Origin of the sequence: uncultured Finegoldia sp., assembly GCF_947252345.1 — a bacterium.
Taxonomy (GTDB): domain Bacteria; phylum Bacillota; class Clostridia; order Tissierellales; family Peptoniphilaceae; genus Finegoldia.
On record NZ_CAMXVC010000010.1, the window covers coordinates 1 to 46,693 of the forward strand.

38 protein-coding genes are annotated in these 46,693 nt (G+C 36.8%); 9 read left to right on the forward strand and 29 right to left on the reverse strand.

Annotated elements, in window-relative coordinates:
• Positions 1 to 93 precede the first annotated feature (93 nt).
• A complete protein-coding gene (locus Q0X02_RS03155; protein WP_297811423.1) occupies positions 94 to 993 on the forward strand; it encodes a selenium metabolism-associated LysR family transcriptional regulator in 900 nt (299 codons plus the stop codon).
• A gap of 54 nt (positions 994 to 1,047) precedes the next feature.
• Here the strand turns inward: Q0X02_RS03155 and Q0X02_RS03160 are convergent, their stop codons facing one another.
• The 20 genes from Q0X02_RS03160 to Q0X02_RS03255 form a co-directional block, all read right to left on the reverse strand.
• Positions 1,048 to 1,713, reverse strand: a complete 666-nt coding sequence (locus Q0X02_RS03160) for a TVP38/TMEM64 family protein (RefSeq protein ID WP_297811426.1) — start codon at positions 1,711 to 1,713, stop codon at positions 1,048 to 1,050.
• A gap of 101 nt (positions 1,714 to 1,814) precedes the next feature.
• Positions 1,815 to 3,242, reverse strand: coding sequence for an adenylosuccinate lyase (gene purB / locus Q0X02_RS03165; RefSeq protein ID WP_297811429.1), 1,428 nt, complete (start codon positions 3,240 to 3,242; stop codon positions 1,815 to 1,817).
• On the reverse strand, positions 3,242 to 8,134 hold the full coding sequence (locus Q0X02_RS03170; protein ID WP_297811433.1) for a phosphoribosylformylglycinamidine synthase: 4,893 nt from the start codon (positions 8,132 to 8,134) through the stop codon (positions 3,242 to 3,244). Before Q0X02_RS03170 ends, purB begins: the two co-directional genes overlap by 1 nt.
• Before the next feature lie 12 nt (positions 8,135 to 8,146).
• Positions 8,147 to 9,652: a bifunctional phosphoribosylaminoimidazolecarboxamide formyltransferase/IMP cyclohydrolase gene (gene purH, locus Q0X02_RS03175; protein WP_297811435.1), complete on the reverse strand. Its 1,506-nt coding sequence runs from the start codon at positions 9,650 to 9,652 to the stop codon at positions 8,147 to 8,149.
• The gene (purN, locus tag Q0X02_RS03180) at positions 9,640 to 10,194 is read right to left on the reverse strand and encodes a phosphoribosylglycinamide formyltransferase (RefSeq protein WP_297811439.1); all 555 of its coding nucleotides are present in this window, start codon (positions 10,192 to 10,194) and stop codon (positions 9,640 to 9,642) included. The genes purH and purN overlap by 13 nt, the downstream gene beginning before the upstream one ends.
• A 7-nt stretch (positions 10,195 to 10,201) precedes the next feature.
• Positions 10,202 to 11,548, reverse strand: coding sequence for an amidophosphoribosyltransferase (gene purF / locus Q0X02_RS03185; protein ID WP_297811441.1), 1,347 nt, complete (start codon positions 11,546 to 11,548; stop codon positions 10,202 to 10,204).
• A 1-nt stretch (position 11,549) separates the two neighbouring features.
• Positions 11,550 to 12,248 carry a phosphoribosylaminoimidazolesuccinocarboxamide synthase gene (gene purC / locus Q0X02_RS03190; protein WP_297811443.1) on the reverse strand — a complete coding sequence of 233 codons (699 nt, stop codon included), beginning with the start codon at positions 12,246 to 12,248 and terminating at the stop codon, positions 11,550 to 11,552.
• A gap of 356 nt (positions 12,249 to 12,604) precedes the next feature.
• The gene (locus Q0X02_RS03195) at positions 12,605 to 14,071 is read right to left on the reverse strand and encodes a C69 family dipeptidase (RefSeq protein WP_297811446.1); all 1,467 of its coding nucleotides are present in this window, start codon (positions 14,069 to 14,071) and stop codon (positions 12,605 to 12,607) included.
• Positions 14,072 to 14,206: 135 nt separating this feature from the next.
• Positions 14,207 to 14,413: an AbrB/MazE/SpoVT family DNA-binding domain-containing protein gene (locus Q0X02_RS03200; protein ID WP_297811449.1), complete on the reverse strand. Its 207-nt coding sequence runs from the start codon at positions 14,411 to 14,413 to the stop codon at positions 14,207 to 14,209.
• A gap of 71 nt (positions 14,414 to 14,484) precedes the next feature.
• Positions 14,485 to 15,294, reverse strand: coding sequence for a metal ABC transporter permease (locus tag Q0X02_RS03205; RefSeq protein WP_297811452.1), 810 nt, complete (start codon positions 15,292 to 15,294; stop codon positions 14,485 to 14,487).
• A complete protein-coding gene (locus Q0X02_RS03210; protein ID WP_297811455.1) occupies positions 15,288 to 15,959 on the reverse strand; it encodes a metal ABC transporter ATP-binding protein in 672 nt (223 codons plus the stop codon). The genes Q0X02_RS03205 and Q0X02_RS03210 overlap by 7 nt, the downstream gene beginning before the upstream one ends.
• Positions 15,960 to 17,273, reverse strand: coding sequence for a metal ABC transporter solute-binding protein, Zn/Mn family (locus Q0X02_RS03215; protein WP_297811458.1), 1,314 nt, complete (start codon positions 17,271 to 17,273; stop codon positions 15,960 to 15,962).
• 65 nt (positions 17,274 to 17,338) lie between these two features.
• Complete coding sequence (locus Q0X02_RS03220; RefSeq protein WP_297811460.1) at positions 17,339 to 18,001, reverse strand: ZinT/AdcA family metal-binding protein; 663 nt, start codon at positions 17,999 to 18,001, stop codon at positions 17,339 to 17,341.
• Positions 18,002 to 18,340: 339 nt separating this feature from the next.
• Positions 18,341 to 19,243: a nucleoside hydrolase gene (locus tag Q0X02_RS03225; RefSeq protein WP_297811463.1), complete on the reverse strand. Its 903-nt coding sequence runs from the start codon at positions 19,241 to 19,243 to the stop codon at positions 18,341 to 18,343.
• A complete protein-coding gene (locus Q0X02_RS03230) occupies positions 19,236 to 20,054 on the reverse strand; it encodes an energy-coupling factor ABC transporter ATP-binding protein (RefSeq protein ID WP_297811465.1) in 819 nt (272 codons plus the stop codon). Before Q0X02_RS03230 ends, Q0X02_RS03225 begins: the two co-directional genes overlap by 8 nt.
• Positions 20,054 to 20,890 carry an energy-coupling factor ABC transporter ATP-binding protein gene (locus Q0X02_RS03235; protein WP_297811467.1) on the reverse strand — a complete coding sequence of 279 codons (837 nt, stop codon included), beginning with the start codon at positions 20,888 to 20,890 and terminating at the stop codon, positions 20,054 to 20,056. The genes Q0X02_RS03230 and Q0X02_RS03235 overlap by 1 nt, the downstream gene beginning before the upstream one ends.
• Positions 20,890 to 21,621 (reverse strand): energy-coupling factor transporter transmembrane protein EcfT, encoded by a 732-nt coding sequence (locus Q0X02_RS03240; RefSeq protein ID WP_297811470.1) that lies wholly within the window; start codon positions 21,619 to 21,621, stop codon positions 20,890 to 20,892. The genes Q0X02_RS03235 and Q0X02_RS03240 overlap by 1 nt, the downstream gene beginning before the upstream one ends.
• Positions 21,618 to 22,241: an ECF transporter S component gene (locus tag Q0X02_RS03245; protein ID WP_297811473.1), complete on the reverse strand. Its 624-nt coding sequence runs from the start codon at positions 22,239 to 22,241 to the stop codon at positions 21,618 to 21,620. Before Q0X02_RS03245 ends, Q0X02_RS03240 begins: the two co-directional genes overlap by 4 nt.
• 162 nt (positions 22,242 to 22,403) lie before the next feature.
• On the reverse strand, positions 22,404 to 24,497 hold the full coding sequence (locus tag Q0X02_RS03250; RefSeq protein WP_297811477.1) for a Tex family protein: 2,094 nt from the start codon (positions 24,495 to 24,497) through the stop codon (positions 22,404 to 22,406).
• A 117-nt stretch (positions 24,498 to 24,614) separates the two neighbouring features.
• Positions 24,615 to 24,965, reverse strand: a complete 351-nt coding sequence (locus tag Q0X02_RS03255) for a hypothetical protein (protein ID WP_297811480.1) — start codon at positions 24,963 to 24,965, stop codon at positions 24,615 to 24,617.
• 218 nt (positions 24,966 to 25,183) lie between these two features.
• On the opposite strand from Q0X02_RS03255, the gene udk reads away from it, so the two are divergent.
• The 5 genes from udk (at position 25,184) to Q0X02_RS03280 (ending at position 30,458) form a co-directional block, all read left to right on the forward strand.
• Positions 25,184 to 25,792 (forward strand): uridine kinase, encoded by a 609-nt coding sequence (udk, locus tag Q0X02_RS03260; protein ID WP_297811483.1) that lies wholly within the window; start codon positions 25,184 to 25,186, stop codon positions 25,790 to 25,792.
• Between the two features lie 227 nt (positions 25,793 to 26,019).
• Complete coding sequence (gene tyrS / locus Q0X02_RS03265; RefSeq protein ID WP_297811486.1) at positions 26,020 to 27,267, forward strand: tyrosine--tRNA ligase; 1,248 nt, start codon at positions 26,020 to 26,022, stop codon at positions 27,265 to 27,267.
• A gap of 88 nt (positions 27,268 to 27,355) precedes the next feature.
• Complete coding sequence (gene cls / locus Q0X02_RS03270) at positions 27,356 to 28,879, forward strand: cardiolipin synthase (RefSeq protein ID WP_297811489.1); 1,524 nt, start codon at positions 27,356 to 27,358, stop codon at positions 28,877 to 28,879.
• On the forward strand, positions 28,879 to 29,559 hold the full coding sequence (locus Q0X02_RS03275) for a heparan-alpha-glucosaminide N-acetyltransferase (protein ID WP_297811492.1): 681 nt from the start codon (positions 28,879 to 28,881) through the stop codon (positions 29,557 to 29,559). Before cls ends, Q0X02_RS03275 begins: the two co-directional genes overlap by 1 nt.
• A complete protein-coding gene (locus Q0X02_RS03280; protein WP_297811495.1) occupies positions 29,559 to 30,458 on the forward strand; it encodes a diacylglycerol kinase family protein in 900 nt (299 codons plus the stop codon). The genes Q0X02_RS03275 and Q0X02_RS03280 overlap by 1 nt, the downstream gene beginning before the upstream one ends.
• A 291-nt stretch (positions 30,459 to 30,749) precedes the next feature.
• Here the strand turns inward: Q0X02_RS03280 and Q0X02_RS03285 are convergent, their stop codons facing one another.
• Together Q0X02_RS03285 and Q0X02_RS03290 are read right to left on the reverse strand one after the other, a co-directional pair.
• Complete coding sequence (locus Q0X02_RS03285) at positions 30,750 to 34,295, reverse strand: leucine-rich repeat protein (protein ID WP_297811498.1); 3,546 nt, start codon at positions 34,293 to 34,295, stop codon at positions 30,750 to 30,752.
• Positions 34,296 to 34,527: 232 nt separating this feature from the next.
• Positions 34,528 to 35,754 (reverse strand): glycosyltransferase family 4 protein, encoded by a 1,227-nt coding sequence (locus tag Q0X02_RS03290; RefSeq protein WP_297811501.1) that lies wholly within the window; start codon positions 35,752 to 35,754, stop codon positions 34,528 to 34,530.
• Between the two features lie 226 nt (positions 35,755 to 35,980).
• Here Q0X02_RS03290 and Q0X02_RS03295 point away from each other — a divergent pair, with 226 nt between their 5' ends.
• On the forward strand, positions 35,981 to 37,300 hold the full coding sequence (locus tag Q0X02_RS03295; RefSeq protein WP_297811503.1) for an MATE family efflux transporter: 1,320 nt from the start codon (positions 35,981 to 35,983) through the stop codon (positions 37,298 to 37,300).
• Between the two features lie 45 nt (positions 37,301 to 37,345).
• Here the strand turns inward: Q0X02_RS03295 and Q0X02_RS03300 are convergent, their stop codons facing one another.
• Genes Q0X02_RS03300 through Q0X02_RS03310 form a run of 3 tightly spaced genes read right to left on the reverse strand, consistent with a single transcriptional unit; the run spans position 37,346 to position 40,339 of the window.
• On the reverse strand, positions 37,346 to 37,615 hold the full coding sequence (locus tag Q0X02_RS03300; protein WP_297811506.1) for a hypothetical protein: 270 nt from the start codon (positions 37,613 to 37,615) through the stop codon (positions 37,346 to 37,348).
• Between the two features lie 10 nt (positions 37,616 to 37,625).
• The gene (locus Q0X02_RS03305) at positions 37,626 to 38,915 is read right to left on the reverse strand and encodes a metallopeptidase TldD-related protein (RefSeq protein ID WP_297811509.1); all 1,290 of its coding nucleotides are present in this window, start codon (positions 38,913 to 38,915) and stop codon (positions 37,626 to 37,628) included.
• Positions 38,915 to 40,339, reverse strand: coding sequence for a TldD/PmbA family protein (locus Q0X02_RS03310; protein WP_297811512.1), 1,425 nt, complete (start codon positions 40,337 to 40,339; stop codon positions 38,915 to 38,917). Before Q0X02_RS03310 ends, Q0X02_RS03305 begins: the two co-directional genes overlap by 1 nt.
• 182 nt (positions 40,340 to 40,521) lie before the next feature.
• Here Q0X02_RS03310 and Q0X02_RS03315 point away from each other — a divergent pair, with 182 nt between their 5' ends.
• Together Q0X02_RS03315 and Q0X02_RS03320 are read left to right on the forward strand one after the other, a co-directional pair.
• Positions 40,522 to 41,901, forward strand: a complete 1,380-nt coding sequence (locus Q0X02_RS03315) for a PLP-dependent aminotransferase family protein (protein ID WP_297811514.1) — start codon at positions 40,522 to 40,524, stop codon at positions 41,899 to 41,901.
• A gap of 58 nt (positions 41,902 to 41,959) precedes the next feature.
• Positions 41,960 to 43,399 carry an aminoacyl-histidine dipeptidase gene (locus tag Q0X02_RS03320; RefSeq protein WP_297811516.1) on the forward strand — a complete coding sequence of 480 codons (1,440 nt, stop codon included), beginning with the start codon at positions 41,960 to 41,962 and terminating at the stop codon, positions 43,397 to 43,399.
• 45 nt (positions 43,400 to 43,444) lie between these two features.
• Here the strand turns inward: Q0X02_RS03320 and Q0X02_RS03325 are convergent, their stop codons facing one another.
• The 4 genes from Q0X02_RS03325 to Q0X02_RS03340 form a co-directional block, all read right to left on the reverse strand.
• Complete coding sequence (locus Q0X02_RS03325; protein ID WP_297811519.1) at positions 43,445 to 44,134, reverse strand: hypothetical protein; 690 nt, start codon at positions 44,132 to 44,134, stop codon at positions 43,445 to 43,447.
• A 257-nt stretch (positions 44,135 to 44,391) separates the two neighbouring features.
• Positions 44,392 to 45,579 (reverse strand): MalY/PatB family protein, encoded by a 1,188-nt coding sequence (locus Q0X02_RS03330; protein ID WP_297811522.1) that lies wholly within the window; start codon positions 45,577 to 45,579, stop codon positions 44,392 to 44,394.
• Positions 45,580 to 45,652: 73 nt separating this feature from the next.
• Positions 45,653 to 46,048, reverse strand: coding sequence for a large conductance mechanosensitive channel protein MscL (gene mscL, locus Q0X02_RS03335; RefSeq protein ID WP_297811525.1), 396 nt, complete (start codon positions 46,046 to 46,048; stop codon positions 45,653 to 45,655).
• A gap of 12 nt (positions 46,049 to 46,060) precedes the next feature.
• Positions 46,061 to 46,507 (reverse strand): hypothetical protein, encoded by a 447-nt coding sequence (locus Q0X02_RS03340; RefSeq protein WP_297811528.1) that lies wholly within the window; start codon positions 46,505 to 46,507, stop codon positions 46,061 to 46,063.
• Between the last annotated feature and the right edge of the window lie 186 nt (positions 46,508 to 46,693).

Consider the following 46,693-nt stretch of genomic DNA (forward strand, 5'->3'; position numbering starts at 1 on the left):
GTATATTATAAAAAAGTACTTGTTTGTTTTGTAAAATAAATGGCTTATGATAAAATATATTTATGATTACATATTAAATAGAGAGAGAGTATTATGGATTTAAAACAATTAGAGACATTCATTACTGTTGTTGAATGGGATAGTTTTTCAGAAGCGGCGAAAAGGTTGTATTTGACGCAGCCCACTATCAGTACGCATATCAAACAAATCGAGAATGAACTAAATACTGAGTTACTAAAAAGAACAACAAAAAAATTAGAGCTAACTCCTGAAGGAAGAGAATTTTACAACTATGCGAAATCAATTTCGAGGATTATGCAGAGTATGGAGGATTCTTTTTCCAAGAAAAATCTCACAACTTTTAACATCGGAGCAAGTTCTGTGCCAGCGACATACATTCTTCCTTCTCTTCTATCGAAATACCACAAAACCCACATCAAAACACTCGTCAATATCATTCAATCTGATAGTTTGTCGACGATTGACGGAGTCATCAACGGCTCAATCAACCTTGGGATTGTCGGTATGACTACGATGGATAAGGAATTGACGTTCGAGAAAGTTTTAAGCGACAAGCTCGTTATTGTAACTCCATACAACGATTACTACAAAACTTTGAAACTCAACAACGTAAAAATAGGCTCCATCTTGAAGGAGCCGATAATTTTTCGTGAACAGGGCTCTGGAACATTGAAAGAATCCATGAAGATGATTGACGCTCTTGGAATTAGCAAAAATTCCCTCAACTTAATCGGAACTGCAAACAGCACCGAAACTCTGAAACAGTGTATCAGAAATGGAATGGGAATTTCTATTATGAGTAAGCTTTCTGTCGATGAAGAAGTCAGAAACAACGAACTCATTTCTTTTAAAATAGACGACTTTGAATCTGTGAGACACTTCTATCTCGTTTATCGTTCGAACACTTTGCTGTCTGAACCTGTGACGGATTTTGTTAAATTTGCAAAAAAATATTTGGAAAATAATTTCTAACAAAAAAACCGCAGTAAGCTATTGACTTGCTGCGGTTTTGTGATTTCAAAAATTCTACAAATTCTGTTTTATATTTTTTTGTTTTTCTTTTCTGTCGATAATTTTGGCGAATATTAAGCTTACAACTGTAAGTAAAACCACCAAGAAAATCGCCTGATAAAATTCCTTCGAGCCGACGTTCAACACTTTGTCTCCCAAATTCAAATACACCAAAGTGCCTGGAATTATTCCTAAAAACGACGCAATCATATATTTTGACATGCTTATATTTGTGAGCCCAAACCCGTAATTTATCAAATTGTACGGTATTAGTGGAATCAATCTGCAAATAAACAGAAGCGTGAACAATTTTGAGTCCGGTGCGTTCAGTATTCTGTCACGATTTTTCTCGGAGAATTTTTTGTTAATCATCTTCACAACGTAATCGTGTCCGATTTGGCGACTCATTATGAACATAACAAAGCAATTCATACTCGCTCCAATTATAGTGTAGATACTTCCTTTCACAAGTCCGAAGCTCACTCCGCCAATCAACGCCAACGCTGGTACGGGGAAAAATCCTATCGGCAAAATCGTGAACAACAAAATGTAAACAACCGCTCCCCAAGGGCCTGACTTTGCTACTACATTTCTGATTGAATCGTACGGAACGAACACCATCAATCCAATTGTCAACGCCACCAATAAAATTATCAAAAAAATCTTCTTAAACTTTTCCATTTGTCACCTACTTATTATATTTGAATTTATTTTATCCTACAAATTTATGATTTGCAAATAAATTAAAAAATGCACACAACTTTCGCCGTGTGCATTTCATTTTAAACTTTCAGCTCAACAGAGTATTTCGTGTCGTATTTTGAAATAACTGGTTTGACATCTTCTTCGATAAATTCAACAACTTGTTCTGGGCATCTTCCGATGTAGAGTTTGCCGTCTAAAAGTGAATTCAAATCGTCTTTGTTTAGATTAAACGCTTCATCTTTTTCCAACAACTCCAATAAATTGTTGTCTAGTCCTTCTTCTTTTACTCGTCTACCTGCGACCATAGAATATTCTCTGATTTTTTCGTGAAGTTCCTGTCTGTCGCCACCGCGTTTTACAGCTTCCATCAATATATTTTCCGTCGCCATAAATGGCAATTCTTCATTGACGTGAGCTTTGATTTGGTTTTCGTAGACTACAAGTCCATCAGTCACATTGATTGCAATGTCCAAAATGCTGTCAATCGCCATAAAACTCTCCGGAACGCTCAATCTTTTGTTCGCAGAATCGTCCAGCGTCCTTTCGAGCCATTGAGTGCTCGCCACAAATTGTGGGTTTTGCACCAAACTCATAACGTATTTTGCAAGCGATGAAATTCTTTCACATCTCATTGGATTTCTCTTGTAAGCCATAGCCGATGAACCGACTTGTGTTTTTTCGAATGGTTCTTCCAATTCTTTTCTGTTTTGCAAAAGTCGGATGTCGTTTGTCATTTTGTGGGCTGATTGTGCTATCGATGATAGAGCTTGAAGAACGTGGTAGTCGATTTTTCTCGTGTAAGTCTGTCCACTGACACTTACCGCCTTTTCAAATCCCATTTCTTTTACGATTTTCTTCTCCAATTCTTTTACTTTGGCGTGGTCGTTGTCGAAAAGTTTCAAAAACGACGCTTGTGTTCCAGTCGTTCCCTTTACGCCTCTCAATTTCAAATTTTCTTTTCTGTAGATGACCTCTTCCAAATCCATAAGAAAATCCTGAATCCACAACGTAGCACGCTTACCAACAGTTACCAATTGCGCCGGTTGGTAGTGAGTGTAGCCAAGTGTTGGCAAATCTTTGTATTTAATCGCAAAATCCGACAAGTGTTTTATCAAAATCGCCAACTTTTTCTCTACGATTTCGAGTGCATTTCTCATCACTATGATGTCAGTGTTGTCAGTTACATAGCAGCTTGTCGCTCCCAAGTGGATAATTCCAGCTGCGTTCGGACACACTTCGCCGTATGTTTTGACGTGAGCCATTACATCGTGGCGAAGAATTTTTTCGTATTCAGCAGCCTTGTCGAAGTCGATGTCTGAAATGTGTGATTGCAATTCTTCTATTTGTTCGTCTGTAATATTAAGTCCCAATTCTTTTTCCGATTTTGCAAGTGCCAGCCACAATTTTCTGAAAGTTTCAAATTTCACTTGCGAACTGAAGTTGTGGCTCATTTCAAAACTTGTGTATCTCGTGTTCAATGGGCTTTGGTAAATATCGTTGTTCATTATTTCTCCTTGAAGTATTCTACTGCGTTTCTAAAAATATTTTGCTTGTCGATGTCGTAAATATTTTTGTACAAATCGTCTGCGATTCTTTCAGTGTGACACATTCTTCCAAGAATTTTTCCGTCAGAGGACAAAATCCCCTCGATATTGAAGTCAGAGCCGTTCGGAGATATCTTGTACGCCGAGAAAACTTGCTCGTTGTCCAAAAGTTCTTGGAGTTTGTCTTCCTTGATTACAAATCTTCCCTCTCCGTGTGAAATCGGCATTCTGTACGTCTTGTTCAAATCAATTCCATTTGTCCATGGGCTGTTATCAGTCAAACAAATCGTGTCGACAAATGTCGCGATGTGTCTTCTGTTTGTGTTGAATGTCAAGTTCGGGTCGTCTTGTCGTGGCGATGTAACTTTTCCGTAAGGAAGAAGTCCCGTCTTCACCAACGCTTGGAATCCGTTACAAATTCCTAAAACCAATCCGTCGTTTTCGTTCAACAAATAATCTATCGCACTACTTATTTTCTCATTTCTCAGGATATTTGCCAAGAACTTTGCCGAGCCATCAGGTTCATCTCCAAGTGAAAAACCTCCAGGAATGGCAAATATTTGCGCTTTTCTGATTTTTTCTGCCAAAACATCGATAGAATTTAATATATCTTCTTGGCTTCTGTTTTTGAACAGAACAATCTCGCCTTCTGCTCCATTTTCTTTGAACGCGTTCAACGTATCCCATTCGCAGTTTGTTCCAGGAGCAGCCAAGATTACAACGCGAGGAGTATCAGTTGGTTTCTTGGATTTCATTCTGCGTCTTTCGATTTTTTTGTTTTCGATTGGTTTGTATTCTATTTTTTCTTTCGGTGTGAATACTTTATTTAAAACTTGAGTGTAGCCCTCTAGTAATTTTTCTGAATCCAATTTAACGTCGTTAACGATAATTTCGTCTGCAAAATCACCGATGTGTTCGATATTTTCGTCGTCGTCAATGTATTCAACAGCGAAACTTCCGTACATTGGGTTGTACAAATTGTCGAATTTGATATCAAATCCTGTGTTTCCCACAGATTGTTCGAAAATATTCGCCAACAATCCTTTTTTGTCCAAGGCAATCGCAGAAATTATATTTTTCTTTCTGATTTGTTCCGTGATAAAATCGAAATTTTCTTCCAATTTTTCGAGATTCAACGTTCCGTCTTCTTCGTAAGGAGTTCTCACAAGACCGATTTTGCCTTTACCTTTCAAATCATTTGTAATGATGTTGTCCACATCTTCATACGTCACCGCAAATGAAATCATCGTTGGAGGAACTGTGATGTCTTCGAAATTCCCACTCATACTGTCTTTTCCACCGATTGGCATCGCTTTGAAATATTTGGAAACAGTGAATGCTCCGAGTAATGCCTTCAATGGTTTGGACCAGATTTTTTTGTCGAGCATTTTTTCGTAGTACTCTTGGAATGTCAATCTTATCAAGTTTTTGTCAGAACCCAAAGCGATTAATTTGCTGATTGATTCTACAACTGCATAGTATCCTCCCAAGTATTGGGATTGCGCGGACAAATCAGCGTCAAATCCGTAGCTCATCATAGATACGGTTTTCATAATTCCGTCCATCGTAGGAATTTTTGCAACCATAGCCTGCGAAGGATTCAATTGCAATTTGCCACCCATTGGATTGATGACCGTGTTTCTTCCGATTGTGGAATCAAACATTTCTATCAAATCTCTCTTGGATGTTATGTTAAGTTCACCAACTTTGTCGTAGAATTTGTTCGCATCGGAGCATTTTCCCGTCAAAATTTCCGGAACATCTTCTGATACAACTTCAACTTCAGCGTTTCTGTCTGAACCATTCGTGTTGATGAAATCGTAGCTTATATCTGCAATCAAATCATTATCGTAGAACATTCTCATTCTGTTGGTGTCCGTGATGTCTGCTACGACAGTTGTTTCGATGTTTTCTGCGTCTGCGTATTTTACAAATTCTTCCAAATCCTTCTTGGCGATGACGCACGCCATTCTCTCTTGCGATTCGCTGATGGCGATTTCAAATGGTTTTAGTCCCTTGTATTTCAATGGAACTCTGTCCAAATAAATGTCCACTCCGTCGTGAAGCTCGCCAATCGCAACGCTCACTCCACCTGCTCCGAAGTCGTTACATTTTTTTATCAAACTTGCAAGCTCAGGAATCCTAAAAAGTCTTTGAATTTTTCTTTCTTCAGGTGCGTTTCCTTTTTGAACTTGTGCGGATTCCGTTTTAATGCTTGTAACTTTGTGGCTCTTTGATGAACCAGTCGCTCCACCAATTCCATCACGTCCAGTTCTTCCGCCGAGTAAGATTACGATGTCGCCTTTTTCGGGCTCAATTCTCTTGACATTTTCAATTGGCGCTGCCGCCATCACAGCACCGCACTCCAATCTCTTGGCAACATATCCGTCGTGGTAGATTTCATCTACAAATCCAGTCGCCAATCCGATTTGATTTCCATAAGAAGAATATCCCTTCGCAGCTTCTTGCGTGATTTTTATTTGAGGAAGTTTGCCCTCCATCGTGTCTTCTAATGAAGTAAGAGGATTGCCCGCTCCCGTTATTCTCATAGCTTGATAGACGAATGCTCTACCGCTTAATGGGTCTCTGATCGCTCCTCCCAAACAAGTGCTAGCTCCACCGAATGGCTCGATTTCTGTTGGGTGATTGTGTGTTTCGTTTTTGAACATCAACAAATAATCTCTCATCTCAAAGGCGCCGCCAACTTCTACTCTAACTTTTATTTTCACAGAACAAGCGTTGATTTCCGATGAAACTTCCAAATCCTCAAACTCGTCTTTGCTTCTCATGTATTTTGACAAAATCGTCCCGAAACTCATAAGGTTGATTGGTTTTTCGATTTTCAATTCTTCTCTTACTTTCAAATACTCGTCGAAACTTTTTCTAACAGCTTCATCGAGTTTGGTTTTACAATCAAAGTCAATGTCCAAGAACGTGTTGAACGTTGTGTGTCTACAGTGGTCAGACCAGTAAGTATCCAAAATCTTGATTTCCGTCTCGTTTGGATTTCTGTCTTCTGATTTGAAATAATCTCTAATGCACTTCAAATCCTCGTCATTCATCGCAAGTGAATTTTCTTCGACGAACTTTTGAAGCTCATCATCCTTCATATCTGTGAAACCATCGTACGTTAAGTTTTCCAAATTCTTCGGATTTTCTTGTTTCAACGTAGTAGGAATGCCCAACAAACTCACTCTGTGGCTGTCTACTGGATTTACCAAATATTTTTCGATTTTTTCCAAATCGTCTTTCTTTGCACCTTCGATTTCGTAAACAGTCGAAGTCTTGCAGTCAAATTCACAATCCAAAATCAAGCTAACCGTGTCAAGCACGCCTTGTTTTCTCTGGTCAAATTGTCCCGGCAAATACTCCACAGCGATTGCGTTTTTCATATCTGCTTGTAACTTCAACGCATCTTCACCGTAGAACACATCGTCCACGGATTTTTCGCAGAGAACCGTGTCGACGATTTTTTTCAAATTATCATCACTGATTTCAACATCGTATCTCTTGTATATTACAAATTTGTCCAACGAAATTCCAAGTAAGTTTTCAATTTGCTTTTTCTTTTCCTTAGATTCATAATCGTACTCGTCCTTTTTTCTGACATAAACTCTCTTAACTCTTGGCCCTATATCAGTTCTGTGATACATATTCTTAAAATCCACCTTTTCTATATCTTCATAACAAGCTTTAATCGCATCATCAAAATTCTTCTTAGAATTTACAATATTTAACACACGGCCGCCGTTTGTAACTATTTTCCCGTCGACTTTTTTCGTTCCCGCATGGAACACAACGCTGTCCATATCAGAAATTTTAATCTCATCATTCTTGTCGTATTTTCCGGGATATCCACCGGCACTCAAAATGACACACAACGCCTTGTTGTCATTTATTTTCAAATCGACATCGGATAATTTTCCTTCACTCGTTTTCATCATTATGTCCAACAAATCATTGTCGACAAGTTCGAGCACAACTTGTGTCTCTGGGTCTCCGAATCTAGCATTAAATTCCAAAACATAAATTCCATCGTCTGTTATCATAAAACCGATGAACAATAATCCTCTGAAATCAATGTTTTCCGCTTTTAATCCCGTTAGAATTTTATCCAAAACGCTGTCTTTGATTTTATCCACAAAAACTTCCGCTTCGACATTCGGAGCGTAAGTTCCCATACCGCCCGTGTTTGCTCCAGTCTCTCTTTCGAAAATCTTCTTGTGGTCCTTCGCAGTCGGAAGTGGAAGAATCGTATTGGAATCTGTGAAACAAAGCAAGCTCATTTCAAATCCATCCAAGAATTGCTCGATGACAAGCATCTTGTCCATCTCCAACACTTCTTTTATGATTTTTTTCAAATCATCTACATTGTCTACGATAAAAACGCCCTTTCCAGCTGCTAGTCCATCTCTTTTTACGACAACTTTTCCATTTTCTTCCAACAGTTTATCTGCAAAATCAAACGCTTCATCAAAATCTTTGCTTTCCAAATACTTCGCTGTTTTGATGTCGTATTTTTCCAAGAATTTTTTCGTGAATGACTTTGAATTTTCAAATTCCGCAGCTTCTTTTACAGGTCCAAATATTTTAAGACCATTTTCTTCGAACAAATCTGAAATCCCATCACACAATGGATTTTCTGGACCAACAACTGTGAAATCAATTTTATTTTTCTTCGCAAATTCAAAAAGACCATTTAAATCGTCAGCTTGAATATCCACGTTTACTCCGATACTTTCTGTTCCAGCGTTGCCCGGAGCGAAGAAAATTTTTCTGTTCTCATCAAAAGATTTTATCTTTCGTCCCAGTGCAAACTCTCTGCCCCCAGAACCTACAACTAAAATTTTCATAAAACCTCCCCATTAATGTTTGAAATGTCTGTTTTTCGTGAACACCATACTGATTTTATACTCATTGCATTTGTCGATGGAATCTTGGTCTTTGATGCTTCCACCCGGTTGAATGATGGCTTTGACTCCCAATTTGTGTGCAAATTCCACGCAGTCTGAAAATGGGAAGAACGCATCCGATGCCAATACGGCTCCTGTAAAATCGACGTCTGGATGATTGTTGGCGATGTTTTCCAACGCCCAAATCCTAGATGTTTGTCCTCCACCAATTCCCAATGTTTGAGAATTTTTTGCAAGTACAATTGCATTTGATTTTGTGAATTTAACCACCTTCATAGCAAATTCCAAATCCTTTTTGTCATTCTCGCTTGGCTTTTCATCTGTAACGATGTTGTACTCGTCGACTCCGAAATCCTTGTCTTGGATTAAAACTTTTCCGTTCAAATATTTTATGTCTTCTTTTACCGAGTCGTTGTCGAATTTTATCTTAACAAGTCTGATGTTTTTCTTTTTAGTCAAAATTTCAAGCGCTTTTTCGTCGAAATCTTTCGCAGCGATAATTTCCAAGAAAATTTGACTCATTTCTTCTGCGCATTTTTCATCTACAACTCCATTGATGGCGATAATTCCACCGAAAATCGAAGTTGAATCTGCGAGGTAGGCCTTGTGATAGGCTTCTGAAACGCTGTTGGCAATGGCAACTCCGCAAGGAGATTGGTGCTTCAATGCGACACAAGAATTTTCTCCCAATTCGTCTGCCAATTCCACCGCGACGTTCAAATCGTTGTAATTGTTAAAGCTCATCGCTTTTCCGTGAATAACTTCGCAGTCTGTCAATTTGCCTTTTACAAATGGGTCTGTGTACAAATTTGCACTTTGGTGAGAATTTTCGCCGTATCTAAGTTCGTCTTCTTTTTTGAAGCCAAAAGTTCTGTACTCGCTGTGCTCACCAACTTTTTGTTGAAAATATCTGGAAATTATAGAATCGTAAAAAGCCGTCAAGCTAAAAGCCTTCATCGCCAATTTTTCTCGGTAAGCTAAGTCCACGTTGTCGTTTTTCAATCTGTCGATAAGTTCGTCGTAATCTTCTGGGTCTGTCACAACCAAGACGTCCTTGTAGTTTTTCGCCGCACTTCTAATCAAAGTCGGCCCACCTATGTCGATGTTTTCTACGATGTTGTCGTGGTCTTTCGTCTTCAACGCATTTTGGAAATCGTACAAATTAACCACAACGATGTCGATTGGTTTTATATTTAATTCTTCAACTGTTTTCTTGTGTTGGTCATTGTCTCTCTTGTACAAAATTGCCCCGTGAACGTACGGCGACAAAGTCTTCACTCTACCTTGCAAAATCTCTGGGAAATTCGTGACTTTTGATATGTCCGTTACATTTACGCCCGATTTTTCGATTTCCTTGTAAGTGCCACCTGTCGATATTATTTCATATCCCAAGTCTTGTAGGCTTTTCGCCAATTTTCCGACATTTGTCTTATCAGTAAGTGAAATTAACGCTCGCATGAACTCTCCTCCAATTTTTTAACGGCATCTTTCAAAATGCCATGTTCTATTTTCAAAACCTTCTTCGCTATCTCGTCTGGATTTTTGCAATCGGAAATATCCACAGTCCTCTGAAGTAAAATATCTCCATCGTCCAATTTTTCATTCACGAAATGCACAGTAGCACCGCTGATTTTTTCCCCATTGGCAAAAACTTTTTCGTGAACGTGGATTCCATAACAGCCCTTGCCTCCGAATTTTGGAAGCAATGATGGATGGATATTTACAATTGTAAACTCATTTATAATTCTCTTTGAAATTTTAGGCAAGAAACCTGCCAACACTATCAAATTTACGTTTTTTCTTTTTAAATAATCAATAATTTCTTCGTCGTTTGTGGACACAAAAGTATCCACGTTAAAATTCTTCGCAAATTCTAATCCCGCTGCGTTTTTGTTGCTCACAACGCAGACAATATCGCTTTTGAAATAATTTTCTCTTTTCGCATCCAACAATGCCTTCAAATTTGTACCCGTACCTGAAATAAATACCGCTATTTTCATAATTCACCTATATCAAAATCGGATCGACCGGATAATCTCCATCGAAGCACGCTTTGCAGAACTTGTCATTTTGGTCTTTGCTCGAATTAATCATTCCCTGCATCGATATAAACGCCAAGCTGTCTGCCCCGATTTTTTCTCGGATGGCTTCGATATCCATATTCGCCGCAATCAAATGCTTTCTCGACGGCGTATCAATTCCATAATAACAAGGAAATTTCACAGGTGGCGATGTGATTCTCATATGAACTTCGCTCGCTCCTGCTTCTCTTATTCTCTGAATCAAATTGGCACTCGTCGTCCCTCTCACGATTGAATCGTCAATGAGGACAATCCTCTTGCCCTTCAAAACGTGACGTAAAGGATTTAATTTTAATTTTACAGCCATCTCTCTTTCTTCCTGCGTCGGTTTGATGAAAGTTCTTCCCATATATCTGTTCTTGACCAATCCTTGTGCATAAGGAATGCCGGCTTTTTGCGAGTAACCAATCGCCGATGGAATGCCGGAATCTGGAACTGGAACTACCAAATCGACATCGCATGGGGATTCTTGTGACAAATACTCTCCGCATCTTCTTCTGAAATTGTACGCATTCGTTCCGTCAAGCGTCGCGTCTTCTCGTGCGAAATAAACATACTCGAAGAAACAATGACAAGTGTTTTTTTCATCAGAATACATCTGTGAATTTATTCCATTCTTGTCGACTACGATAATTTCTCCCGGTTTTACATCTCTAATCGTGGAATCGCCGATGATTTCTATCGCTGCGTTTTCCGATGCAAACACAACATCTTCGTCATTAACTCCCATAACGAGTGGACGAATGCCCATCGGGTCACGAAATGCGACAAGCTTATCTTTCAAGCACAACACGATTGCATAAGCGCCTTTGATTAACTTCATAGTTTTTTTGATAGCCTCTACGATATCTCCTTTGTAATATCTCGCAATCAAAAACAAAATAACTTCGCTGTCAATCGCAGTTTGAAACATAACACCATCTTCTTCAAGTCTCGTCCTTAAAATTTGATGATTGATTAGATTTCCATTATGTGCCAAACTCATCTCAATCCCCTTCGCAAAGGCCATCAAAGGTTGCGTGTTGTAATCGTGAGAGCCCCCAGCTGTAGAATATCTGACATGGCCGATTCCAATTTTGCCGACAAGATTATTCAAATTTTCTTCCTTGATGACATCGATGACAAGACCCATACCTTTTTCTCTATGTAGATTCTCACCATTGCTGACGGTGATACCGCACGATTCCTGTCCACGGTGTTGCAAGGAGTTAAGTCCGAAGAATAATTTTTTATTAACTTCGGACTTAGAATATATTCCTATAACTCCGCACATCCTAGCCTCTCATTCTGTTGAGAACTTCTTTGTAACCTTCAGTCAAATCTCCCAAATCTCTTCTGAAAATATCCTTGTCTAATTTTTTGTTAGTGTCTTTATCCCACAATCTGCAAGTGTCAGGGCTTATTTCGTCAGCTAGTAAAATTTGTCCGTCATCAGTTTTTCCAAATTCTATTTTGAAATCAACTAATTTCAAATTTATTTTCAAGAAAAATTCCTTCAATAATTCGTTAATCTTCAAAGTTTCATTTCTCAAATAGTCGTATTCGTCTTTTGTGATAAGTCCCAATGCGATTGCGTGGTCTTCGCACATCAATGGGTCACCCAAATCATCGTTTTTGTATGACAATTCGAAAGTTGGTTGTTTTAAAACTCTTCCTTCTTCAACTGCGTATCTCTTCGCAAAAGAACCGGCAGTGATGTTTCTCACGATAACTTCAAGAGGCATAATAGTAACTTTTTTAACTCTCATATCTGTTTTGTTGATTGTTTCGATGTAATGAGTTTTGATGCCGTTTTTTTCAAGCATTTCAAAAATCATAGTAGTAATTGCCAAATTAAGTTCGCCCTTGCCTGCTATTGTAGCTTTTTTTTCTCCATTTCCTGCAGTTGCATCGTCCTTGTATCTGATGATATATTCATCAGCCTTTTCTGTTGAATAAACTTCCTTTGCCTTACCTTCGTATAATTTTTCCATAATACCCTCCTAAAATAAAAAAATAGAGAACTCCAGATAGAATTCTCCTAATTTTTTTGACAAATATACACTTGTTGTAGGACGCAAAAACGGCATTTCAATTTGCCCCTCAATTTGTTGATAAGGCTCAAATCGTGATTAGTAAATCTCAAATCAAAAATCTTTTTTTTGAAATTTATTAAATAATAATAAAAGCTCATCATTTTGCCCCCACTAAAATAATTTACAATATATTATATCACAGGCAATTGTAATTTGCACTATGATTTTTAAAAAACAAAAATATTTTTCAAATCGATTTTGTTCCAAATTTAAACATCAAAAAACGGATTTGATTGCTCAAATCCGTTTTCATATTAATTGTCACTTCTTGCGAATCCGTTTTTCATTTCCAAACTTGCTTGGAACAATACGTCGTGAAGCAATTTGTCTGTTTTTTCTTTCAAGAAATCTGCCATTTCTTGGTTTGCTTTTGCAAGTAATTCGTGAGCGTTAGCTGAATTTTTGGCAAATTCTGCGTCGTATTTGTTGATAATCTCGTTGGATTTAGATTGAACGCAGTCTTGATATCTTTCGATGAAGATTGCTGTTTTGTTGAAATGTGCATCGCAAAGTGCTGCTATGATTCTGTTAGCCCAGTAGAAGTTTTCTGATGTAGCCTTTACTACTTGGTCACCTACATAGCTTGGAGTTGTTTCTACGTTTGCATAAAAGGCAACTGCTGCGTTGAATGCGTTGCTTCCAAATGATAGCCATTGAATTGCTCTGATTTCTTCCGGAGCGTAAGGTCTGATTTGTGTGAAATGTGTTACATTGTCACGGCTAATTCCAAGTGGACGATACATTCCGCGATAATTTGGGTCGCCGTGTTTTGCGTAACAATCGTAAGGTGTTCCTTCGTAGTGGCTGGACAATATTGTCTTCATATCTTCGATTGTGATTTTTCTTTCTGGAACCATTGCCCATGGCAAATCGTCAGATTCCGGTGTGAACTCAGCGTCGATTCCATCCCAGATCAATGAGTTAGGATTGAAATATCTAAGCATAATCCACGCTCTTGGTGTGTTGTATGTGTGGTCAGAGTGGTCGTGTGAACCGTAAGCCAATCTTGGATTTACAAAATCTTCTTGGTCTAAGAATAGGTGGTGTTTTTCTGACCATTCTTTCAAATCTTTTGAGCACATAAATTCTTTTTGTTCGCCGTAAGCATCTTCAAAATCAAAATAATCTATTCCCAATTGGTTTGGCATTACAACGTATGCGTCATCTGGAATTTTTCTCGCCATCCAATGATGTCCGCCGATTGTTTCCAACCACCAAATTTCATTTACATCTTGAAATGCGATTCCGTTTGACTCGTAAGTTCCGTGTTCTTCCAATAATTTTCCCAATCTCTCAACGCCTTCGCGTGCAGAATTGATGTAAGGTAGAACGACTGTTACAAAGTCTTCTTCGCCAAGTCCACCGTGTTTTTCTTCTTTTGTTGGGTATTGAACAAGTGGGTCTGCCCCTTGAACTCTGGCGTTTGTTGTTATTGTTTCAGTCGCACTCATCGAAATATTTTTTTCGTTGACTCCTGAAGCTGCCCAATCTCCTTCTGACTTGTCAGAGTTAGGAAGTGCTGTATATCTCATAGGATTGTCAGGCAATTTTACTTTGCATCCCGACAAAACCGATTCATAATCTCTTGGTTGTTCTTCTGGCTTTACAACGATAAATCTCTTCGCTGTAAAAATTCCTGATGGAGAATCTTCGCTTCTCGAAATTATTGTAGAGCCATCGAAACTCGCATCTTTACCGACTAATAATGTAGTACATGCCATACTTTATTCCTCCTTTTTATTTGGGATACTTGTGTAATATCCAATATCATTATACCCCTTTTTTATGAGCTTAACACAATTTAATTTTATTTATTTTCGAAAAACTCCCCATATAAATGGAGAGTTCGCCGTTAATTATTCCTCACGAAGTGCATTTATCGTGTCATCTGTCAACACTTTCAGTTTTTCAACGTAATTTGCGTCGTGATTTTTTTTTGGTATTAAAATTATTCTGTCATTTTCAAAAACACATTCAAACTTATCATTTGGTTTCAAATCGTATTTTCTCATAATTATATCGGGGATTATTATTTTGTTTTCATTTTCTATTTTAAAATTCATAAATCTCGCCCTTCTCAATCAAATATTATGCAAAATCATTGTAACAAAAATTTATGAAATTTTAAAGTCTTCTAAGATTTTCTGACTGTTTGTTTTTTAATTTTTGAGTAAATAACGAATACTATCATTCCGATTACTGCGTTTACAACAATCGCTCCACCAGGTTTTATATCGAATTGATATGATTGAACTATTCCCAACATCATATACAAAATTCCCAAAATTATCGTGATGATGTATGTTTTTTTGTAGCTTTTTGCAATTATCAAAGATGTCGCAACGGGTAGAACGATAAGCGATGTCACCATCAACGCTCCGACTATTTTAACCGCAAGTGCGATTGTGATTGCCGACAAAAATGTAAACACCGCATTGATTCTCTCGACTTTTACTCCCGCAAGTCGTGCAATGTTTTTGTCGATTGATATCGCGAGAAGCCCCGAATATTGTGTGATCGATACTAAAAGTATTAGAACAAAAATCACCGAAATATTTAGCACATCCATATTTGTGACGGAGGAAATACTTCCGAAGAGATACGATTCAAACGAATTTCCGCCCGGTGCGAAATCCGACAATATCGCAGCGATGCCAAGTCCTGTACTCATTATTACAGCCGTCGCCATATCTCCGTATTGCGGGAATTTTTTTCTTATCAGCTCTATCAAAAACGCCGCTATCACGCACACAATTGCAGAGCCAATCAACGGGTCAAATCCCAGTATAAGTCCAAGGCCTACCCCACTCAAAGCCGTGTGTGAAAGTGCATCTCCAATCATCGAAGTTTTACGATTGACCATTATTATCCCAATCATCGGTATCATAATTGCCAACAAAAATCCTGCCACCAATGCCTTTCTCATAAATGCAAATTCTAGCATTTTGTAAGCCTCCCTTCTATCATTTCGTATTGTGTTCTGTCGATATTCATCGCTTCAATCTCTTTGATTTCATGAGTAACCATCACCACTGTGATGTTTTTTTCTTTGTTCAATTTGACAATTGTCTTGATAAATTTTTCTTTGTTTTCCTTGTCAACTCCGGCTGTTGGTTCGTCCAATATCAAAATTTTAGGCTCGTTAATCATCGCTCTCGCAATCATCGCTCTTTGTTGCAAACCTCCCGACAATTCATTGACAGGGCGATTGATGTATTCTTCCATTCCCAAATCTCGCATTATTTTTCTAGCTTTGTCGTAGTGAATTTTGCGAGGGATTTTTACAAATCCAAAATCCTCATACAAATTGAGAGTCACAAGTTCCAAGCAAGTTATTGGAAATGCAATTTTGTTGACAATATTTATTTGTGGCACATATCCAATATCTCTGTAACTTTTGTAGTCTTTTATGTTTTTGTCGAGAAGCTTAATTTCTCCATCGTTTGTTTTCAATTCTCCCAACATCAATTTTAGAAGAGTGGATTTCCCACTGCCATTTCCTCCCAAAATCAAAACCATTTCTCCGTATTTGATATCCAAGTTCAAATCCTTCAACACCAAATCCTCATTGTAGCCGAAGTTGAGGTTATTTATTGTAACTGCGTTCATTTACACACCTTTCTTCTTCATAGACTCATATAAATTTTTCAAATTCATTTCAATTAGTTCCATATATCCTTGGTGTTTGTCCGATTGCTCTTTTGTGACAAATTCCATCGAAGCCAACGGCTTTATCTGTCCTCCCAATTCTTCCGCCAAAGTCTTGGCTTCACGAGGTGGCTTTCCATATTCGTAAAAAACCGTGTCGATGTGTTTTGTCTTTGCAAAATCCACCGCTTTTCTAATCGTTTTAAGACTCGGACTTTCCATACTAGTCAGTCCCTCAAGTGGATATTGAGTAAGCCCAAAATCCCTGGCTATATATGCGTAAGCGTAATGTGTTACCAAAAAGCTTTTGTCTTCTAATTTGCTGAATTTTTCTTTGTATTGTGCGTCGAGGTCTGTCAATTTGTCGACGTATTTCAATTTGTTTTTGTGGTATAATTTTTTGTTTTCAGGATATTTTGCAATCAACTTGTCTTGGATTGCGTTCAAATATCTCTTAGCATTGACAACCGATAACCAAGAGTGTGGGTCGTATGTTATCTTGTCAAAACCTGATGATGAACCTTCCATCACCGATTTTAATTTGCCCTCATCTTCAAGCAATTTTCCGTTCGTATCTTGTAAATAATATGGAAGCAAATCTTCGCTTATTCTGTCGCTGACGAAAATCCACTTGCCATCGTCTTTGATGTTGTAGAAAACCTCTCCGGATTCATGTCCCATCTCGATTCCGTAAACTTTTCCTTCTTCCACATCAAAAGTGTTTTTTTGGTGAACTATCTCACCTTTTTGATTCATAATTTGCTTAGCCTTATTGACTAATGTTTTCGTGTCCTCGCCGTTATCTTTAAAAAACGCAACTCTCATTATATCTTCGTGCGTGTGTCCGAAATCAATTTTTCTCTTTCCTTTTGTCAAATCAAGCCTTGCCATATATTGGAAGTCTCCTCTAGCGGCTGCTCCCTTGTATGTTATAAGCTCGATTGAATCTGATAATTTTAAAATTTCCAAGTTGGGCAAATTCTCGTGAACTTTGTCCACCCAGTGCTCCATATTAGCTCCGTTTACAACCAACAAATCGGCGTCCGCTAATTTTTTCATATCCTTAGCTGAAGGCTCCCACAAATGTGGCTCCTTGTCGACGGGCATAAAAGTTTCAACGTCGCAAGTGTCTCCCGCTATCATCTTGACCATTTCATGCACCGGGAAAAACGAAGTGTAGATAACAGGTTTGCCGGAAGAATTTTTATTTTTCGAGCAACTTGCAAACAAAATCATACAAAAGACTAACAATAAACTCAGAAGTCTTTTTTTCATTTAACATCTCCTTTTCCACAACAAAAGGGCAGAAAACCCCTGCCCTTCGTCATTTTTATTTAACCTTATTCTTCAATCTCTCCGATAATTTGCTTATCAGTTGTATTTGGTTTTACGAATGTTGGGAACCATCCTTCTTTATTAAATAATTCTTCTTTGTCGTTGCCGTATCTCATGTGGAAGTGTGTCAATTCTTCTTCTCCGTGAATTGGCATCATCAACAACACTTTGTATTTTGCATTAGCATCAGTAGCTTCAAAAACATCCCATTCCAACATATGTGTACCGTGTTTTACAGCTTTCTTTTCTACATATTTGTATTCATTTTCAGCTAATTTTTCTCCGTTTTCAGATGGAATTTTGCTTGTAAACGTGATTTTGTTTCCTTCAATCTTCAAACCGTTAAATTCACATTCTCTTTTCTTGAGATAATCTTCTTTCGCTTTTTTCTCATCGACATTTTCCTTCTTCGCCAATGTTTTGAAAGCTCCTTGAACTTCTGGTTTTTCCAAATAACTTCCCATATTGTTCCATTCGCCGTTCCAATCGGACAAGCTTACTTCTTCTTTTTTCTCATCCGCTTTAGAATTATCATCCTTCTTCTCTTCTTGTTTTTGCTCTGTCTGTTTATTTTCTTCTTTTGGCGCATCTTTTTGTGCACCACAACCATTCAATAAAAGTGCCGCAGACATTACTCCAACCAAAGCCAACATTTTTATTTTATTCATACCATTACTCCTTAAATATATTTGCTAGAATGATATAAAAAGTTTTAAAAATCCCAATACAAAACTGAATGCATTCTTATTTTATTAATTTATTAACTTATCACAATATTTTTTTAATATTAAGCTAAAATTTTTATTCGATCGTAAATATGTAATAAGTTTTTGGAAATTAAAGAACTTATTTTATTGCAAATTACGTCTAATTTGCAAATTTAATTGTAAAAATATATCATACTAACTTTATGCAAATAAATTTTATCATTAATTTTTCTTTCTGTCAATAATGATTATCATTTTTATTTGCAAAAAACTCCGAGATTTTTCTCGGAGTCAAAATTTTTATTCTGTTAGAGCTTTCATCAATATTTCTCTAAATTTTTCAATGTTGATTTTCGTGATTACTTTGCAATTGTATTCGCCGTTTTCTTCTTTCAATAAATCTCTGTAGCTCATTCCTCTTGTTTCTTCGTTTTGCACATCTATTTTGATAAACATATCTTCTGTTTCAAAAACATCTGGATTGTCCAACACGATTACTGAACAAGGGTCGTGAATGCCGGCGTCATTTGATGCGTAGTATTTCAAAATCCTGTGGGCGAATTTTGTTTTTTTGTTTTCAAATGTGTCCAATAATTTGATTTGTTCGTCTGTGATGCTGGCCTTTTGTGTTACGTTTAATCCAGCCATAATTATTTTCACGCCACTTTCGAATACAATTTTCGCTGCTTCTGGATCTACGAAGAAATTGAACTCACTTAGGCTAGTTACATTTCCCACAGTTATTGAGCCGCCCATAATACTTATTTGCTCGATTTTTTCTTTGTCTTCTGGAAAAGTTCGAAGCAATAGCGCGATGTTTGTAAGCGGTCCAACTGCGATAATCGTGATTTTTCCAGAAGATTTTTGAATTATTTCGTGCATCATCAAAACAGAATTGTCGCTTGAAAGTTCTTCAACTTCATCCGATTCAATCATACTTCTAAATCCCGCAATTCCATCGTCACCATGAACTGTTGCGAAGAAAGGTTCTCTTACAAGTGGAACTTTTTGGCCTTTTCCCATCGGAACGTTTATGTCCAAAAGTTTTGCCAAGCACTGCATATTTCTCGTAGTGTGCTCGATTGATACGTTGCCGCTAACCGATGATAACGCCAACAATTTTAAATTTTTCGCGTGTTTCATCGCAAATAATGCTGCAGCGTCATCAACTCCTGGGTCAAAATCTATAATGCAATTAATCATTTTTTCCTCCAAATTCTTTGATGTAGTCGACAAAATCATCCACCGACAGCAATTTCTCGTTCAAATTGATAGAGTTGCAAAGTCTTTTTATCACAGGTGGTTGAATGTACGCTTTTTTCAATATTTCGTCTTCGTCAAACACATTTTTCTTGTCATTGTCTTCTATTATTTCTTTGTTTGACATAACAATAACTCTGTTGAAATTTTCAACTACAAACTCCATATCGTGTGTTATCGTGATAATGGTTTTGTTTTCTGAGTGCAGATAATCTATGACTCTTTTCAAGCAACCCATTGAATAAGCATCTTGTCCAGCTGTCGGCTCGTCAAATATAAACACGTCGCAGTCATTTGCAATTGTGATTGCGATTGTGATGAATTTTCTAGTGCTGTACGGCAAATCATAAGGATGCTCATCCAAAAACTCAGATAATTCACATATTTCACAAGCTTTTCTGACACGTCTGTCCATTTCTTCTTCATCGACTTTCAATGCTCGAAGCGAAAATGCAACCTCATCATAAACTGTCTGATTGAAGATTTGGTCGTTTGGATTTTGGAATACATATCCGACTTTTCTTGAAATCTGAGCTGTTGTCATATCTTTTGTTTTTTTGTCGTCCAACAAGATTTCTCCTGAAGTTGGTCGTAAAAGCCCGTTCATCAATTTTGCGCAAGTTGATTTGCCGGCTCCGTTTTGTCCTACAATCGCAACTTTTTCTGAAGAATTTATAATCAAATTCAAATCGTTGATTGCCTTGTGTCCGTTCGGATAAGTGAAGCTGACGTTGTTAAAATTTATTTTGCTCATTAGTCTTCCTCCAATTCAGATTTGCATTCGTCCAAAGTTATCGGAACTTTTTTGAAAAATCCCGGCTTTTCTTCGTTCATTCTGTAAGAAAGTTTCGACACGATTGGCATCGACACGTTGTGTTGTTCGATTTCTTTGTTGGATAGCACTTCGTGTGTGTCAGCGTTGAACACTATTTTTCCCTCATCCATTACTACAACACGGTCAGCGTATTCTGCTATCAAATCTATTTTATGTTCAACCAATATTATCGTCTTGTTTTCCGATTTCAAAAGTTTCAATATGTCGAAGATTTCCTCTGTTCCTAGTGGATCCAATTGGCTTGTTGGCTCGTCAAATATCAAAATTTTTGGATTCATAACGATAATTGACGCGATTGCAACTCTCTGTGATTGGCCACCTGATAGTTCGTTAGGATTTTTGTCTTGCAAATCTTCTATCTTCAATAATTTGATGACATCCGATACTCTTTGTTTGATTTCTTCTCTCGGAACTCCCAAGTTTTCAAGACCGTAGGCAATTTCTTCGAATACGGTTTTTTTGATTCCCGAAATTTGACTAAATGGATTTTGGAATACAAATCCCACAAGTTCTGCCATCTCACCGCGTTCAATGTCATCAATGTTTTTCGAATCAATCAAAATATCTCCGCTGATTTCTCCTTGAATAAAATCAGGGACAATTCCTCTGATAATGTTGCACAAAGTCGTCTTTCCAGAGCCGTTCTTGCCGATTATTCCGACAAATTCTCCTTTTTTGATGTACAAATCCATATTCTTGATGGATTCTTCGTCTTGAAGTTCGTATTTGAATGAAACATTTTTAAGTTCTATCATTATTTAAACCTCCACACAAGTGCTAGTACAACCAAAATTATGAATACATAAAAAATAATCTTGTCTGCTGTTGTCTTTTTGATTTCCTTTAGGCATGTTTTCTTATTTTCGGACGAAAATCCACGTGCTTCCAACGTTATTGTCTTTTCGTCGATTTCAGAAAGCGAAGATATAATCAAAGGTCCAAGTGAAGGGAAGAAAGCTTTCGCTCTGTTCTTGAGAGAACCCTTTGTTTCGATTCCACGAGCTTCTTGTGCTTTCAAAATCTTGGAACTCTTTTTAATCATTTCAGGAATCATCGTCATTGTCGCCATAATGACGTAGCTTGTAACGTGACTTACCTTTTTTTGTTGAAGCGATATCATCAATTCTTCGATGTCAGTTGTCTCGAAGAACAACAAGAACAAACTGATGAGAGTTAGTATGAATTTTGTTTGCTCCAACGCATTCAATATTCCGTTCAATGTCACTCTCATAAATCCAAGATTCAAATACACGAACTCATTTGATTTGTCCAAGAATAATTGGAACAAAAACATTATCGACAATACAAATATCAAAACAAGAGACAATTTCTTGGCGAATGGTTTGAATTTGTTATCAAGTGCTGCGAGTATAAGACAAACAGGTAGCACGAAAAGATAAGCGAATTTCCATGGCAATACCAACGAAATCGTCGATGCAACTATAACTATGAAAAGTTTTGTTGTTGGGAAAATTTTAGAAATCATTTTTCACCTCTCACATATTTATTTTTCTTGTGCCTAATGTATTCAATTCCATTAGGATATCTCAAAAGATTTCTGTTGGGAATAGATTTGATTAAAAAGTATACCGCAAAAGAAGTCAAGAATTTGTCCAAAGTTTCAGTGAGAACCGTAGAGCCAATTACAGATTCCCATAATCCTTTTCCCGTTGCAACTAAAAAAGTTGTAATAGCACTTCCGCCGCTCGCACCTGTTACTCCACCGAATACAATAACAGTGATTGGTGCAGAAGTAATCATCGCAACTAACCAAATAAATATACCAACTATAAATGTTTTAACAGGAGTTTTAAACATCCCCTTCTTTCCACAAACTCCAGCAATCCAACCAATCGCACCACTTACGACTAGATAAGGAAGTTGTGTTGGGTTTGTAACCGATGTGACAATATTTGTGACAACTCCTGTGATAATTCCAATCCAAGGCCCACACAAAACTGCTGTGAACACTGTGCCGATGCAGTCCAAATACACCGGAAGTTTTAATGCGGCGTTGAGATTTGCGCCTACAAAATTGATAGCTATCCCCAAAGGTATAAGTAAAATTACCGACAAGTTATAGCTCATCTTTGACTTAGATTTCATAAATTCCTCCTAATTTTATTGCCACAAAAACATTTGCGACAATATGATTTTATCATAATTGACGTCAATAATAAATAATTTGTTGTTACAAATAACAAGAATTTTTTTTGAGAAAACAAAATTTTTTACAGCACAAAAAAAAGCACTCAATGAGTGCTTTTTTTATAAATTCATCGAAAGAGATACGAGTCCTCTTTCTTTGTCTATTCCAATTATTTTTACTTTTACGGTGTCACTTACTTCGCACACTTCTCTTGGGTTTTTGATGTAGGAGTTGCTCATTTTCGATATGTGGCAAAGTCCGTCTTCTTTTATCCCGATGTCGATGAATGCTCCGAAGTCCACGACATTTCTGACAGTTCCTGTGACTATCATTCCTTCTTGTAAGTCGTCGATCGACAATACGTCTTGTCGTAGAACTGGCTTTGGCATTTCGTCACGAGGGTCTCTTCCCGGTTTTTTCAATTCTTCTATTATATCGAGTAATGTTGGCTCTCCGACTTGCAATTGTTCGGAAAGTTTTTTGACGTCGATTTTTTTCAAATCGTGTTTCATAATTTGTTTTGCGATTTCATAACTTTCTGGGTGAACTTCTGTGTTGTCTAAGATTTCATCGCTTTCTGGTATTCTCAAAAATCCCGCACATTGTACAAATGCTTTCGGGCCAATTCCCTTTACTTTCAAAATTTCTTGTCTGCTTTTGAATGGACCATTTTCTATTTTGTAGTCGACGATGTTTTTCGCAGTGGTTTTTGTGATTCCAGATACGTAATTCAAAAGTGCAGAGCTAGCTGTGTTGATGTTGACACCAACTGTGTTTACGCAGTCTTCTACGACTTCTTCGAGTGAGGATTTCAATTTCTTTTGGTTGACGTCGTGTTGATATTGTCCGACGCCGATAGATTGTGGCGAGATTTTAACCAACTCTGCAAGTGGGTCTTGAATACGGCGAGCGATTGAGATTGCTCCTCTTATTGTTACGTCCAAATCAGGAAATTCTTCGATTGCAAGTTTGGATGCAGAGTAAATACTTGCTCCTGCTTCGTTTACAATTGCATAATAAACTTCCTTGTCGATTTGAGCCAACAAATCCGATACGTATTTTTCTGTCTCACGAGATGCAGTTCCATTTCCAATGGCGATTAATTTTACGTTGTATTTGTCGATAAAATCCTTCATTGTTTCGTCTGCTCGTTGTATTTGTTTTCTCGCATCAGTGACATAAATCACTGAGCTGTCGAGAAAATCTCCAAATTCAGAAATGACCGCAACTTTGCAGCCTGTTCTAAATCCAGGGTCAAGTCCGATAATCGCTGTGTCTTTTATCGGAGGTTGCATCAAATACGGTTTCAAATTGCTCTTGAATACGCCGATTGATTCGTCGTCTGCCATTTCTTTCAAGTTCGCACGAATTTCCGTTTCAATTGACGGAACAATCAATCTCTTGTAGCTGTCTTTTACTGCTTTTTCGATTAGCTCATAGGATTCAAATTTGTTGTCCTTGGCGATTTTTCGCATTATTTTGAAAATATTGTAATCGTCATTTAGCAAGAATGAAACTTTTAAAAACCCTTCTTTTTCACCACGGAAAATCGCAAGAATCCTGTGAGCTTTCAATTCTTTTACTTTTTCTTGAAAATCGTAGTACATTTTGTATGTTCCGGATTCATCTTCGTTTTTCTCTTCAGTTTTCAAAACGGCGTCTGTGACGAATGAACTGCGAACGATATCTCTGAAGATTTTTTGCTCCGATACAACCTCTGCAATGATGTCCAAGCTTTTCGCTACGGCATCATCAACGGTTTTGATTTCTTCTCCATTGACAAATTCTGATGCTTTTTTCTCTATCTCAGCTAGCGAATGAGTCTTCTCCATTATCATATCCGCAACCGGTTGAAGTCCCAATTCTACAGCGATTGAGCCACGAGTTCTCTTTTTCGGCTTGAACGGAAGGTAAATATCTTCAAGTTCTGTCAAGATAGTCGCTTCATCGATTTGTTTTTTCAAATCATCTGTGAGTTTTCCCTGTTCGTCAATAAGGCGAGTTATGTCTTCTTTTCTCTCTTGTAAGTTTCTCAAGTATGTAAGTCTGTCGTTTAATTGTCTGAGAGTTTCGTCTGTCAAATTTCCCGTGATTTCTTTTCTGTAACGAGCGATAAACGGAATTGTGTTGCCCTCGTCTATCAATTCAACCGTCTTAACAACGTTATCATATTTTATGTCTAATTCTTCTGATAATTTTTGTAATATGTCCATTTCATTCCTTCTTTTTCTAAAACTATAATCTATATTTTAACATTATTTTATTTATTTTTCCACAACAAAGTGATTTGAACAAAAAAACCACCTAAAAATTTAGATGGCAGTTAAAATTTATTTTAATTTTTTGTTGTGCTCTTGTTGTTGTCTTTCCAAAAATATTTCTTTTTGAATGAGATGTGTTTTTCTCAATGAACCAAAAATATCAAACCCGAGCATAAAAATCGTCGAAGCTGATACGTAGTAAAAATCTGTGAATTGATACAATCTAAATCCCATTGCAGGTGGCGTCATTTGCCCGATGAACAGCATCATAAATATCGCTACAAATACAATCGAAAAATCGAATTTGAATACGAATCCGTGAAAATACCCGAGTGCAGATGATGTTACCAAGAAAAAAATTAGACAATGGTCAATCAAAAATCCATGTGCATGAGACAATGTGTATCTTATGATTATCATAAACAATATGTAAATTAATGCGTAAATTAAAAATTTCGTCCTCTTTGACATTTTAAATTTTCCTTTTGTTTTTTGCCGTTATGATTTGCGATTTGTAATTATTTATTATTATTTTATCATAATTTTAAAGTGTTCACAATTCAAGTTTTTTTCGCAGTCAATTTTTCTTGAAAATTTGCAAATAATATATTAAAATTAATCGTAAATAGGAGGAGTTTATGAAACCTTACATTGTTGGAGTTGCTGGAGGAAGTGCTTCCGGTAAAACTGAAATCGTCAAAAATTTAAAAAATCATTTCGCCGATAAAATCGAGATAATCGAACACGACAATTATTATTATGCGCACGATAATCTCACATTAGAAGAACGTGCGAGTTTGAACTACGATCATCCACAATCTTTCGAGACGGATTTGTTGATTGAACACGTTAAGAAAATCATTAATAATGAAGAGATAGACATTCCAACTTATGATTTTACAATTCACACGAGAAGTTCTGATACTTTGAAGAAAACACCAAAGCCAATTGTGATTGTCGAGGGAATTTTGGTGTTGGAGAATGAAGAGCTCAGAAATTTGATGGGTATGAAGGTGTTTGTCGATTGTGACTGCGATGTCAGATTGAAACGAAGAATAACAAGGGATACAGTCGAGAGAAATAGAACTGTGGAATCTATTTTGAATCAATATATGGATACTGTGAAGCCGATGCACGAGCTTTTTGTCGAGCCAAGCAAAAAATATGCTGATTTGATTATTCCAAAAGGCGGAAGAAACAAGGTTGCGATTGACGTTTTAATCAATCATTTAAATGCAAAATTGTAATTTAATTTGTTTTGCTATTGACTATAATCAAAATCTAGTATACAATCTTTAATAACTTAATAGAAAGCGTTGAGTGTGACCAGTACCGGTTGTTCGGGAATTACAACACATGAGTTTTCAAGGTAGTTTCATACTTTGCGTGAAACATGAGCTTTTGATTAGAAAGGTGGTACCGCGTAGATTCGCCCTTTCGTGTCAAGAGTTTTTTTATTTTAAGGAGGAATTTTATGATTAATTATGAATTTGAACACGAGAACGTCTTTGATGAGCTTGTGGAACGTGGATATTTTGAACAGGCAACTTACGAAGATGAGTTGAGAGATTTGCTCGGCAAAGAGAGAGTTCCATTTTATATCGGATTCGATGCTACTGCAGACAGTTTGACAATCGGTCATTTTATTCAGCTTATGGTTATGATGAGAATGCAAGCTCACGGTCACATTCCAATTTGCCTTTTGGGTGGTGGAACAACTATGATAGGTGACCCATCCGGCCGTAACGATATGAGAAGCATTATGACGAAGGAAGTGATAGACGAAAACGCTAGAAGATTTCATTTGCAAATGACTCGCTTCATCGATTTTAGCAACGAAAATGCTTATATAGAAAATAACAAGGATTGGCTTTTGAATTTGAATTTCTTGGAATTTATGAGAGAAATCGGAGTGCATTTTTCTGTCAACCAAATGTTGACGTTAGAAAGTTACAAAAACAGAATGAAACAAGGGCTAACATTTTTTGAGTTCAGTTATATGTTGATGCAATCATACGATTACTTGGTATTATACAGAAAATACGGATGTAAATTGCAAATGGGTGGCTCGGATCAATGGTCAAACATTTTGGGCGGCTACGATTTGGTGAGAAAATTGGAAAACGACAAAGTGTACGCAATGACTTTCAAGCTACTCACAACTGCTGACGGAGTGAAAATGGGTAAATCTCAAAAAGGTGCTGTGTGGTTGGATGAAAACAAGACAACGCCTTATGATTTGTTCCAATACATGAGAAATGTCGATGACAGAGATGTCGGAAAATTCTTGTTGATGTTGACATTCCTTCCAACTGAAGAATGTAAGCGCCTCGGCAAGTTAGAGGGAAGCGAAATCAACAAAGCAAAAGAAATTTTGGCTTTCGAGGTCACTAAACTCGTTCACGGAGTTGAAAAAGCAGAAGATGCGTTGAATACTTCTCGTTCACTTTTCAGTTCAAATGCTTCCGATGAAAATATGCCAACGACTGAAATGAAAGCATTGGATTTTGAAAATGGACTTGGCTTGTTGAATTTGTTGACAATGACAAATCTAACTCAATCGAACAGCGAAGCTCGTAGACTTGTAACTCAAAACGGAATTTCAATCAACGACAAAAAAGAAACCGACACGAAAAGAATCATCACTATGGAAGATTTCAACGACGATGAACTCATAATTAAAAAAGGAAAGAAAATTTACCACAGAGTAAAATTGGTATAATAAAAAACAAAAACCTCGGCTCACTTTCATAGCGTGTCGAGGTTTTGTGGTATAATTAAGTAAATTTCAATTACTCGTGGAGGTGTAAATGAAAAAATTATTCAAATTTTTGACCAGTAGAATAATGTTACTGGCAATTGTATTTGTAATTCAAATTTCTTTGTTGGCGTATTTGATTTTGAGTTTTCAAAGAAATTTCGTGTTCATTTACAGTTTAAATATAATCGTGTCATTCGCATTTACAATAATGGTGGTCAACACTGACGTCAATCCGAGTTTCAAACTCGGCTGGCTAATCCCTATATGGATTTTCCCGTTGTTCGGAGCGGTGTTCTATTTGTTTTTCAGAAAAAACAGATTCGTTCGTGCACAGCAAAAAAAGATGGACAAGATAAGTTCATCGTTTAACAACCACATTTTGTCAAATGGCGATGTGATTGACGAGTTGAAAGATGATTCCAAATCAATCGCAACCTACATAAACACAACTGCTCACGCTCCTGTGTTTTCAAAAACGTGTTCGACCTATTTGAAAAATGGAGAAGTTTTCTTTGAAAGTTTGATGCAAGATTTAAAAAACGCAAAGGATTATATTTTCTTGGAGTTTTTCATAATAGAAGAAGGATATATGTTCAATCACATATTGAAAGTTTTGGAGCAAAAAGTAGAAGAAGGAGTCGACGTGAGGATTTTGTACGACGATTTCGGCTGTATGGCAAAACTTTCTCGTAAGTACTACAAAAAGCTGGAGAAAAAAGGAATCAAAGTTCACGTTTTTAATCCGATAAGATTTCTTCCTATGCCCCGCCACAACAACAGAGACCACCGAAAAATCATCGTGATTGACGGTAAAATCGCCTACACCGGTGGGTTTAATTTGGCAGATGAGTATATGAATAAAGTTCAAAAATTCGGCTACTGGAAGGACACCGGCATCAGAGTTACGGGAGACGGAGTGTGGTCATTCACGGTGATGTTTTTGTCAATTTGGGAATTGTACGACGACGAGGTGCTAGATTACAAATATTATTTCGACACAACTGTAAATGACGTGTCCAAAAACGAAGGATATTGCCAGCCGTACACGGATTCTCCGTTGGATGATATTCCAGTTGGAAAGGGAACTTATATGCAGTTGGTGTCACGTTCGAGAAAATATTTTTACATCACAACTCCGTATTTGATTCCGTCGGATGATATGCTGGAATCTTTGCGTGATGCTGCGAAAAGCGGTGTCGATGTCAGAATACTCACTCCAGGTATTCCCGACAAAAAACTTGTATACATGGTGACACGCACTTACTACAAATCGCTATTAGAAGCTGGTGTCAGAATTTTCGAGTACACGCCGGGATTTTTACACGCAAAAAGCTGTGTAGCAGACGACAAACACGCAATCGTAGGTTCTATCAATCTCGATTTTAGGTCTTTGTATCTGCATTTTGAAAATGGTGCGATGTACTACAACTCACACATTGTGAATGATTTAAAGGAGGATTTTTTGGAGATGCAATCAAAATCAGAAGAAATTTTCGTAAGAAAAATCGAAAGCCAAAGCGTATTTCGCAAAATCCTTTCAGTAATACTAAAAGTATTCTCGCCAATGATATGATGAAGAGAAATAATACCATCGACTCATTGCGAGGATTTGCGATTGTCAATATGATAGTCTATCACCTGCTGTTTGATTTGGTTTATATGGAAAATTTTAAAATCGAGTGGTTTGTAAATACACCTGGAATGATTTGGGAGAGATTTATCTGCACGAGTTTCATTTTGATATCGGGATATTGTTTCAACCTATCGAAGCACAAAACAAAGCAAGTTATTAGGCTATTGATAGTCTCAAGTTTATTGAGTGCAACGACATTTGTATTTGCAAATGAATTTTTCATTGTGTTTGGGATAATTCATCTGATTTGTGCTTCTCAAATTCTGACAATAGCGTTGGACAAGCTCAATCCAAACAAAAAAACACTACTCATCTTGTCTGTTGCAATATTCGCACTGACCTACAGAATAAGCGCACATCCTATGAATATAGGCACAAATCTGTTTTGCTTTTTGGGATTTTACAACGACAAATTTTACAGTGGAGATTATTTTCCACTATTTCCGTGGTATTTTATGTATTTGATTGGATATTGCTTGTACGATTTTGTCGATTTCAAATTAAACGTGCAGGAAAATATACTTTCCAAAATGGGAAGACACAGCTTGGCAATATATATAATTCACCAGCCATTGATTATTATGGCAATTAAATTGATAAAATATTTGGGAGGATTTTAATGAATAAATTTAAAAAATCAATCGTTATGTACCACGACAATTCGGGACAACAAGATATTTACGATGTGTTAGAGAAGACGAGTCGCAATATTTTAAAATTGTCGAACGAAACAGTTTTTTTCAAGAGCGAAAAACAGGGAGACTTTTACAAAAAATGTGAAGAATTAAAAGATTTTGACCTTGTCGTTGTCGTAGGCGGAGACGGAACAATCAACGAAGTAATAAACGGATTGTACCACTACAATTTGAATCCGATAATCGGAATAATTCCCGCAGGCTCGTTCAACGATTTTTCAAAAACATTGAACATCGGGAAAAACCCACTCGAAGCCAGCGAAAATATGTTGGATGCGCAAGTCAAAGAGTACGACTGCATATTGAACGACGACAAAATCGCCCTCAACTTCTGGACGGTCGGAATCGCAACTAGTAACGCTATAAAAATGCAAGACACCGACAAATCGACATTCGGCGTCCTCACATACATCCCGAAAATTTTTGAAACACTTTCCGAAGACAACATCTTCAATTACGAAATGGAATTGGATGGCAAATTGATTACAGGCTCTGCCATTATGGTATTTGTCGCGAACGGATTGTACTCCGGTTCGGTCGAGCTTCCAATTTCGGACATCAGTCCAAGTGACGGTGTGTTGAATGTTTTTATAGTTGAAAACACCAACTTATCCACGTTCAAAGCATTGTTCGGAAAACAAAACAGCACTGATTTTAACGAAGAAAACGAATCAATCACAACCTACAAAGCAAAAGAAATAAAATTTATAAAACCCGAAGGCTTATCGGTCGACACAGACGGAGAATTGTACCAACAAACTCCATCCTCATTAAAAGTCTTGGAAAAAAGATTCAAATTCTTGTACAAACCACTTGAACAATAAAATCAAAAAGCTAGTCTGATTTTCAGACTAGCTTTTTAGGTTAAAATTCCATATAAAAAAGAGACCATTTTGATGGTCTCCCGTTTAATCTAAGGTTAAAAAACAATATTAAGGGAGGAGATTGTTTCTTGAGATTAAACTTACTTTGTTTACATTTATATATTAGCTTATGATTGTGTATTAATTATGTTGAAATTAGTCGTGATTAAATTTTTTAACAAATTCTTGAAAAATTTTTGTTTTTTCAAAATAAAAAGCCATGCAAGATAATTCTCACATGACTTTAAAATTTTATTTTGTAAATTGCTTTACAACTGATTCACTAACAGATTTTTCTCCTCCAAATACGTTGGCTTGTTCTATTTTCGATTCCTTCAATGCGTCTTTTGTCGCTTGTGGGATTTCGTTTGTTTGTGTCAATAGTATTGGGCAGTCTATTGTTCCTACTACTAAGCTGTCTGCAAAGTTTTCTCCACTTGTGATGTTAACTTCTACTCTGTCTTTGAAGCCGTATTCGTAGATTTTCTTTGCTGTTTCGTAACGGTTTGCTCCGGCAATTCTTGTAGGGCTTGGAAGTTTGTTTTCCAATTCTTTGGAGATTGTATTTTCTCCTCCTACAATTATTACGTTTTTGATTTGTTTCATTACTTCTTGTGTTGGTTTTGGTATGTTGTTTGGTTGTACTAGTAGGATTGGCATATTTTGTTTGTTTGCAAGAGGAGCTACTGTTAGTGCGTCGGCAAACTCTTCTCCGCTTGCGATTATTGCTTGTGTTGTTGCTGTGCGTTTGATTATTTCTTTTGCTATTTTTGCGCTTGTTTCGTAGCGGTCTGTTCCTGCTATTGTTTGGAGGTTGTATTGTGTTAGGCTGTCTTTTGTTTTATCTACTGAGTGTTTTCCTCCTATTACTACTACGTTTTTTGCTCCTAGTCGTTGTATTTCTTGTTTTACTATGGTGTCTAGTTGGTCTTTTTGTACGAGTAGGATTGGCGCTTTTAGTGCTTTTGATAGTGCTGATGCTGATAGGCTGTCTGCGTAGTTGTCGCCACTTGCTATTATTACTGTGTCTGCTTTTTTGTAGTATTTTTTGGATATTTCTACTGCTGTTTGTGTTCTGTTTGTTCCTGCTGTTCTTGTTGTTTTGATTGGTTGTTGTTTTTGTTCTTGTTGTTGTTTTTGTTCTTGTTGTTGTGTGTTGTTTTGTGCAGGTGTTGTTGGGTTTGGCAAGTTTGGTGTGCTTGGTGTTACTGTTCCAGGTACGCTTGGTGTTGGTGTTCCAGGTACGCTTGGTGTTACTGTTCCAGGTGTGCTTGGTGTTGGTGTTCCTGGTACGCTTGGAGTCACTTTTGAAGTTTTGTTTTCTTTTTCAAAATCTTTACAAGCATCTTTTATCGCGTTGTAAATTCCTTCTCTGTGATATTTTGCTCTGTCGTCGCCTTTTCTTATCTTTGCGATTGAATTTACATCATTTTTCAAAATTTCGGAATAATTCAATCCTTCATAGTCGTCCAATGTTTCCAACGCCAACACGTGATAGCCCTCATTGTCTTCGTCGACGTTTAATATTTCGTTGCCATAATCATCTTTTTGACCTTTTCCAATCGTGTACGACATATCCAAGACGTACAATATTTTTCCGTCTTTATCAAAATAAACATTCATTCCAATATGATAAGAAGGAATTGGAAGTGGCGTTTTCAATTCAAAATGGCCTTGCTTCATAATTGCATTTGCCATATTCCCTTTGTTTTCAACGATGTTGATTAGGTTTTGCAATTCTTTTGTTAATCTGTTTAATTTCTCGCCGTTTACAGCGGAATTGTTGTAAGATTTCTTCGCATAATCGAGCTTATCTTTTAAAATCTCAGAATTTTGTGGGTGATTTTTGATAGTGGCATCCGCCAATTTTATCAACGAATCCAACTTATATCTACCAACGAAAAATTCTGCATCGTGGATGAATTTTAATTTAGTGCCTTCGGCCAAATTTTCTTGTTTCAAAAGTTTGTCCGCTTCGATTTTCATATCGTTGAATTGTTTTTGAGTGTCCTGTCTCAATATCGTCAAATCGAGCTTGTTCAATTCATCCAACACTTTTTTCAAATCGTCTTTGCTCTTAGTGATTTGTTCCGGATTGACAACGAAATTTTCTCCATCTGCCAATGTTTTATTCTTGATTTTAACCAAGACTTTTTTGTAGATGTTGTCTGCTTTATTGTCATCAAATGCGTTAAATTTGATTTCCTTGATTTTGTCAGAAAATTCAACTTCGTTCAAGTTGTTGTATCTAAAAGCTTCTTCCTCTACGCCTTCCAAATTTTGTGGCAAAGTTAGATTTGTGATGCTATTTTTGTAGAAAGCTTGAACTGGTATTGTTTTTAATTTCGTCAACGAACTCAAATCCAACTCTGAAATTTTGTTGTTGCAAAAAGCCATCTCGCCGATTTTTTCCACATTGTCTCCCATAAAAAAAACAGTTTGCGCGACGTTGTTTCTAAAAGCGGACATTCCGATTTCTTTTACATTTTGACTTATGACTATGGCAAAAATCTTGTTGATGTGAAATGCGCTGCTTCCGATGACTTCGAGATTGTCGTTTAGGCTTAGAGTATCAATCTTGTTGTTCATAAAAGCTCCGTCTCCGATAGTTTTTAAATCCTCTGGAGCTTCAAATTCTGTCAAATAATTAGATTGGAATGCAAATTTGCCAATTTTTTTGATTGTTTTTGGCAAAGTTACGCTCACCAAGTCATACTTGTTCAAGCTATTTCCTTCAAAATCAATATTTCTAAATGCGTCATCGGCAATCTCGTCCACAACAGTCTCGCCGTTTTTGTCTGGAATTACGAGATTTTTGTTCTCACGAACTTTTAGCTTTCCTATTTCAGAAAATCCTAAAACTTTTCCTTTTTCAAATTTAAAATCTTTCTCATCCCATTTCGAACTGTCGATTTCAAGCGGAGTAGTCTTGTCTTTTTCCGTTGGGTTTACAATGGCGTGAGAGTCCTTATTTTCGATAGTTCCTTCGGTTTTTATGACAACCATATTGGCGTAATTTTTGTCGCCGAGATTTCCGTTGAAGGCAGCTTCTTCAATTTTTTTCACGCTTTTTGGAAGGTTCACTTCTTTTATTTGATTATCTTCAAAAGCTCGTTCTGTAATCACTTCCAACTTATCTCCTTGGAACTCCAATTCTTTTATCTTGTTGCTTTTGAATGACCCTTCTCCCAAGTGTTCGAGATTTTTCGGCAAGATTAATTTCCCTTCGATTTTATTATCGAAGAAACATTGTTCGCCAATGTATTTTAAATTTTCTGGCAATGTGATGCTCGACAAATTCAAATGTGCAAATGCGTAATTGCTGATTTTTGTCAAGCTGTTTGGCAATTTGACGCTTTTGATATTGCTGTTATCTCGAAAAGCATCTTGACCAATATAAGTATATCCTTCGGGAATCTCCACAGATTCTATGTCTAATTGTTTGAAATCTTCCCCGAGCTTTTTGATTTCATTTTTGTCTACATCTAAATTGTTGACCTCTCCATTTTCGCCTTCTCTTTGAGTGTACTCGGCTATCTCACTGCTCTTATCGTACAAAAAAGCGAAACTCGCGATTTTTTTCAAATCAACATTGTCCTTGCTTTTTGCTGGGAGTACAACATTTTTAATTGTCTTTAGTTTTTCAACTCCTTTTTTTGAAAAACCGTACACCGTATCATTTTCGATTACAAAATCGTCTACGGTGAATTTGTTGTCCTGTGCATTTGAATTAAAGCTCAATCCAAAAACCAAAAGACAAGCAAAAATAATAGAAAATATAAATTTTTTGTTCTTCATTTTACCCTCCTGTGATAATGATAGTCTTTATTGTTTTGAGAACGGATTTATTTTACCTCAATTTTTTCTCCGATTCAATGATAATTATTATCGAAAATGCTTTATTAATAAAATTGTTTCGTCATTATTTTTCCAAGAAAATTAATCAAAATAAATAATTGATATTTGATTTGTAATCTTTTTCTTTGTAAACAAAAAAACACAGCTTTTTTCAATTAAAGCTGTGTTTAAATTATAAATTGTTTTTCATGTCGGCCAACTCGTCCTCGATTTTTTTCATAATGTTGTGCCAAGAATGGTTTAGCACCAAATCGTGGATGCGTTTCGGAATTGGCTCTTTGTTTTGCACTCTGATTATTTGTTTTTCGATTGCTCGTGATAGTCTTTCGACAAATGGCTCTATCTCAGATTCGTATGGCTCGTCAATTGATTTTAATCGTGGCATTTTGACAAATTCAACCGCCGTACTGTTGTTTATTTCATCTCCCAATGTTTCGATAAGCCCTTCGATTTCTGTGACTACAATTCTCATTCCACAACCCAACGCTTCTATGGCGATGAGTCCAAGCCCTTCGTAATAGCTTGGAAGAACGTATATGTCTGACGCTCTCATTTTGTCGGACAGTTTTTTCTGGCACGAAGTGTTGTGCAAATCAAAATTAAGCGAGTTTTTGGTGTTGTCCCACAACTCGACTTTTGTTTCTATGTCTACATCTCCCACCAATGTCAATTCCAAGTTGTCGTATTTTTCTTCGAGTTTTTTAAACGCTTTGCAAAGTTCGTACACTCCTTTTGCACGCGATAATTTTCCCGCAAACAAAATTCTGATTCTGTCATTTTGAGGGTCCTTATCTCTTTTGTAAAAAATATCTGCGTTATATCCTCCACCCATAACACGGATTTTGTCTTTGTCAATTCCAAAAATCTGTGTGATTGGCTCGACATCTTTGTTGCTAAGCGCTAGAACTTTTTTTGCACGATTCAAATCGTTCACCATAAATTCATATAATTCCGGATTCAAATTCGTTTGTCTGATGTCCGTCCCATGATTAATTATCATCGTCGGCGTATCCTCGAAAATATCCAATACGATGCTGCTCAACATCCAGCAGTGATGCGTCACTATGACGTCGGGTTGAAATTCTCGTTTCGCTTGATTTAGTTTTCTCTTAAATTCATCTACCCAATCTTCAATCATAGCGTGTGTCATTTCGCTGTATTTTGTGGATTCATAGGGCATTTCGTCGCTCATACCAACGATTGGAAAATTCAATCGTTCGCTTTTAAATTCCACAGGATATTTCGTAACTGTTTGAGCGAAATTTGTTTTTATATCATCTTGTATTCCAAAAACCACCGCATTTTCGTGGTCGTGCTGCATATATTCTACGAGATTTGTAAAATACACGCCACTTCCAGTTTGTTTCGGCAGTTGTGCTATCACGTGAAGTATTTTCATTTAATCATCCTTTTTCGTTTCTTTCATTACTATATTATCATACTGCTGTTATATTTTCTTTGTTTATTTATTGAAATAATCTATAAATCATTGATTATGTTGGAATTTTAATGTATAATAGCTTGTATTATTTTACTAGGAGGCGATTATTATAGAAAATTTAAATGAACAACGCTCAAATCTTCTCGGCAATGAATCCATTCCGAAATTAATTTGGAAGTTTTCAGTGCCAGCTATTGTTGGAATGTTAGTCCAAGCTTTGTACAATGTTGTCGACAGAATTTTCCTTGGTGCCGGCGTAAATCAAATGTCAATCGGTGGAGTTTATTTGATTTTCCCGATTTTTTTATTTTTGCTGGCTTTCGGTATGTTGATTGGCGTCGGTGGTAATTCGCTTTCTTCTATCAAATTTGGCGAAGGAAAAAAACACGAATCGGAAATCATTTTGGGGACTTCTTTTGTTTTGTCAATTATATTCGGAGTTTTAATTTCCGTTATTTTTCTTTTTAAACTTGAATGGTTTTTAAAATTATTCGGAGCAAGCGATACTTTGATGCCTTACGCCTACGATTACGGCAAGATTATCTTGTACGGAGCTCCTTTTCAAATGGTCGGTTACACGTTGAACAATTTTATCCGTGGCGAGGGAAATCCAAGAGCTGCGATGTTCACTATGTTTATCGGCGCTTTCACCAATATAATATTGGATTATGTGTTTATTTTCCCGATGCAAATGGGTGTAAAAGGTGCTGCTTGGGCGACAATCATTGGACAAATCCTGTCTTGTATTTGGGTTGTGAGATATTTTCTGACAGAAAACGCACTGTTGCGTTTGACTAGGGAAACTTTAAAAGTCGATATGCACTACTGCAAGCAAATTTTCGCACTGGGAGTCTCGCCATTCGCGATGCAGCTCGTTGCGAGTGGAATCAACATTATTTTCAACAATTTCCTAAAAATCTACGGCGGGGACTTGGCTACATCATCGATGAGCGTTATCTACAGCGTGTCACAAATCGCATTTATGCCGATTTTTGGAATTAACCAAGGTATCCAACCTATTTTGGGATTTAATTTCGGCGCGCACAAATTCAGACGTGTGCAACACACTTTGAGAATCGCCGTGACAATTGGAACTGTGTATATGATTTTAAACTGGGTATTCACTATGGTTCGTCCAGATTTGTTGGTCAAGATTTTCATTTCACGACCTGAAGATTACAAAATAATCAAGGACATTGCAATTCCTGGACTTAGAATTTACAATTCGATGATTTTCATGCTTGGATATTCCATAATTGGATCGTCATTATTCCAAGCAATCGGCAAACCAAAAATTGGTTTCATATTGACAATGACAAGACAACTTATTTATTTGTTGCCGTTGATGTTGATTTTCCCAAAACTTTTCGGACTTACAGGCGTGTGGTCAGCGATGCCAGTGTCTGATGTTTTATCCACATTAACTACGACTTATTTCTTGGTTAAATCAGGATTTTTGGTTAAAACAATTCACAACGACGACGAATTTGTTCTCGGAATTTAAAAAAGGTTTGAATATTGGGTTCCCAATGTTCAAACCTTTATTTTTTTAGAATATAAATACTGAAACTAGAATAGACACTACAGCCGTTATCATTATCATAGGTAGTTTGTAATCAGAAGATGTTTTCTTGAATGATCCTTTATTGAAAATCGCAACCGTAGCCGATGCTACTACAAAAATTGTAGCTGCTATTTTCAAAAATCCTACAGCATCAAACTCATTTGTCCTGAAAAATCTGTAGATTGTTATCAACAAAATATATCCAATACAATACGCATATAATTCCAACACTCCAAATCTATTTTTTTGTTTCAATTTTACCTCCTTATTTTCCTGCAACTGTTACATTATCGAATGCAATAACTGCTGGAGCTAAGCTGTTTTTGCGAGATTTCAATTCTTTTGAGAAAATCATAGAATCTTGTACGTCTTTTACATTTAATGAAATTGATCCACCTGTTATGAATGATTCCACACCATCTTTTACAAGTCTTGTAAGTCTGAATTCTCCACCGAAATCTCCTGTAGCGCTGTCCATCAAAAATGATGAGAACGCCAACACTTCAATGTAGTCTTGTGACTTCAATTCCTCAACCGATTCATCTCCACCACACACTTCAAAAACTGGAGATTGCCCCATATTTTTGACGTTCAAATAGTAACTGTATTTTGCGTTAGTAACTAAATTTTCAACAACTCCATTTTTGTACAAATCATACTCTACAAGTTTTTTACCTTCTGAATCGACAGGTCTTTTGTTGATTGATGTCTCCAACGTTGGATTGATTTTCATGTTGAAGTTTACTTTTGGATTTTCTCCGAAGAATCTCTCGCCTAATTTTGCCGAGCTGATTTGTTGATAAATCATGGCATCTCTCGCTTGGTCGTAATAGTAATACAAGAATTCTTCGACAGCTTCGTTTGATAAAAGTACTCTCATATTTTCCATTTTTTCATTTCTAACGGCGCTTGATCTTTTTTCAGTTTCCAAAAGTTGTTTGTCGACGATTTCTTCGATTTTGGAATAATCAATACTTGTCAAATCATATCCGTTGAATATTTCGACAGGCTCATCTGCGATGTTGCAGTCAGTTACGATTTCAAATGTAAACTTATTGGATGGATATTCTACATCCACGCCCTTTGATGTAACGACGTGCTTGTGGTTTTCCACTGCGAAAATTTCGCACGAATTTACTTTTGATTTGTAGCCGTAATCTTTGTATATGACTTCGTGTACTTTTTTGAAATTATCCGTCAAATCTTCGCACACTTTGATGTCTTTTAGCGTAGCGTAGCCGTCTTCTTTTTCTGGAAGCTCGTAGTATTTGTTCTTGACGAATCTCGCTGCAAAAGCAGTTCTGTCTACTTTTTCTTTAATTTCATCTTCGCTGTCATTCAAGTTCAACACGACAGTGCTGTCGCCTTTGAATTTATCTCCATTTTCTTCAAAATCCACGAACACTCTCACAGATGTTTCATTTGTCACGCAACTTCTGTTCATATCCACTTTGTCTTTTATCAAAAAAACTTCGTTGGATTTGGACTCAGTGTTGACAACTATCCAGTCGGTAATTTTTTCGTTTTGTTTTAATATATTAATCAATCTTTCCATTAACTTAAAATCCCCTTTGCCTTAATGTATGAACCACCAGTCGATGTCTTAACCCATTCTTTCCAGCCTTTTCCACAATATCCTCCACCGGAAAGCACGATTCCGTCGGAAACTTGTGTAATTGATTGCAACAAATCAGGCACATATCCTGTCAAATAAACCGGGCTTACGATTTTGCCAGTTAATTTGCCATCTATAATTTCTCGTCCCTTCATCGCAACGCATTGAATGCCCCAGTTTTTTGGGTCTTCCATTCCCGATGAGAAACCCTCCAACAAATATCCCTTGTCGACGGATTTAATCATATCCTCAACAGAATCTTCTCCTTCTTCAAAGAAAGTATTCGTCATACGAGTGTAAACTTTTCTCTTGAAGGATTCTCTCTTGCCATTTCCCGTGGATTCTTGTCCCAACAAAATTGCAGACAACTCGTCGCACATTCCGTGACGCAAAATTCCCTTGTCGATAATCACGGTGTCTCTACCCAAATTTCCCTCGTCATCGAACAAATAGCTCGACACTTCGTCGAAAGCTGTAGCACCATCGTGCATTATTATCTTGTCGCTTGCAACTCTCTTGTCTTGGTATTCTTTTCCCTTTGCACGTTCTTTTACATACATATCCATTTCAGCTCCGTGACCGAAAGCTTCGTGGGCAATCAATCCCGTGAAATCCGGGTCGCAAATTATATCGTATTCTCCCGGAACAACTTTTTCTGATGTGAGCAATTCTTCCGCTCTCCTGCAAGCATCATCAGCGGCTTTCTCGAACTCAGAAATCAATTCACTTCCGCACAACCCAGAATTAGAAATGAAATCCAATTTTGTGTTGCCATTTTCACTTGCCGCTGCCATCGCAAATCCAGTTGCATAAGCGTAAGATTGGTACAAATCTTTGTTTTCCGACAAGAAAATTTTGTTAACTTGCGTAATATTCAATCGCAAAGAAAGTTGAACGATTTTTTCGTATTTCGCTTTAACTTCGTCGTGAACTTTTTGCAATGTAGTGATAATTTTTTCGGGATTGTCTTCTTGTGGCAAATTTTCCACTTCAGTGACTTTTTCTTTTGTAATTGCTTCGTCATTTGGAAGTCTGTCGTATTTCACCCTGTCCAAGCCCTCTACGATTTTTTTGCGGTCTTCGAGAGCTATCTTGCGGACATTTTTGCAAACTTCATCGACGTCCACTTCATTGAACGAGTACTCGCTAAATCCCAAATCAGTGTACACTCTGACTACAAATCCACGTTGATAATCAGGAGACGGATTCAACGAAATCGCAGATGTCGACACAGCGTAGCTTGCACCGTCAACATCACAACCTAAAATAGAAACGTATTTGAAATCAGATTTTAAATTTTTTATAATTTCTTGTAACTTAGATTTATTATCTAATAAAAATTTTGATGTAGTTAGTTTTTTCATTTTATTCCCCTTTCATTAATAATTATAGTAAATACTGATATCTATTACAATGAATTTAAGAAAATGATATCATAAAAATCCCTTCGATTTTATCACGCCCTTAAATTGCATCTAGTTGTAGTCAAAAACCAAAATAATTTTATGGGTACAGTTGTGTTATACTTATTCCAACGGAGGCTTTTATGTTCATAAATTTAAACGACGAGGATTATTTGTACAATCAAATTTACAATTCCATCAAAGAAAAAATTAACACCAAACAATTGAAGACCAACGACAAGCTCCCTTCCATCAGAAAATTGTCGAACGAGCTGAATATTTCGATAAACACCGTTTCGAATGCGTATTACCAATTGGAAAAAGAGGGCTACATTCGTTCCAGTGAGAGAAGCGGTTTTTTTGTCGAAAAATCCGGAAATATTTTGCTAAACGATTCCGTTTTTGATGACTGCGATATGATTGTTGACGAAAAGGATGATTTCAAATACGACTTTTCATTTTCGGGCGTTGACAAATCCTGTTTCAAATACAAGCAAATCAGAAAAGCTTTCAAGGATTCAATTAATGAAGATGATGATGCCATCCTGGGAAATGTCGACGGGCTTGGGCTTTTTTCGTTGAGGCGTTCGATTGCAAATTATTTAAAAAATTTCCGTGAAATAATCGTCAATCCCAACCAAATCGTCGTCAGTTCCGGCAGCAACGAGTTGTTGATTTTGATTAAAAATCTTCTCAACAATCCTGTTTTTGGCTTTGAAAATCCAGGATACGCTTATCACGGAATTGGCTTTTACAACAATTTCATCAGCAGAGCAATTGCAGTGAACGAAGATGGAATTGATATAGATTTTCTGAAACAAACAGATGCAGATGTTGTGAGCGTGACTCCTTCTCATCAGTTTCCGACTTCTGCGATTATGCCGGTTAACAACAGGATTGATTTGCTGAATTGGGCGTATTGTAAAGATGACCGCTACATTATCGAAGATGACTACGACGCTGAATTTAAGTACAAGCTGCGTCCAATCGCTCCGTTGAAGACGTTGGATGTGAATGATAGAGTGATTTACATTGGAAATTTCTCCCGTACTGTGACTCCGGCTATGCGTGTGAGTTTTATGGTGTTGCCTAAAAATTTGATGAACAAATTTCATCGTATGTTGAAATCCGAGAGATGTCCTGTGTCGATTTTCGTTCAATCTGCACTGTCCAAGTTCATCGACAGCGGTGATTTTGAAAAGCAAATCAACCAGATGAAAAAGGTGTATTCGAAGAAATACGAGATTATTTTCTCGAAGATTAGTGAATTAAAATACGTTGATTTCGAAAAAACCGACTGCGGAACATCCGTCGTGATAAAAGTCGACAAGAGAATTGATAATGAAATGCTGTTGAAAAATTTGAGAAAAAAATCCGTTTTCATAGAATCCATTGACGATTATTACCTGGACAAAAACACGAATACCAATGTTTTTTTGATTGGATTTGCGAAGATGAGCTACACCGATATTTCCGACGGAATGGATATTATCGTAGATGTTGTGAATAATCTTGTCAATTAGATTACAAAATAATGTAAAAGAGTTATAATAAAATAAGAAAATAATTAGGAGGTTATTTATGCAAAAATACGAAGATTTAGAACCAAAAAAAGTTTTTTATTGGTTCAAACAGTTAAATAATATTCCTCGTGGTTCTGGAAACGAAAAAGCTGTGTCCGATTTTTTGGTTGATTTTGCAAAACAAAGAGGTTTGGAAGTTCACCAAGATTGTCTCAACAATGTCATCATCAAAAAAGATGCCACAAAAGGCTACGAAAATTCCGACGCAGTTATTTTGCAAGGACATATGGATATGGTCTGCGAGAAAGCCGACGATTCAAACCACGATTTCACAAAAGACCCTATCACAATGCACATTAAAGACGGATTTGTTTATGCAGATAACACGACTTTGGGAGCGGATGACGGAATTGCCGTTGCGTTCTGCTTGGCGATTTTGGACTCCGACGATGTATCTCATCCAAAATTAGAAGTTTTGATAACTACTGACGAAGAACGTGGAATGGACGGAGCAAACGCAGTGACGGCTGAGCACTTGAGCGGAACTCGTTTGTTGAACATCGACACGGAAGATGAGGGAGATTTTATTGTCAGCTGTTCCGGCGGTGCGAATGCAATCACAACTTTCAAAAGCGAAAAATCAGAAGGCTTGTCGAGAGCAATCGAGATTTCAATTTCTGGTTTGAACGGTGGTCATTCCGGCCTTGAAATTCAAAAGCAAAACAAAAACGCCATCAAAGTTATGGCGAGATTATTGAACAAAGTCGCTTTGGAAATGGATTTTAGATTGCAAGAAATATCCGGCGGCTCTAAACACAATGCCATCGCAAAAAATGCCCACGCTGTGATAACTGTCGATGATTTGGAAAAAGCTATGAGCATTTTGAATGAAATCGGCGAGTACGTTCGTCACGAAGGAAGAAAAACTGACCCTAATTTCGTATTGGATATCAAAGAAACCACAGTAACTGATTTCTCCTATTCAAAAGAAACTTCTCAGTCAATCGTCAAGTTCTTGTATTTGTTAATCAACGATGTCATCTCAACTTCGCAAGACATCGAAGGTTTGGTTCAAACAAGTTCAAACGTCGGCATCGTCGAAGCAGACGACGAAAAAATCAAAGTAACTTGCTCTGTAAGAAGTTCAGTGAAAAGTGAGCTTCACAATATGTTCGACAAAATAAAATCATTGGCCTATTTGACTCACGGAACAACAGTCATCGAAAAAGAATACCCAGCTTGGGAATTCAACACAGAAAGTGAATTGGCAAAAATCGCCCCTAGTTTGTACGAAGAAATGACTGGCAAAAAAGCCAACGTCACTGCAATTCACGCAGGTTTGGAATGCGGTTTGTTGAAAGGCGTACTTCCAAATTGCGATATGATTAGTTTCGGCCCAGATATTTTCGGTGCTCACACTCCGTTGGAACACTTGAAAATAGACTCTACACAGAGAATGTATGATTTCACGTTGAAATTATTAGAAAAATTAAAATAGCAAAAAATTAAGGAAAGTTCTTTTTGATGAACTTTCCTTTTTTAATTATTTGTATTCATGATTTTCTAAAACATGGATTAAATCTTCATTAGTTTCTTTACTTTTTTGAACTTCAAACATTCCAATATATGAGTAAAAATCTAACACATCAATATCTTTTATCTTTTTATCTATCTCTGAATCCGATATGTTTTCCCCATTCATTATCAATGATTTTTTAAGATAATGTTTGATATCTTTTGGGGATAGTTTTGTTTGATAATTTCTCGATTCTATATTATCTTCATCCACTTCTTTTTCTACGACATACCCATCCTTGTTTTCAGATATTAAAATCCTCATTATCGCGCCTTCTCCAGATTTTTGGTCCTTAGTAGAAATCCAGGTCTTCACCAAAACCATAATTTTGTCTTTACTTTCAAACTTATCCAATATTTTCAACTCGGATAATTCATAATACTTGTAATCTGGTTTTTTAGCTAAAAATTTTTCAAGGTCAGCGCTAATTTTAACTTTATCTGCGTTTTTATCAATCTTGTAATATTTTTCAACTAAGAAAGCTTTTACAGTTTCGTTTATATTGGCTTTCTCCTTCTCGTCAATGTCTACCTTTACTGTCTCATTTTTATTAGCTTTTGGCTCGTCAGTTTTAATCTCTTTTTTTTGACAAGACGATAAAAGTAGCGCCACCACAGCAACGACTATCATCGCTTTTTTAAATTTACATATACCCATTTCTGTTCCCTCATCTTTTATGATTTGATTTGTCCCTACATTCTGATTTTGGCACTAGTATTTTGATTAAACAAAATCGATAATGCGTACAGCTTTTTTTCGCCTATTTTTAACATCTACCCTTCAATTTAATTTTAATTCCACTGCTTGTAAATATTTATTGTTGGTGAATTTATGCAAATTTCAACGCAACAACTGTAAGATAATTCTTTTGAAATAAAAATTCCGAAATCCAACGAGTTTCGGGATTTTTGCTTCTATTTATATATCTCTTTTAATAAATTGTCCAATCTCTCAAGTGCTTGTTCGATGACTTTCGTAGGAGCTGCGATATTAAATCTCAAAAATCCCTCGCAATTTCCAAACGCCCTTCCATCTGTGAACACAAGATTTGCTTTTTCTGCGAGAATCTTGATTAGCTCATCGCTTGTCAAACCCAAACACCTGAAATCCATCCACATAACATAAGTCGCTTGTAGTGGGTTGACGATGATTTTAGGGTATTTTCCCTTGAAGAAATCGTAGACTATTTTTTGGTTAGTGTCCAACACTTTTATCACTTCGTCGAGCCAATCTTCTGCCTTGTCAAATGAAATTCCAACAGCTTCAAGCCCCATAACATTGACATCCTTGCTCCTCATAACATCCAATGTTTGGTTGTATTTTTCTCTCATTGAAGGGTTGGAAATTATTGTATATCCACACAAAAGTCCTGCCAAATTAAACGATTTGCTGGCTGATTGACACACAACTACATTTTCCACCAATTTTCTGTCCAATGACAACACAGAAGTGTGAGTGTTTCCCGGCATAACAATGTCTTGCCATATCTCGTCGACAACTACTGTGACATTGTTCTCATTGGCAATAGTAATCGCTTTTTCCAAATCGTCCTTGCTCCACAAAATCCCGCCAGGATTGTGAGGATTGCACAAAATCACCATTTTGTTCTCGTCCTTCTTGCATTCTGATTCGAATTTTTCGAAATCAATCGAATAATGATTTGTCTCATCGCAAATAAGCGCAACATCATTCATAACCCTGTCGTTTTTTTCAACAGCAAGTCTGAACGGTCCGTAGACAGGTCTCATAATCATAACAGAATCGCCCTTTTCGCTAAAAGCACGAACAGCCGCAAAAAATCCATCGACAACAGAAGGAACTGGAACAATCCATTCTTTGTTTATAGTCGCATTGTGGCGTTTCTCATCCCATCTTACAATACTATCGAAAAATCTGTCAGTAGGAGCACAATAACCCAAAACCAAATTATCTAAGCGTTTCTTCAACCCATCTATGATTTGAGGTGCATTTTTAAATTCCATATCGGCAGCGCTGAAAGGAATAACATCCTTTTTCATATTTGGAAATTGTTCCGAGCGAATTTCCCACTTCCTAGAGCCCATTTCATTTCTATCGTACACCGTTTCAAAATCGTATTTCATTTTAATCTCCTTTAATCATTTATATATTTTTAGTATAACACAAAACAAAAAGAGGGCATCCCCTCTTTGTAAATTATTCGTTCAATTGTGAAGTGCAATACGGACATCTAGTCGCAGTAATATCTATGTCTTTCTTGCAATAAGGACAAGGTTTTGTTGTAGTCACCGTCAATTGTTGCATTTTGCCCTTGAATTTTTCAATAGATTTGATGATGGCAAAAACAACAAATGAAATTATCAAAAATTTAATGAAAGCGTCGATAAACAAACCGTATTGCAATTTAACTCCCAAAATATCAAGAGATAAATCCTTCAAATTAATTCCAGCTATCAAAGCGCCAATAATAGGTCCAACCAAGCCGTTGATCAATCCATCCACCATTTGCTTGACAGCAGAACCCATAATCACTGCAACAGCAAGATTTACAACGCTGTCTTTCATAATAAACTTTTTGAAATCTTCAAACATAACTCAAAGCCTCTACTCGTTCATAAGTTTCTTCTTCTCTTTTTGCAAAAAATAAACCTGCTTTTGCAACTCATTGATAGCGTGCTTACATCTTTTCTTGTTGGAATGAATTTGCATTTGAATGACAGAATCAAACAACTTATTGTCGAAATAATCTAACAAGAAAAAAGTCCTCTTGTATCTGTACCCAACGCTCAAATCCTTATTCAAATCAATCATAATATTGTTGAATTTTCTAATCGCCAAGTCAGCTTTTTCCGATTGGCGCCTAGCCTTGTTCAAATTCGACCTCTTAATCATAGTTGTGATAGTCTTGCCCTTAAAAATATCAAAAACTCCCCAACCGGACGCCGTATTCAAATAAGATTGAACCTGCTTCAAACTCTCTATAGCAATTTCCCCAAGCTTAATAGCCTCGTTGACATTGTATAATCTAGACCCTACTTTTGCTCTCAACATAAAAATCTTCCTTTCATAAACTATTTATACCCCGAAAAAATATTCTCAACCAATAAAAACAAATAATAAATTTTTTTAAATGCAACGCAATAAAAAATCAACCACCGCAGTGATTGATTTTTGCTCGTTATGGTCTTCCCATTTCAACTATTTTTTTCATATAATTGTCAAACATTCTGATTCCAT

Coding starts and splice junctions, on each gene's coding strand:
- Q0X02_RS03155 (WP_297811423.1), top strand. CDS start 94: ATGGATTTAAAACAATTAGAGACATTCATTACTGTTGTTGAATGGGAT.
- Q0X02_RS03160 (WP_297811426.1), bottom strand. CDS start 1,713: ATGGAAAAGTTTAAGAAGATTTTTTTGATAATTTTATTGGTGGCGTTG.
- purB (WP_297811429.1), bottom strand. CDS start 3,242: ATGAACAACGATATTTACCAAAGCCCATTGAACACGAGATACACAAGT.
- Q0X02_RS03170 (WP_297811433.1), bottom strand. CDS start 8,134: ATGAAAATTTTAGTTGTAGGTTCTGGGGGCAGAGAGTTTGCACTGGGA.
- purH (WP_297811435.1), bottom strand. CDS start 9,652: ATGCGAGCGTTAATTTCACTTACTGATAAGACAAATGTCGGAAAATTG.
- purN (WP_297811439.1), bottom strand. CDS start 10,194: ATGAAAATAGCGGTATTTATTTCAGGTACGGGTACAAATTTGAAGGCA.
- purF (WP_297811441.1), bottom strand. CDS start 11,548: ATGTGCGGAGTTATAGGAATATATTCTAAGTCCGAAGTTAATAAAAAA.
- purC (WP_297811443.1), bottom strand. CDS start 12,248: ATGGAAAAATTATACGAAGGTAAGGCAAAGGAAGTTTATTCAACAGAA.
- Q0X02_RS03195 (WP_297811446.1), bottom strand. CDS start 14,071: ATGGCATGTACTACATTATTAGTCGGTAAAGATGCGAGTTTCGATGGC.
- Q0X02_RS03200 (WP_297811449.1), bottom strand. CDS start 14,413: ATGAATTTTAAAATAGAAAATGAAAACAAAATAATAATCCCCGATATA.
- Q0X02_RS03205 (WP_297811452.1), bottom strand. CDS start 15,294: ATGCTAGAATTTGCATTTATGAGAAAGGCATTGGTGGCAGGATTTTTG.
- Q0X02_RS03210 (WP_297811455.1), bottom strand. CDS start 15,959: ATGAACGCAGTTACAATAAATAACCTCAACTTCGGCTACAATGAGGAT.
- Q0X02_RS03215 (WP_297811458.1), bottom strand. CDS start 17,273: ATGAAAAAAAGACTTCTGAGTTTATTGTTAGTCTTTTGTATGATTTTG.
- Q0X02_RS03220 (WP_297811460.1), bottom strand. CDS start 18,001: ATGAATAAAATAAAAATGTTGGCTTTGGTTGGAGTAATGTCTGCGGCA.
- Q0X02_RS03225 (WP_297811463.1), bottom strand. CDS start 19,243: ATGATTAATTGCATTATAGATTTTGACCCAGGAGTTGATGACGCTGCA.
- Q0X02_RS03230 (WP_297811465.1), bottom strand. CDS start 20,054: ATGAGCAAAATAAATTTTAACAACGTCAGCTTCACTTATCCGAACGGA.
- Q0X02_RS03235 (WP_297811467.1), bottom strand. CDS start 20,890: ATGATAGAACTTAAAAATGTTTCATTCAAATACGAACTTCAAGACGAA.
- Q0X02_RS03240 (WP_297811470.1), bottom strand. CDS start 21,621: ATGATTTCTAAAATTTTCCCAACAACAAAACTTTTCATAGTTATAGTT.
- Q0X02_RS03245 (WP_297811473.1), bottom strand. CDS start 22,241: ATGAAATCTAAGTCAAAGATGAGCTATAACTTGTCGGTAATTTTACTT.
- Q0X02_RS03250 (WP_297811477.1), bottom strand. CDS start 24,497: ATGGACATATTACAAAAATTATCAGAAGAATTAGACATAAAATATGAT.
- Q0X02_RS03255 (WP_297811480.1), bottom strand. CDS start 24,965: ATGATAATCATAAGATACACATTGTCTCATGCACATGGATTTTTGATT.
- udk (WP_297811483.1), top strand. CDS start 25,184: ATGAAACCTTACATTGTTGGAGTTGCTGGAGGAAGTGCTTCCGGTAAA.
- tyrS (WP_297811486.1), top strand. CDS start 26,020: ATGATTAATTATGAATTTGAACACGAGAACGTCTTTGATGAGCTTGTG.
- cls (WP_297811489.1), top strand. CDS start 27,356: ATGAAAAAATTATTCAAATTTTTGACCAGTAGAATAATGTTACTGGCA.
- Q0X02_RS03275 (WP_297811492.1), top strand. CDS start 28,879: ATGAAGAGAAATAATACCATCGACTCATTGCGAGGATTTGCGATTGTC.
- Q0X02_RS03280 (WP_297811495.1), top strand. CDS start 29,559: ATGAATAAATTTAAAAAATCAATCGTTATGTACCACGACAATTCGGGA.
- Q0X02_RS03285 (WP_297811498.1), bottom strand. CDS start 34,295: ATGAAGAACAAAAAATTTATATTTTCTATTATTTTTGCTTGTCTTTTG.
- Q0X02_RS03290 (WP_297811501.1), bottom strand. CDS start 35,754: ATGAAAATACTTCACGTGATAGCACAACTGCCGAAACAAACTGGAAGT.
- Q0X02_RS03305 (WP_297811509.1), bottom strand. CDS start 38,915: ATGGAAAGATTGATTAATATATTAAAACAAAACGAAAAAATTACCGAC.
- Q0X02_RS03310 (WP_297811512.1), bottom strand. CDS start 40,339: ATGAAAAAACTAACTACATCAAAATTTTTATTAGATAATAAATCTAAG.
- Q0X02_RS03315 (WP_297811514.1), top strand. CDS start 40,522: ATGTTCATAAATTTAAACGACGAGGATTATTTGTACAATCAAATTTAC.
- Q0X02_RS03320 (WP_297811516.1), top strand. CDS start 41,960: ATGCAAAAATACGAAGATTTAGAACCAAAAAAAGTTTTTTATTGGTTC.
- Q0X02_RS03325 (WP_297811519.1), bottom strand. CDS start 44,134: ATGGGTATATGTAAATTTAAAAAAGCGATGATAGTCGTTGCTGTGGTG.
- Q0X02_RS03330 (WP_297811522.1), bottom strand. CDS start 45,579: ATGAAATACGATTTTGAAACGGTGTACGATAGAAATGAAATGGGCTCT.
- mscL (WP_297811525.1), bottom strand. CDS start 46,048: ATGTTTGAAGATTTCAAAAAGTTTATTATGAAAGACAGCGTTGTAAAT.
- Q0X02_RS03340 (WP_297811528.1), bottom strand. CDS start 46,507: ATGTTGAGAGCAAAAGTAGGGTCTAGATTATACAATGTCAACGAGGCT.